The following is a 57,671-nucleotide window of genomic DNA, read 5'->3' on the forward strand; positions in this document are numbered from 1 at the left end:
TTACTTCAGCGCATTTCCTCAGGCGCTTCCACGCCCAGAATCGCCAGACCTGAAGCAAGTACCAAGGATACTGCCCGCACCAAGGCAAGACGCGCTAGGGTTAATTTGGCGTTTTCAGTGTTAATAAAGCGTAATTGCGGCAATTCCTTGCCTCGGTTCCAATGGCCGTGCAAGGAACTTGCGAGATCATACAGGTAGAATGCAATGCGATGTGGCTCGTGTGTTTCGGCTGCCGCGTCGACAATCTTCGGCCACTCCGCCATCTTGGCGATCAGTTCCAGTTCACCACTGTCGTCCAGAAGCGAAAGATCTGCCGCCTTGAGGCCTGCATCGCTGGTGTCCAGAGCCGGCACTTCTTCTGCTGCCTGCCGGAGGACGGAGCAGCAGCGCGCGTGCCCATACTGGACATAGAAGACAGCGTTATCCTTGGACTGTTCGGTCACCTTCTGGAAATCGAAGTCGAGCGGCGCATCATTCTTGCGGTAAAGCATCATGAAGCGGACCGGGTCACGGCCAACCTCATCCACCACGTCGCGCAGCGTGACGAAGTTGCCCGAACGCTTGGACATCTTCACCGGCTCGCCGGCGCGGAACAGTTTCACCAACTGGCAAAGGCGGACGATAACTTCCGACTTACCACCGGAAACCGCCTTGCCCACCGCCTGCAGGCGCTTGACGTATCCGCCATGGTCGGCGCCGAGGATGTAGATCATCTCGTCAAAGCCGCGCAGATACTTGTCACGGAAATAGGCAACATCCGCAGCGAAATACGTGTAGGAGCCGTCTGACTTCTTCAGTGCACGATCGGTGTCGTCACCGTAGTCCGATGCCTTGAACAGCGTTTGCTCGCGGTCTTCCCAATCATCAGGGACCTGGCCCTTGGGCGGCGGCAGCGTGCCTTCGTAGACAAGGCCGTCACCACGGAGGGCTTCCAGCATCTCGTCGATCTTGGACGGCGTGGCTCCTTCCTGAAGATGCAGTGTCTTCTCCGAGAAGAACACATCGTGGCGGACGTTCAGCTGCGCCAGATCCTCGCGGATCATGTCCATCATGGCATCGACGGTGAAAGGCTTGACGATGTCGAACCATTCGCTTTCGTCCATAGACACCAGCTTGTCGCCGTATTGTGCCGCGAGCGCCTTTCCGACCGGAACGAGGTAATCGCCCGGGTAGAGGCCAGCGGGAATCTCGCCGATATTTTCACCAAGTGCTTCCCGGTATCGCAGGAACGCGCTGCGCGCGAGCGTATCGATCTGCGAGCCGGCATCGTTGATGTAGTACTCGCGAGTGACATCGTAACCGGCATAGGCGAGCAGGTTCGCCAAGGCATCGCCGACGACAGCGCCGCGGGTATGACCGACATGCATCGGACCGGTCGGATTGGCCGAGACGTACTCGACGTTGACCTTCTTGCCCGCTCCACGGGTCGAACGGCCAAAATCCAGGCCATCAGCCACAACCGAGGCCAATACGCTCTGCCAGGCGGACGCCGCAAGACGCAGGTTGATGAAGCCGGGACCGGCGACGGATACTTCGGTAATGTCCGCATCCGCTCGCAGGGCCTCTGCAAGCTTGTCGGCAAGGTCCCGCGGCTTCATGCCGACCTGTTTTGCCAGAACCATCGCGGCATTGGTTGCCAGATCGCCATGCGCGGGGTCGCGCGGCGATTCGACCGTCACACGTGAGACGTCAGGAGCGGCCCCGTCCGGACCCGCCAGATCGAGACCGGCGACCGCTTTTTTTACGCGTTCGGCGAATTCCGCGAATATATTCATAACCATCCAACCGGCTGGAACGTGCAAACACAACAGCCCCGCGCGCAACGGGCCCAAGGGCCCGGCGCTGCAAGGGCCGACTCTATGAGCGATGCGCCTACCCTAAATCAGGGGTATCGTCAAACAATCTGCGATGTTCGTCCATGGCGAAGCGGTCGGTCATGCCCGCAATGTAATCACAGACCCGGCGTGCCATCTGCTCCTGACCAAGCCCTTCCAGACCACGGTTCCAGGGCGACGGCAACAGCGTCGGTTCTGCCAGAAAGCGGGCAAAAAGATCCCGCACGACACGAGCGACCAGCTTGCGGACCGCCAATACATCCTCGTGCCTGTAGACACGGGCGAAAAGGAAGCGTTTGACCTCCTTTTCCCGTGCAGCCATCTCCGCCGAGAAATCGACGACACAGCAACCGGCATTGCGGATATCATCGACCGTCCTCGGGGCAAGCTCCGACAGGCGGCGCATGGATTCGGAAATGACGTCCTCGACCATACGCGTGATCGACCGGCGGACGATCTCATGGATACGGCGGCTCTCTTCAAGGCCCGGATACTTCGCGTCCACCTCAGCGAGGATCGATGCGAGGAATGGAACTTCCTTCATCTCGTCTATGCGGAACAGTCCGGCCCGCAAGCCGTCGTCCAGATCATGGGCGTCATAGGCGATGTCATCGGCGATCGCTGCGGCCTGGGCTTCTGCACTTGGCCAGGTATCGAGGCCCAGATCCTGACTTTTTGCATATTCCCGGATCGCGAAAGGCAGTTCTGACCCGGAGAATTTGCCCAGTGGAGCGCCTTCGGCAGACACTAGCGGGCCGTTATGCTTGACGAGACCCTCAAGGGTTTCCCAGGCAAGGTTCAGGCCGTCGAACTCCGCATAGCGCTGCTCGAGCGAGGTCACCACACGCAGAGACTGGGCATTGTGATCGAAGCCACCATAAGGAGCCATGCACTCATGCATGACGTCCTCACCCTCATGACCGAAGGGCGTGTGGCCCAGGTCATGCGCCAGCGCGAGGCATTCGGCCAGATCCTCATCGAGCCGAAGCGCCCTGGCGAGAGAACGCGCGATCTGTGAGACCTCGATCGTATGGGTCAGGCGCGTACGATAGTGGTCGCCCTCGTGATAGACGAACACCTGGGTCTTGTGCTTCAGACGCCTGAATGCCGAGGAATGAATGATGCGGTCGCGATCTCGCTGGAACGGCGTTCTCGTCGGGCTTTCCGGCTCCGGGTAAAGGCGCCCCAGGCTCTTGAACGGATCCTGAGCGTAAGTTGCCCGCTCCTGCGCTCCAAATCCCAGAGCCGGTGCAACGGCGACCGATTGACTTTCACTTCCCACTGCGCCCCCTTGGACGAACCCTTTTACGGCACGTTGCAATGAGCGATCATTGACGCGCCCGCTTCCACACCATACCTATCGTCATAGACCGATAGATTTATGAGCTGTTGCACCTACGATCCCGAGCGGACGGCGCAAGCCGCGCGCACCCGAGGCGAGATCGAAGGAAACGCTCCAGGACAATAGCCGAACCATGACTGAAACACTTGAACATCCCGTAACAGTCAGTGCCCGCGCTGCCAAGCGGATCGCGAAGATCATTTCGAGCGAGCCGGAAGGAACGGCCCTCAGGGTCAGCGTCGAAGGCGGCGGCTGCTCGGGCCTGCAGTACAAATACGATCTCGTGACGGCACGCGAAGACGACGATCTCGTGATCGAAAAGGACGGCATCGAGGTGCTGATCGATTCCGTGTCGCTGCAATACATGAGTGGATCTGAGATCGATTTCGTCGACGACATCATTGGCCAGTCCTTCCAGATCAACAATCCGAACGCAGTGGCCGGTTGCGGCTGCGGCACCAGCTTCACGATCTGACCCGGCTTGCGCGATGGCAAGTGCCTTTCTCCCAAGGAAACTTCGCTGATCGCTTGCTAGGGCGGGACATCTGCAGCCCGCCGGTGCTATGTCTGGCTCACGACCAGACACTGACGGTATTTGGAAACTGCCTGAATGAAGATCGCTACCTGGAACATCAACGGCGTCAAGGCTCGCATCGAGACGGTACTGGAATGGCTGAAGGAAGCCCAACCGGACGTCGCCTGCTTCCAGGAAATCAAGTCGATCGATGAGAACTTCCCGCGTCAGGCGATCGAGGATCTCGGCTACAACGTCGAGACCCACGGCCAGAAGAGTTTCAACGGCGTCGCGCTTCTTTCGAAGCTGCCACTCGAGGACGTGCAACGTGGTCTGCCGGGCGACGAGAGCGACGAACAGGCCCGGTATATCGAGGCAAGCGTTTCGACCACTAATGGCGCTGTCCGGTTCGGCTGTCTCTATCTTCCGAACGGAAACCCGCTCGGTACGGAAAAATTTCCCTACAAGCTATCCTGGATGGACCGACTGATCGATCACGCAAAGCAACGCCTTGCGGAAGAGACCCCTTTCATGCTGCTCGGCGACTACAATGTCATCCCCGATCCGGTGGACGCCGCCAATCCGTCCGCCTGGGTTGACGATGCGCTGTTCCAGCCCATCAGCCGGCAGAAGTTCCGTACGCTCATCAACATGGGCATGACGGAGACCGTGCGTGCCTGCTCGGAAGCGCCCGAGACATATACCTTCTGGGACTATCAGGCAGGCGCCTGGCAGAAGAACAACGGGATTAGAATCGACCACATTCTGCTGTCGCCGCAAGCGACCGACATGCTGAATGGTTGTGGCATCGACAAACATGTTCGCGGCTGGGAAAAGCCCTCCGACCACGTTCCGGTCTGGGTCGACCTGGCTGCCTGACAACTGTTTCAGGCCTCAAACCTCACCAATAGTCAGGATTTTGTCACAAGGCCAGTGCGTGGTACGATGACCTTCTTCAGTCTGGAGGTCGTGCGATGGCATTTGGATCCGGGCAAGTCGGAACGCGATGTGGCCGTTCCTGTTTTATGAGAGCGGTCCGTACTGGCGTCGCGGTTTCGGTTGTTCTTGCCGTCATCCCGCTTCAGAGCGCCCTCGCCGACGGTGGAAAGACAACGCCATATCAAGAACGGTTCAGGTCATCGTCAAACATGGCCTCAAAGCATTCCGCAGCACCAGTAGTGGATTGCACCTGCCGTCACCGGGGCGAGGATTTTCACATTGGAGAGACGATCTGCATCCGCAGCGCTGAAGGCCTCAACCTCGCTGTCTGCTCGATGGTGCTGAACAACACGTCCTGGAAGGTGACACGAACACCCTGCCCGTCGTCCTGAGGATGTGAGATCACTGCGCCGAGGGCTGGCTCGCAGGTTGGGCCGCGGCACCTGCAACAGCGGTGGCAGCCGTAATGAGATCCGGACGATTTCGATGCATCCAGGTTTCGGTCATGGAACTTGCCAGCCGGCGCACGGGTTCATCCGCATGCGCAAAATACTGTTCGTGAAGTGTCCCGATCCATGCGGCATCCGGATTGCCCTTCGCCTGTTCGCGCGCGACGCTCATCCACATCAGACCACGCGCCTTGCGGCTTTCAGACGTTCCGAGTGAGAAAAGGGTTTCTCCCAAGCGCGCCTGGGCTCCGACATGGCCCTTGATGGCAGCCAGATTGAACCAGCGCACGGCAAGCCGCCCGTTATTCGGCTGGTACATCATACCCAGTTCGTACTGCGCGTCAGGATCGCCGAAATAGGAAGCCGCATGGGTGAAGATCTGCTTCGCCCGGCCCGCATTCTGCGGCACGGATTCGGAAATGCCATTCAGATAGTATTTTCCGAGCGCGACGAAGGCGCTTGCAACGAACGGAGCGTCGGGAGCATCAGGATGGTCGTCACCATGCTCGCGCACCACCTGACTGTAATATTCGAATGCCTTGAGATCATCTTCCTGCACACCGTCGCCGGTTGCATACATCTTGCCCAGCTTCCAGGCAGCCATGGGTTGGCCGTTCTCGGCCGCATAACGAAGGGAATTGATCGCGCCGGCCTTGTCGCCGGAATAATACTGGCGCGCGCCATTGCGCAGCGCCTCGACCGGACTTACGTCACTCGGGCTGATCGACGGGTTTGGCGCAGGTGTGCCGTCAAACGCGAGAGCGCCGCTGCCCATCGCGGCTACGAAACCACCAACCAAAAAAAACTTCCGCATTGCGGACACCATCAAACTCACTTCCGGTGCTGTCATCTTCAAATTCGGCATTCGACGATCATAGCCTCGGTTTTCGACCAGAGTACGGCCCTCAGCGTCCTGAATGTGGCATTTGCTGGGAAACATGACGTCTCCCGTGCCTTCGCTCCACCATGCCCGGAATATCCGTGACATCACTCAACGCTCCTGGACTTGTCTCTGCTTACGAGTCTCAAACCGCACGACACCTGTTGCGCCGCTCACCTTGCCCCTTCAGCACAGATGGCTTGAAGGTGAAACATGGCCGAACAACGGCATCAACGACCTCATTGGGGCCTAGACCCAAGTCCGCGGCGTACTGTTGCTGCAAAACCACAGAATCAGCCTGCAACCGCAATCAACGCTGCACAGAGTGCCAAAGCGATCGCGCAATACAGGTCTGCCTTCTCCCTCAAGTCGACAAAAAATACGGCCATGTTCCCCCCTCGTGTCGCCACCGATCTGCCGTTTCCCGGACATGAACAGATCTCACCACAGATCAGTTGATTTTCTCTTGCCTCCCCAGGCTGGCGCCATGCCTGTTAAAAACGGGGGCTAAACCGCGCAAAGCTTTACTGTTCTGGCTTTGTCCTGAGACAATCGTGACTGATTCGGATATAGAAACGACGGAATTCGGCCAAAAACCTGTTTGGCCGGGATGTTCGGCACCAGGTGGACAGTACGACATGAGCGCAAAGAACGACCTGTTTGCAGGAAATGCAGCACCGGCAATGCCCGATGACGTTTCCGCAGCCACGCCTGCTGCTGCTCAGTCCCCGGCACCGAAGCCCACGCCCGCCCCTCTCCCTGCAGCATCCGGCGCAGAAGGCGAATATTCAGCCGCGGACATTGAAGTCCTCGAGGGGCTGGAGCCGGTACGCCGCCGTCCGGGCATGTACATCGGCGGCACCGATGAGAAGGCCCTTCACCACCTCTTTGCCGAAGTCATCGACAACTCGATGGACGAAGCCGTCGCCGGACATGCGACCTGGATTGATGTTTCCCTGACCGCGGACGGTTATCTGACCGTGACGGATAACGGCCGGGGCATTCCCGTCGATCCCCATCCGAAATTCAAGGACAAGTCCGCACTCGAAGTCATCATGACGACGCTTCATGCGGGCGGGAAGTTCGACAGCAAGGTCTATGAGACCTCCGGCGGCCTTCACGGCGTCGGCGTGTCGGTGGTGAACGCCCTTTCCGAAGACCTCGTTGTCGAGGTTGCCCGGGCGCGCAAGCTCTACCGTCAGAACTTCAAGCGCGGTCACCCGCAGGGTCCACTCGAACTTGTCGGCGACACACAGAACCGTCGCGGAACACAGGTACGGTTCAAGCCGGACCCCGAAATCTTCGGCAAGTCGGCGCACTTCAAGCCGGCACGCCTGCTCAAGATGGCTCGCTCCAAGGCCTACCTTTTCGGCGGCGTCGAAATCCGCTGGCATTGCGCGCCGGAACTGATCGGCGAGAAGGATGAAACACCGACCGAGGCGGTTTTCCATTTCCCTGGTGGCTTGCGGGACTTTCTGGCCGAGCGTCTGGAAAAGGAACGCAAGGTCGTCGACGACATTTTTGCCGGACGTACATCGACCACCGGCAAACATGGTGCCGTAGAATGGGCGGTCACGTGGTTTGCCGGCGACGGTTTCATCAATTCTTACTGTAATACGGTCCCCACCCCCGAAGGCGGCACCCATGAAGCAGGGATGCGCTATGCGCTGATGCGGGGCCTGAAGGCCTATGGGGAGCTGACCAACAACAAGAAGGCCTCGCTGATCACCGGCGACGACGTCCTCACCTCTGCCGGAGGCATGTTGTCGGTATTTATCCGCGAACCGGAATTCGTCGGCCAGACCAAGGACAAGCTGGCCACCAATGAGGCGACCCGCATTGCCGAGATCGCGATCCGCGACGCCTTCGACCACTGGCTGACGGCATCACCGAACCAGGCGAACAAGCTTCTGGAATGGGTCATTGACCGGGCCGAAGAACGCCTTCGCCGCCGTCAGGAGAAGGATGTCGCGCGCAAGACAGCGGTGCGCAAGCTGCGCCTTCCAGGCAAGCTGGCCGACTGCTCGCAGAGCAATTCGGAAGGCACCGAGATCTTCATCGTCGAGGGCGATTCGGCAGGCGGCTCAGCAAAACAGGCTCGAAACCGCAAGAACCAGGCAGTCCTTCCCTTGCGCGGCAAGATCCTGAACGTCGCCAACGCCAGCCGTGACAAGCTGGCTGCAAGCCAGCAGATCAACGACCTCGTCCAGGCGCTGGGCTGCGGAACACGCTCCCAGTACCGCGACGAGGACCTGCGCTACGAGAAGGTCGTCATCATGACCGATGCGGACGTCGACGGCGCCCATATCGCGACACTCCTGATCACCTTCTTTTATAGAGAAACCCCTCAGCTGATTCAGAACGGCCATCTTTATCTTGCCGTTCCGCCCCTGTACCGCCTGACACAGGGTGGCAAGACGCTTTATGCCCGCGACGACGCGCACAAGGACGAATTGCTTGCAAACACCTTCAAGGGAAAAGGCAAGGTCGAGATCGGACGTTTCAAAGGCCTGGGCGAAATGCTGCCTGCGCAGCTCAAGGAAACAACGATGGATCCTGCAAAGCGGACGATGCTCCGCGTCGGGGTCACCGTAAGTACTCCGGAAGACACCGACACCACTGTCGAGCGACTGATGGGCAACAAGCCCGAGGCGCGCTTCCACTTCATTCAGGAAAACGCCGAGTTCGCCGAGGATCTGGATATCTGAGCCGGGACGCGTTAGCGGCCATTGACCAACCAGATGCGCGCAAGTCAGGCCCAACAGGGCATGAGAGACCTTTGAAATGCGGCCTGCCAGTCCCTGTTCTTGCTGCGTCACAAGAGTTCAACATGGTCACGCAGCGCTGCCAGTTTGCAAATTGGCGCAGAAGAACTTGATCAACTACGCAACAAGTGCCGCGAATTCGCTCACCAGCCACGCGCTTATTAACTGAAATACCTATCTTTTCGGCGCCTACGGCGTATTTGTCCAGATTTAGGCACCTCACACGTTGACACAAGACGCAACAAATGTAGGGTGTGCCACGAAATGCAGCGGAATTCCGCGCGTTATCGTCATCCGTCCATCAACGATCCGGGCTCAATCGCTCTATGTCTTTTAATACTCTCGGCCTTAGCGAGAAGGTTCTCGCTGCAGTGGAAGAAGCAGGATACAACGAACCGACTGCCATTCAGGCAGGAGCCATTCCACATGTGCTTGAACGCCGAGACGTACTGGGCATTGCCCAGACCGGAACAGGCAAGACAGCAAGCTTCACCTTGCCCATGCTGACGTTGCTGGAAAAGGGACGCGCCAGGGCCCGGATGCCACGGACCCTCATTCTCGAACCGACCCGCGAACTTGCAGCGCAGGTTCAGGAAAACTTCGAGAAATACGGCAAGAACCACAAGCTCAACGTCGCACTGCTGATCGGCGGCGTTTCCTTCGCCGAGCAGGACCGGATCATCGACCGCGGCGCCGACGTTCTGATCGCAACGCCTGGCCGCCTGCTTGACCATGTGGAGCGCGGCAAGCTGATGCTTCAGGGCGTCGAGATCCTCGTCATCGATGAAGCCGACCGCATGCTCGACATGGGCTTCATTCCGGATATCGAGCGCATCTGCAAACTGATTCCGTTCACGCGCCAGACCCTGTTCTTCTCGGCAACCATGCCGCCGGAAATCCAGCGTCTGACCGAAACCTTCCTTCAAAATCCGGCCCGTGTCGAAGTTGCTCGCACCTCCTCCACGTCTGAAAACGTCACACAGCGCCTGAAGGCAGCGATGACGAAGGACTATGAGAAGCGTGCAGCACTGCGCGAGCTTCTGGAAGGCGCCGAGGAACTGAAGAACGCCATTGTCTTCTGTAACCGCAAGCGCGACATCACAACCCTTTTCCGCTCCCTCGAGCGTCACGGCTATAATGTCGGCGCGCTTCACGGCGACATGGACCAGCGCACCCGCATGATGATGCTGGAGAACTTCCGCAAGGGGAACGTTACCCTTCTTGTCGCCAGCGATGTTGCCGCCCGCGGCCTCGACATTCCGGACGTAAGCCACGTCTTCAACTACGACGTCCCGATCCATGCGGAAGACTACGTTCACCGCATCGGCCGCACGGGCCGCGCCGGCCGCAAGGGTGCCGCTTATACGATCGTAACGCCGGACGACCAGAAATACCTTTCGGCCATCGAAAGTCTGACACAGCAAAGCATCGAATGGATCGGCGAAGCTGTTGACTTCGAGGCAGCCGAGCAGGAACGCAAGAGCCGCAAGCGCGGCCGGCGTGCTCCAAAGGCCGAGAATCTGGAACAGGACAACGAGGCAGCTGCACCAAAGCCCAAGTCGCGGCGCAAACCACGGCCGGAAAAGTCGGATGAGGCTGCGGCTCCGACTGCGGAGGCAGAGGCAGAGGCAGAGGCAGAGGAAACCGCTGCCCCGGCACGTCGACGTCCACAGCGCCAGGAAACTGCAAAGCAGCCGGCAGCGGAACGCTCTGCAAGAAACCATCGCCAGTCCAAGGGCGAACCGGCATTTGGCCATGGCGGTCACATCCCGGCCTTCCTTCTGCGGGAACCGCGCCCCAAGAAGGCGTCCTGATCGCATTTTTACGAGACGAACTGCGCCAGACTTAACCCGGTTTTAAGCCTTACTGTAGGATTTTACAGGTGTGAGCAGCTGCTGATGTGGGGCGGCGACGTTAGCTCTAACACTGTGAGTTTTATGTATGGCGGATGCCGACGACCATAAGCGGACGATTGTGTACGGGGATTCCGCTCTTTCGTACATAAAGCGAAATACGCTTCCAGCGTATCCGCGTTCCTATGAGCTTTGGTACACGTATTCTGCGGGATACAATCTCGGCCTCAACCGCGCAATCAATCAGGTGATCCAGGAAAAAGGCCGCGTGTCTTCCGACGACATGCAGGCCATCTATGGCGAGTATCTGGCTCCGACCCGCCTTGGGGACAGGCTGAATGATGTCGGTTCCAAGGTGTCGCAAGAAGTTGAAGGGCTGGTCGATACGCTGAAGCTCAGCGCTGACGCGACCTCTGACTACGGCTCGTCGCTCGAGAAGGCCGGCGCCAAGCTTAAATCCTTGCGCGACCCGGAAAAGCTGGAACTTTTCATCACGAACATGGTCCAGGCGACGCGCACGGCGGTCACCTCGAATCGCAGACTCGAGACGCAACTTCTGGAATCGAAACGCCAGATTGAGGCGCTTCAGGCGAACCTGGAAGCAATTCGCTATGAATCGCTGACCGACGAACTGACCACTTTGAACAACCGCAAGCATTTCGACAGTACTATCGAACGCACGGTTGCCCAGGCGCAGGAAAGCGAGACCTCGTTCGCGTTGCTGCTGACCGATATTGATCATTTCAAGAAATTCAACGACACATTCGGTCACCAGACCGGCGACCAGGTTCTCCGGCTTGTTGCCCTGTCGGTCAAGCAGAACGTCAAGAGCCACGATGTTCCATGCCGCTATGGCGGAGAAGAGTTCGCGATCATCCTGCCGCAGTCGGGATTGGAAGAAGCTGCAGAGATTTCCGAGAAGATCCGCCTTGCAGTGATGTCGAAAGAGCTGGTCAAGCGTTCGACCGGAGAGAATCTTGGACGGATCACCATTTCCATCGGCATATCGACGTTCAAACCAGGCGATACGGCTCACAGCCTGATCGCTCGCGCCGATGAAGCGCTTTATGCCGCAAAGCACAGCGGCCGGAATAATGTGAAGACGGAAGTCGATCTGGAAAACGGCAACAATTCACAGGTTGCCTGACCCCGGATGAATCCGGCATCATTCTCGAATTGTCAGAATATATTCTGACGATTTATCTGAGACCCATTTGCCAAAAATCGGCTTCCAGACGGCTCGCTTCGTTGAAGATACGCGACAGCGATGGGAACCTGGCGTCGGTCAGGTAGGTCTCCGCCGTCTTATCCATCCAGCTTGCAAAGTCTGCGGCAACGCCCTGATACGCAGAAGAGGCGTATTCATCGATCCAGCGGCGGTAGGAAGAGCCGGCGGGGCCGCTCGGGGTGGCCGCACGGTTCTCACGTGCAATTTCGGCGTAGCCGATAATGCACGGAGCAAGTGCGACCTGAAGATCCAGCAGGTCACCCCGCAGGCCCGTTTCCAGAACGAAACGGGTGTACGCCATGGTTTCGCTTGCTTCGTCGAGCCGCTCCAGTTCGTCTTTGGAGATCCCCCAACCGGCACAGAGTTCGACGTGCAGATCCATCTCCACGTCCATGATCGCCTTCAGGCCTTCAAGTGCATTACGCATGTCCCCAAGCGTCTGGGATTTGTAGACGGCCAATGCATAAGCGCGGGAGAAGTGGATCAGGAACAGGTAGTCCTGTTGCAGATAGGTCCGAAATGCGTTCTCGGGCAAAGATCCGTCTGCAAGCCTGCGGACGAAGTCGTGGCGCGTGTAGGCCTGCCAGGTAGGCAGGTTCTCGGCCTTGAGGCGATCAAACAGAGGCATGAAAAATCAGGCCTGCGGCGCCAGCGCATTGAGATCGGCGGCCTGGAGGGATACGGATTCTCCGCAACCGCAAGCAGACACCTCGTTCGGGTTCTTGAAGACGAAACCGGAGCGGAACTTGGTGACTTCAAAATCCATCTCGGTGCCAAGCAGGAAAAGCACCGCTGAGGGATCGACGAAGAGCTTCACACCCTTGTCCTCGATGACGTCATCACCGGCCTTCTGTTCCTCGACCAGCTCCATGGTGTATTCCATCCCGGCGCAGCCGCCCTTCTTGATGCCAACGCGCAGGCCAAGAGCGTTCTTGTCGGAGTTGTCGACAAGCTCCTTGACGCGGTCGGCAGCGGCATCGGTCAGGGACATAACCTGGAACTTGCGGGCAGAAGCCATCGGTTTCCTCGAATTCGCAAAAAGATCTGTCTTCAATATAGGGCGTCAGACCGGAACTACAAAGCAACGGCCATTGACCGGCCCGCCGCTCAGTACCAGTTCAGAGCGACCTTCGCCTCGTCCGACATGCGCTCGGGTGTCCACGGCGGGTCAAAGACCATGTCGACATTGACGGACTGAATGCCGGCAACCGACTCTACCGCATTCTGGACCCAGCCGGGCATTTCGCCTGCCACCGGACAGCCAGGGGCCGTCAAGGTCATGTCGATGTTGACCGAGCGGTCATCCTCGATGTCGACCTTGTAGATCAGTCCCAGCTCATAGATATCACACGGGATTTCCGGGTCGTAGACCGTCTTCAACGCGCCAATGATGTCGGTCGTCAGACGCTCCAGTTCCTCGGTCGGAATGGCGGCGGGGGCTGCCACTTCGGCCTTGAGTTCTTCGCCCGCTGCGTTGTGATCGATCGTCGTGATTTCGTCCGTGCTCATGCTTGTCCTCAGGCGAAGAAGGCCTGTGCCTTGATGAGGGCTTCATACAGCGCGTCGACTTCCGCCCGCGTGTTGTAAAGCCCGAAGCTTGCGCGACATGTAGAGGTTACGCCGTACTTTGCCAAGAGCGGTTGGGCGCAATGGGTGCCCGCGCGAACGGCAACCCCGGAACGGTCGATGATCGTCGAAACGTCATGGGCATGGGCACCCTTGATCTCGAAGGACACGATTGCGCCCTTGCCCGGCGCCGTGCCGAAGATGCGCAAGGAGTTGATCTCCGACAGACGCTCCTGGGCATAGGCCGCAAGATCCGCCTCATGAGCAGCAATCCGGTCCCGGCCAATAGCATCCATGTAGTCAAGCGCGGCACCAAGGCCAATCGCCTGAACGATCGGCGGCGTTCCAGCTTCAAACCGATGCGGTGGCTCGTTGTAGGTCACCATATCCTCGGTGACGTCCAGAATCATCTCGCCACCGCCCATGAACGGACGCATTGCCTTCAAACGCTCGGTCTTTGCCCAAAGCACGCCGATGCCCGACGGGCCATAGACCTTGTGACCGGTGAAGCAGTAGAAATCGCAATCCAGATCCTGCACGTCGACAGGCAGGTGAACGGCGCCCTGGCTGCCGTCGACCATGACCGGAATGCCACGCTCATGGGCAATCCGGCAGACTTCCTTGATCGGAACGATGGTGCCCAGCACATTCGACATGTGTGTTATGGCAACCAGCTTGGTGCGATCGGTCAAAGTTTCGGCGAAGGCGTCCAGGTCGAAGGAGCCATCCTCGCGCACATAGACCCACTTCAGTTTGGCACCATTGCGCTCGCGGTGGAAATGCCACGGAACGATGTTGGAGTGATGCTCCATGATCGACAGGACGATCTCGTCACCTTCGGAGAAATAGTCCGGCCCGAGACCATAGGAGACCAGATTGATCGCCTCGGTGCTCGACTTGGTGAAGACGATCTCGTCAACGGTCGGTGCGTTCAGGAACCGGCGAACGGTTTCGCGCGCGGCCTCGTAGTTGTCGGTCGCAGTGTTGGAAAGGTAGTGAAGACCGCGGTGAACGTTGGCGTATTCGTGGGAATAAGCCTTGGTGACCGCGTCGATCACGGCCTGCGGCTTTTGCGCGGAGGCTCCGTTGTCGAGATAGACGAGCGGCTTGCCGTAGACCTCACGCGCAAGGATCGGAAAGTCCTTGCGGATGGCCTCGACGTCGTAAGCGTCAGTCTGTTGTGCCGTCGCGACCGTCATGCCGCCTGCTCCCGTCTATCATTCTTTTAAAACGTATCGTGCGGTCCCGGTCTTGCACCGGGACCTGCAATTTCCGTTGACCGTGCGTCCTGGCTCAGGGCCGGGACAGCCTGGACGCCGTGGTCAGGTTGCCCTGACCTCGGCGATCACCTGTTATTCGCCGGCCAGCCAGGTGCGAACGCGGCCCTCGAGCACGTCCGTGACATATTCCTCGTCGAATTCCTCGATGGCTTCGGAAAGGAACGCCAGAACCAGGAGTGTACGAGCTTCGGCTTCCGGAATGCCGCGGGCGCGCAGGTAGAACAGAAGATCTTCATCGATCTGGCCGCTCGTTGCGCCATGCGCACACAGAACGTCATCTGCAAAGATTTCCAGCTCCGGCTTGTTCGCCATTTCCGCATCCTCGCCGAGGAGCAGAGCCTGGGTCATCATTTCGCCGTCGGTCTTCTGGGCGTGCGGAGCCACGTTGATGCGGCCCTGGTAGACGCCCCGTGCCTGATCGTCGAGAACGGTCTTGAAGAACTCACGGCTGTTGCAATGAGGCACAGCGTGATCGACGATGAGCGTCTGGTCCGCCAGATCCTTGCCGCGCGCCATGGTCACGCCATAGAGCTTGGCTTCGGAGTTCTCGCCGATGAAGTTGACGAACTGCTGGTTGCGCGCAAAGGACGGACCGGCAATGAAGCCGAGCGCCTTGAACTCCGCCTCGCCGCCGATATGGGCGATCGTGGTGAAGAGCTTTGCGCCCGCGGCCTTGCCGACGACCAGACGGGTCACGGCGAGCTTCGCTTCGTCGGCAACGTCGTAGTCGAAGACAGTGTTGGTTTCACCTGTACCGGTGTCGCCTGCGAAGGTCTCCAGCAGCTTGAAGGTCGCGCCCTTGGCCACGGTAATGCGGTTGCGCACGACCTGTGCGCCCTCGCCCACTGCCACCTGGATCAGTTCGACCGGCTTGGAGACTTCCGCACCTTCCTTGACCGCGATGACAACGCCGCCCTGAACGAAGGCGGTGTTGAGAGCAAGGGTGCCGTCTTCTCCTGCCGTCTTCGGGGAAGACAGCAGCGAGGCGCCATTGTCGCCCGCAAGGGCTTCGTTGAAGTCCGTGACGGTGACGCCTTCACCGGCCAGAGCGGCCACGTCGCTAAGCTCTGAGACAAAGCTGCCGTTGGCGATGACCAGCTTGTAACGGTCCAGTTCGCCGTAACTGTCAAAGCCGTCGATCACGGCCTTGGCTTCTGCGGCGGTTGCAGCGGCTGCCAAGGGCGCTGCGGACTTCATGTAGGCGCGCAGATCCGTGTACTTGTACTCTTCCACGCGGCGATGCGGCAGGCCCTTGGCCTTGATCTGGCCGGCAGCGGCTTCGCGCAGGGCAGTCACAGCGGCGGAACCGGCGAGACCGGCCTTGGCGCCGTCGAAGCGAGCGATCAGTTCGCCTTCGGCCTGCGTGTGGTTGATCGGGGTTGTTGCGTTCATGACCTTCTCCCCGCGGCTCAAGCAGCTTCGATGTAGTCTGCGTAGCCGTTCTTTTCCAGCTCCAGAGCCAGTTCCTTGCCGCCGGTCTTGACGATGCGGCCCTTGGACAGAACGTGGACGACGTCCGGCACGATGTGGTCGAGCAGACGCTGGTAGTGGGTGATGACGATCATCGCGCGCTCCGGGGAGCGCAGCTTGTTGACGCCTTCGGAAACGATGCGCAGGGCATCGATGTCGAGGCCGGAGTCGGTCTCGTCGAGAACGCAGAGGCTCGGCTCCAGCAGGGACATCTGCAGGATTTCAGCGCGCTTCTTCTCACCGCCGGAGAAGCCGACGTTGAGCGGACGCTTCAGCATGTCCATGGACACGTTCAGGTCCTTGGACTTTTCCTTGACCAGCTTCATAAAGTCCGGGATCGACAGCTGCGCCTGGCCACGGGCCTTGCGCTGAGCGTTGAGAGCGGTCTTCAGGAATTCCATGGTGGCGACACCCGGGATCTCGATCGGGTACTGGAACGCCAGGAAGACGCCGGCAGCAGCGCGCTCATCCGGTTCCATGTCCAGCAGGTTCTCTCCGTGGAACAGGATCTCGCCTTCGGTGACTTCGTAGTCTTCCTTGCCCGCCAGGATATAGGAGAGCGTGGACTTGCCGGAGCCGTTCGGGCCCATGATGGCGTGGATCTCGCCGGCGTTCACCTTCAGGTCGATGCCGCGCAGGATTTCGGTGCCTTCTTCGGCGATGCGGGCGTGCAGGTTCTTGATCTCAAGCATTGAGATAGTCCTTCGTGTCTTTGACGGCCCTGTCGATGGGCCTAATTCGTCCAAATTCGGTTGTGACGCCGGTGTTATCCGACCGAGCCTTCCAGTGAGATCGAAATCAGCTTCTGGGCTTCGACGGCGAATTCCATCGGCAGCTGCTGGATCACGTCCTTGACGAAGCCGTTGACGATCAGCGCCACGGCGCCTTCCTCGTCGAGACCGCGCTGGAGGCAGTAGAACATCTGGTCATCAGAGATCTTGGAGGTGGTCGCCTCGTGTTCGAAGACCGCCGATGCGTTCTTGCTCTCGATGTAGGGCACCGTATGCGCACCGCAGTCCTGACCGATCAGGAGACTGTCACACTGGGTGAAGTTGCGGGCATTGGATGCTTTCTTGTGAGCCGACACCAGACCGCGGTAGGTGTTCGACGACTTGCCCGCCGAAATACCCTTGGAGATGATGCGGCTGGACGTGTTCTTGCCCAGGTGGATCATCTTGGTGCCCGAGTCGATCTGCTGATAGCCGTTGGAAACGGCGATCGAGTAGAACTCACCGACGGAATTGTCGCCGCGCAGGATGCAGGACGGGTACTTCCAGGTGATGGCAGAGCCGGTCTCAACCTGGGTCCAGGAGATCTTCGAGTTCTTGCCGCGGCAGTCACCACGCTTGGTGACGAAATTGTAGATGCCGCCTTTGCCCTGGCTGTCACCCGGGAACCAGTTCTGAACCGTGGAGTACTTGATCTCCGCGTCATCCAGAGCGACGAGTTCAACGACAGCCGCGTGCAGCTGGTTTTCATCGCGCTGGGGAGCGGTACAGCCTTCCAGGTAGGACACGTAGGCGCCCTTGTCGGCGATGATCAGCGTGCGCTCGAACTGGCCGGTGTTCATCTCGTTGATGCGGAAGTAGGTCGACAGTTCCATCGGGCAGCGAACGCCTTCCGGGACATAGACGAAGGATCCGTCCGAGAACACCGCGGAGTTCAGCGTGGCGTAATAGTTGTCGGTCACCGGAACCACGGAGCCGAGGTACTTCTTCACCAGGTCCGGATATTCCTTCACCGCCTCGGAGATCGAGCAGAAGATGACACCGGCCTTCTTCAGCTCTTCCTTGAAGGTGGTGACAACGGACACACTGTCGAAGACAGCATCGACGGCGACGCGGTTCTTCGGCTCGACGCCGGCCAGGATTTCCTGTTCGCGCAGCGGAATGCCGAGCTTCTCGTAGGTCGCCAGCAGTTCCGGATCGACCTCATCGAGGCTCTTCGGGCCTTCGACGGACTTCGGAGCCGCCCAGTAGTAGAGGTCGTCAAAGTCGATCTTCGGATAGTCGACACGTGCCCAGTTCGGCTCTTCCATGGTCTGGAAACGGCGCAGCGCATCGAGGCGCCATTCCGTCATCCATTCCGGCTCGCCCTTCTTGGCAGACAGGAAGCGGACGGTTTCCTCGGACAGGCCCTTGCCGCCCTTTTCCGACTCGATGTCGGTGACAAAGCCGTATTTATACTGGTCAACATCGATCGCTTTGACCTGATCGATCGTCTCCTGCACAGCGGGCATATCAGTACTCCGTTACACGCGGCCTTACGGCCCCGCAATTGCTCGTCTTGTCGCCTCCTCGAATGGCCGGAGCCAGAGAAGACTGTTTGGTGCAACGCCCCGAGAGGCGCTGAATTCGTCAGGCCGCCCGGTTCCGGGCCGCCGGATTGAGCCGGTCCACGATGGACGGCCAAACCTCTAGAAAACGGCTGACATCCTCCTCAGCCGTGTTCCAGCCAAGGCTCACGCGCAGGGCGCAGCGAGCCAGGCCTTCCTCCACTCCCATCGCGCTGAGCACATGGGAGACAGAAACCTTTCCCGACGAGCAGGCCGAGCCCGACGACAGGAAGATATTTTCAAGGTCGAAGGCAATCAGCGCGGTTTCCGCAGGGACACCTTCAACTGCAAAACAAAGCGTGTTCGCCAGACGGGGCGCACCTGCGCCGAACACCGTCACCGACGGACATATATGGCGGATACCGGCTTCCAGCGAGTCCCGCATGGCTGCAATGCGGTCGGTTACTACCGCTTCCTGCGCCGCCAGCTCCGCCGCAACCCCGAAGCCGCAAATGCCCGCAACATTCTCAGTGCCTGCGCGTCGCCAGTTCTCCTGACCGCCACCGGTCAGAAGAGGCGCCGGAACGCGGGCCGTGGAGCGAACCACGAAAGCACCCATACCCTGAGGGCCGCCAAACTTGTGCGCGGACAGCGTCACCGCATCCGCCTGCCAGGCATCCAGGTCGATGGGCATGCGCCCGGCGGCCTGAACCGCATCGACATGGAAGAAACCATTTGCCTCGGCTGTCATACGCCCGATATCGGCAAGTGGTTGTATGACACCCGTCTCATTGTTCGCCGCCATGACGGAGACGAGAACACGCTCGTCGCCAGCCAGCATCTCTTTAAGCGCGTCAAGTCGGACAACGCCGTTCCCGTCAACCGGGATGACGCCCTGCCTGGACACCGGAAACCGGCCGCCGGAGGCCACAGAGGGGTGCTCGGTGGCCCCGCGCAGCAGTCGGTCGAGATAGACCGGCTCGCCCTGATCCTGCCACTGTGGCGTCAGCACGGTCATATTGGCTTCCGTGCCGCCGGACGTGAAGGTCACCGCACGGGATCGTGCCCCACATAGTCGCGCGACGGCCTCGCGTGCTTCCTCGATGCGGCCCCGCGCCTTACGGCCCGCGCCATGCACCGACGAGGCATTGCCGGCATCGAGCAACACTTCAAGCATGCGCTCGCGCACCTGCGGGCGCGTGGGTGCACCCGCATTGTGATCGAGGTAAACCTGAGGCCGCCGAGACGCCATTGCCGTTTCGATATCCCGTTAAACCAAGCCCGACGCAGTTTTCGTCGCCCCGCATCACGGAAAACTTGAAATTTTCCGCGCGGATGACGTAAACGTGCCCCAATCCGAATTGAGGACGCGCCCGTCTGACACCATATGGGGTACCGGGAGCGTGCCGAGTTTCGAATAATTCTAAACAAGGTTTTAGAAACTCGGAACCTGTTAGTCAAGTTTGGACTTAGGGGTTTCACGTATCTAAATCGGTGCTCCGGCGGGCGGCTTTCAGCGTTCCGGAGACAATAAAGGAAACAACGCTTCATGCCTGAGGTGATCTTCAACGGTCCCGCCGGCCGGCTGGAAGGCCGGTTCCATCCCGCAAAGAAGCGCAATGCGCCGATCGCGCTGGTTCTTCATCTCCACCCGCAGTTCGGCGGCACGATGAACAACCAGATCGTCTATCAGATGTATTACATGTTCGCGCAGCGTGGGTTCGCGGTTCTCCGCTTCAACTTCCGCGGTGTCGGCCGGTCTCAGGGCAGCTTCGACCACGGCCAGGGCGAACTCTCGGATGCGGCAGCGGCGCTCGACTGGGTACAGACCGTACATCCGGATGCCCGCGCCTGCTGGATTGCCGGCTTCTCCTTCGGTGCCTGGATCGGCATGCAGCTTCTGATGCGCCGCCCGGAAGTCGAAGGCTTCATCTCGGTTGCGCCACCCGCCAACCTTCATGACTTCTCGTTCCTGGCGCCCTGCCCGTCTTCCGGCCTGATCGTTCACGGCGACAACGACAAGGTCGTGCCGCAGAAGGACGTGCAGACGCTCGTCGACAAGCTGAAGACCCAGAAGGGCATCGTGATCGATCACGAAATCATTCCGGGTGCGAATCACTTCTTCGAAAATGACATGGACGACCTGATGGAGCGCTGCGGCGGCTATCTCGACCGTCGCCTCGGTATCACGCCCCAGGATTATCTGCCGGTCGAATGATCCGCGGCAAGAACCGACTTCAAAAGCCCGCCACCCGGCGGGCTTTTTTATTGTGTCGCCTCAGGTGACGATGGTGCTGCTGACAAAATCGGCCCCCGACGATTGAGAGCGCCGCCCCGGACCTGATCCGGGACCGTCGATGCCGGACAACTCGACTCTGGATCAGGTCCGGGGCGGCGCCGGGAAACTCGGTAACGGTCCGATGGACACGATCAAAAACAAAAAGGCCCGCGAAATGCGGGCCTTGTAATATTTTCTTCAACCGATCTCTTACTCGCCCGGGGTCCAGGCCTTGTAGTCGCCGGTAACCGTCGGGCGGCTTTCCGGGGTCAGGATCGAGCCTTGCGGGCGGTAGGCCTCGGCGGTTCCGGTACGGTTGCCGTGATGCGGCTTTTGCCAGCTCTTTGCGTAGTAGGTCTCGTCCGTCGGGGGCGTATCGACGCGGTGGTGCATCCAGCCATGCCAGCCCGGAGGGATCATGGAAGCCTCGGCGGGTCCGTTGTAGATGACCCAACGCTTCTTGCCTGCGCGCTCACGGTAATACTTGTTGCCGAACTCGTCCTCGCCGACGAACTCGCCCTTGCGCCACGTAAAGAAACGGGTGCCCATGGTCTGGCTGTTCCACCAGGTGAAGATCTCGAGCAGGAGGTTTTTCATCCCCGAGGCGTCCTTCGTGCTTCGCGCCGGGTCAGCGCCCGGATTTTATCCTTCACCGGCGCGGCACTCCAATGGATCGGAAGCGGCCAGTGTTATTCGCGCGGAATATGAAGGCAAGGCACCGATCTGTCCAGTGCCGGGGCGCATTAGACCAAGGCTTCTTCAGGTTTTATTGGCCGGGAAACTTTTGGCCAGTCACCGAGAGGCGGCGAGTCGCGGCCGAGAGGGGCGCTTGGCCGTTGCGAAGGCACGCTGATCGCGGGGCGGCACCGGAGCATCCTGCTCGGCATCGTCTTCGCCCTTCTGGGCGTTGAATTCCTTCTCGACGGTTCCCTGGACCTCGACCAGACGCCTGATCGCCTGCTCATGATAGGTCCTTGCGTTTTCAAGGGTCTGGATCTTCTCGGCCTGCTCGTCAAGCGCACGTTGGATGCCGTGAATATTGTAAAAGCCGGAATTTTCCAGAACCAGCGGCCGGTCATCGTTCACCAGCCAGCGCAGCCGGTTGTAGAGCGTGGCGGGCGAGACAGGCTTCACCAATATATGGTGTGCCCCTGCCCGGAGCGCTTTGTCGACCAGCGGACGGGTTCCGTGAGCCGTGACGAAAAGAATCGGAACGTAGCAGAGCGGCTCCATGTGGCGATGGCGGACCAGGCGCAACAACTGGTAGCCGGATGTCGGCGCCATTCGCCAATCGGTCAGAATCACGTTCGGCGGTTCGGCGAGCATGGACTGAAGCGCCTCGTCGGCCGAATCGAACGCCCGCACTCTGGAGACCTTGAAACTCAGCAGGATGGATCGAATGATCGTCTGCATCGGCTTGCTGTCCTCGACGATAACCACGTCAAGATCCTCAAGGCCAAGCCCGTATGCGGTGTGATGTTTCATAGTCCCTGTCAGCCCTCGCCATTCCCTAGGGCGTCAGGAAAACAGGCCGCGTTTAAACCCCGCTGAAATCGCCGGCCGCGTTTTTCTTCAAATTTTCATAGAATCGTTGAACATTAAAACGGCAGCTGGAAAACGCGCGATTTCAGAGCGCAATCGGCATTTTCTCCAGCTTTTGCAAAACCTCCCCACTATCCACAACACCCCACAAGATTTAGCGCTTGCCCACAAATTGGACACAACTGCTTGTCGTTCGCGGCTTGACGTTAAGAACCCGTTTACACTAGTTTCCTAAACATCACGGTGTGCGTATCAGGAAGCGGTCTTCCGGTTCCAAACCTCCAGTTTTCAAGTGCCCGAGTAGCCACCTGAATCGGCAGACATGCTGTTCAGGGGATCGGTTTTCGTGTGTCTGGCCTCCAGACGCATAGCGTGACAAAGCTGTTGATGAACACTATATCTAGTAGCCATCTACAGTCAGGATACCAGATAAGGGTTTTGCACTGACACACCCCTAAGGGTGGCGGCGCAAACAGGTTGATCGCCGATAGCAGCTTGGCGGTCATGATGCGGGTGACAGACGAGGTCGGGCGGGGACTGAAAATTGGCCCGATCCTTCGAAGACAAGGGGACATGGAATGCGGATAGAGCGGCGCTACACCAAAGAGGGTCAATCTCCCTACGCCGACGTTGAATTCCGGAAGGCCACGAGCGAGATTCGCAATCCGGACGGCTCCATCGTCTTCCGCCTGGAAGACATCCAGGTGCCGGCCCAGTTCTCCCAGGTCGCGTCCGACATCCTGGCCCAGAAGTATTTCCGCAAGGCCGGCGTCCCGGCCAAGCTGAAGGCCGTTGAAGAAAACACCGTTCCGTCCTGGCTGTGGCGCCACGAAGCTGACGAGAAGGCACTGAAGAAGCTGCCGGAGGCCGATCGCTACAGCTCGGAGACCGACGGCCGTCAGGTTTTCGACCGTCTCGCCGGCACCTGGACCTACTGGGGCTGGAAGGGCGGCTATTTCGATGGCGAAGCCGACGCCCAGGCATTCTATGACGAACTGCGTTACATGCTGGCGACCCAGAAGGTGGCGCCGAACTCCCCGCAGTGGTTCAACACCGGCCTGCACTGGGCCTATGGCATCGACGGCCCGAGCCAGGGTCACCACTATGTCGATTTCCAGACCGGTGAACTGGTCAAGTCCGCAAGCGCCTACGAGCATCCCCAGCCGCACGCCTGCTTCATTCAGTCGGTCGAAGATGATCTCGTCAACGACAACGGCATCATGGACCTTTGGGTACGCGAGGCACGCCTGTTCAAGTATGGCTCCGGTACCGGTTCCAACTTCTCCCGCGTCCGCGGCGAAGGCGAGCGCCTGTCCGGCGGTGGCAAGTCCTCCGGCCTGATGAGCTTCCTCAAGATCGGCGACCGGGCAGCGGGCGCGATCAAGTCCGGCGGCACCACCCGCCGCGCGGCCAAGATGGTCGTGGTCGATGTCGACCATCCGGACATCGAGGAATACATCAACTGGAAGGTCAAGGAAGAGCAGAAGGTGGCGGCACTCGTCACCGGTTCCAAGATCTGCCAGAAGCACCTTTCCGCCATCATGAAAGCCTGCGTCAACTGCGAGGCTGACAACGGCGAATGCTTCGACCCGGCCAAGAACCCTGCCCTCAAGCGGGAAATCAAGGCTGCCAAGAAGATGATGGTGCCGGAAAACTACATCCAGCGCGTCATCCAGTTCGCTCGCCAGGGCTTCACCAAGATCGAGTTCCCGACCTACAACACGGACTGGGACTCCGAAGCCTACCTGACCGTTTCCGGCCAGAACTCGAACAATTCGGTCCGCGTCACCGACGGCTTCCTGAATGCCGTTGTCGAGGAAGGCGAATGGGACCTGATCGGCCGCCGCACCGGCGACACGGTCAAGACCGTCAAGGCCAAGGAACTGTGGGAACAGATCGGCTACGCTGCCTGGGCATCCGCCGATCCGGGCATCCAGTACCACACCACGATCAACGACTGGCACACCTGCCCGGCCTCGGGTGAGATCCGCGCGTCCAATCCGTGCTCGGAATACATGTTCCTGGACGATACCGCCTGTAACCTGGCGTCCATGAACCTGATGCAGTTCCGCCGCGAGGACCGCTCCTTCGACGTGGAAGCCTATGAGCACGCCACGCGTCTGTGGACCATCGTTCTGGAAATATCGGTTCTGATGGCGCAATTCCCGTCCAAGGAAATTGCCGAACTTTCCTACCGCTACCGCACCACGGGTCTGGGCTATGCCAACATCGGCGGCCTGCTGATGACCTCCGGCATCTCCTATGACAGCGACGAGGGCCGCGCGCTCTGCGGTGCCCTGACCGCGATCATGACCGGTGTCGCCTATGCCACCTCGGCCGAAATGGCCGGTGAGCTCGGCGCCTTCCCGGGCTACGCGGACAATGCAGAGCACATGCTGCGCGTCATTCGCAACCACCGCCGCGCCGCTCACGGGGAAGCGGCTGGCTATGAAAAGCTGAACACCGCACCGGTGCCGCTGGATCATGCCTCCTGCCCGGACCAGACGCTGATCGAACGTGCCCGCAAGGCATGGGACCGCGCCCTGGAACTCGGCGAGAAGCACGGCTACCGCAACGCCCAGACGACCGTGATCGCCCCGACCGGCACCATCGGCCTCGTCATGGACTGCGACACCACGGGCATCGAGCCGGACTTTGCCCTGGTGAAGTTCAAGAAGCTGGCCGGCGGCGGCTACTTCAAGATCATCAACCGAGCCGTGCCGGAAGCTCTGCGCGTGCTTGGCTACTCGGAAAGCCAGATTGCCGAGATCGAAGCCTACGCGGTCGGTCACGGGTCCATCGATCAGGCCCCGGCGATCAACCCGTCGGCTCTGACGGCCAAGGGCTTCACCGAGGAAAGCCTCGCCAAGCTTAAGAGTGGCATGGCCTCGGCCTTCGACATCAAGTTCGTCTTCAACCGCTGGACGCTTGGTGACGAGCAGATGAAGGCGCTCGGCGTCACCGAAGAGCAGCTGAACGATCCGGAGTTCGAGCTCCTGCCGTTCCTCGGCTTCTCCAAGGCCGACATCGAGGCCGCCAACACCCACGTCTGTGGCGCCATGACCCTGGAAGGCGCTCCCTTCCTGAAGGCAGAGCATCTTCCGGTGTTCGATTGCGCCAACCCGTGCGGCCGCATCGGCAAGCGCTTCCTGTCGGTCGAAAGCCACATCCGCATGATGGCCGCGGCACAGCCGTTCATCTCCGGCGCGATCTCCAAGACGATCAACATGCCGAACGATGCGACCGTCGAGGACTGCATGGAAGCCTACATGCTGTCCTGGAAACTGGCCCTCAAGGCCAACGCGCTTTACCGCGACGGCTCCAAGCTCAGCCAGCCGCTCAACGCCCAGCTTCTGGCCGATGAGGACGAGGATGAGGACGATGCAGTCGAGGCCATCGCCGCCAAGCCGCTTGCGGCCCGCGCCGAGGTCGTCGCAGAACGCATCGTCGAGCGGATCGTCGAACGGGCCGTGCGCGAACGCGAAAAGATGCCGGACCGCCGCAAGGGCTACACCCAGAAGGCGCGCGTCGGTGGCCACAAGGTCTATCTCACCACCGGTGAGTACCAGGACGGCCGTCTCGGCGAGATCTTCATCGACATGCACAAGGAAGGAGCCGCCTTCCGCTCGCTGATGAACAACTTCGCCATCGCGATCTCCCTCGGCCTGCAGTACGGCGTGCCGCTGGAAGAATATGTCGACGCCTTCACCTTCACCCGCTTCGAACCGGCGGGCATGGTTCAGGGCAATTCGGCGATCAAGAACGCGACGTCGATCCTCGACTACATCTTCCGCGAGCTGGCCGTGTCCTATCTCGGCCGTCACGACCTGGCCCATGTGCCGCCGGAAGCCTTCGGCAACACATCCATCAGCGGCGCCTCGGAAGGGCGCGGCGGCGATCAGCCGGCCGTTGTCTCCCATGGTCTCGTCCGTGGTCAGACGGAGCGTTTCCGCCTGGTCTCCGGTGACGAGCCGGCAGGCAACCTGACCAATGCGGTCTCCGGTTCGACGGCAAATGCGCCGGCAGCCCAGACGTCGGCAGTGGCCAAGGCCTTTGCCCGCGGTTCCGAAGCCGTGGCAGCGGTGGAAGTGACAACCGCTCCTGCCCCGCAGACGACCTCCGCGGCCCAGCAGATCGCCCAGGCTCGCATGAAGGGATATGAGGGCGAGAGCTGCTCGGAGTGCGGCAACTTCACCATGGTGCGCAACGGCACCTGCCTGAAGTGCGACACCTGCGGCTCCACCAGCGGCTGCAGCTAAGCCTCGGGCCTCTGGCCTGATGTCCCGAGTCGCATAGGATGGCCAATTTAGGCCAATAAACGGCTCAAACGGCCCTGAAACGCGAAACCCCGCCCATCGGAGACGATCGGGCGGGGTTTTAATGTCAATGCCGGGCCATTTGTGGACGGCCAGGATTGGACAGACCACGTCAGTAGAGCCGACGACACCAAATTGTTCGTCTTTTACATTCGAGGACGTTCGACCAAACAAGCTATTCAATCGGGTCAATTCGGTCGATCATTCGCCCATCGAACACAAGCAGTTGGTGATCCACGTTCGCAACGAAGTTCCGGACACTCACCAGATCTTCGCTCGTCGCGATTAGGATCTGCGCGCCTGACGAAGCTACCCGTGACGCCTCGGCAATAAGTCCTGCGACACTGGTCGAAGCCGCTTCCTGCTGTCGCGGCTCATCGAAGACAACCAAGCCCGGATGATTAGTCGAACCTGCCTTTACAGCGTCGACTAACCCGAGCTGATACGCCCATTTCAATCGGATGCTATCGCTCGCAGAGAGCTCGAATCCAATTTCAAACCCTTCCTTTTCCGGTCTATAGCTGTCCTTCGAAACCGTAAGATCCTGAGGCGGAAAGGTGATAAATCCATACCTTGCGAGCTGGCTGCGGATGGAGGCTTCCAGGACATCTACCTTCTTGACGTCGTCCACGCTCAGGCGTTCGGTCGGCAACTCCTTGCGGTCGGCCAGCAAGTTAGCCCAAGTCGCGGCTAGATCGACCAGGCTGTTGATCTGCTCGTCGAAGTGCGCTTCCACATCTCGAAGCTGATTGAGCCGTTGTTCGATCCGGAGACGTTCCTCGATGAACGACGCGGAGGCGGCGTGTGATGGCGCGATCAGATCGGACTTCAGCGCTCGAAGACGCGCCGTCTGCTTTCGCAGCTCTTCTCCAGTGGTTACGAGTTCCAGGTCCAGCTCGCGAATGATCGCGACCGATCTGTCCGCGAGGCGCTTGAATGCCTTCCTCTGCGCATCGATGTATTCGATGTTGTCTTCTAGGGACATAACGGCTTCCAAGGTGCCTTGGGGAAGCAGCGTATCATCGATCGGCTGCTCGCAAGTTGGGCAGTGGTTGGGGTGCAACTCACGGGAAATGGTCGATCCGAACTTCTGCAACTTCAGAGCATCTTTGTTTTTCCTTAAATCTTCCTCAAGTTGAAGGGTCCGCTGATCCGTGGAGGCTTGCTGAACCAGTTCCACCTGGCGCGCCCGGAAGATTGTCGAACGCTCAGAGTTGAGCATTTGGATCTTGTTCGCCAACTTGTCAGCTTCCACCGCAGCACCGTCTGCGATCATCTCCACCTCGGGTATGCGTTGCTCCTCCAACATTGTTAATTCGGTCGCAAGCTCAGCGATGCGATTGCCAAGCTTGCGCCAGCCGTCGCCCTCGAAAACCTCGAGATAGGCACTACGGACATCCCCCTCGATCGCAGTGGGAGCATTGGGAAGCGCCACAGCTCGTAGACCGGATGCAGAAGCTAACGCGTTGATCGAGTCTACAGTCTTCGTCCAGTAAGTTCGTGCTGCGATCGCACGAAGCTCGATATCCTGCCGCCGCAACTCGTTCTCGTGCGTGTCGAAATCCATGAGGAACTCGACGGCGCGTCTATGGACCTCGCGAATCCGGAATTGCGTTGGTATTGCTCCCGGTATCGTCGTCCAGCCGACCTTCTGCTCAACGAAAAAGAGGGGAAAGATCGTCTCGACGTAAAGGGGACACTCGCCGCCGTCGTACCGCTTCACCGTCGGCAGGTCCCAGTCCATGAATCGAGCTAGCCTGCGGTGGAATCCTGCCTCACGCTGTGCGCCACCCGGATCGATGACGAAGTAGTCGCGTCTCTCGTATTCCCCAGGCCCCTCTGAAAGCTCCGGCCCCTCTACCACGTTCACTAGGCGATAATCGCCCTCCGCGACGACATTGCGCCGAACCGTCATGTGTTCGCCGCGCGCGTTCACGACTTCGATCGCTACGTAGGATTCAATGACATCCGCGCGGGCACCCGTGCGTGGATCCTCCACATAGTCGCGCATTGCATATGAGAGCGGAATGCCGCGCTTCGGGCTCAGCATCTGCTCAAGCCCTAGAGCGTAAAGAAACGCATGCAGCAGGGTAGACTTGCCCGAGGTATTCGGCGCGTGCAGGATCGTAAGCCCTCGCTTGAGCGAGACGTCGGTCCCGTAAAGGCCCGCACTCGTCTGCACGCGAAGCCGGATGTGGCTAATCGTCAGCGACATTAGAACGCTTCCATCTTCATGATTCGATCAACTACCTGCTCGCTGACCAATTTACCGACCTCGTCAAGGAAGGCGATCTCTTCGGAGAGCAGGCCTTGCTTCCGGATCTCCTTTGCGGCCGCCTTTCCTTCGTCACTCAGCGCGAGTGCTTTCCCGCCGCGCACCTCGATAAGGCCCTTCGCCTTAGCAAAGGCTGCGGCCCGGTTGACCCATGGCTCGATCCGGACCACTAGGTCGATTGGATCACGCCGACGCGCTAGTACATCACGCGTCTTGTCTCGAAGAACCGCGGTGCGGCTGAGATGCGCCAGAAAATGTACTTTCTGGATGGAGCATTTTTGCCCGCGCGAAGACGCGAGCACCAGTATTAGAAGCGACTGCCCCCAGCCGACCCGGAGGTCGCCGGGAACCGGCTCTGGTCTCTCGGTCACCGAGAAGTCGCCGGTCAGCACTGATCGGAAAATGTTGGTCTCAACCATCCTAATTGAGCCTCAGTGGGCAGCGCATCAGCCAGTCGCTAACGACGCCGAACGCAATTGTCTCCGCTGTCCCAAGATCCAAGTTAGGCACGGCGGAGATGATGTTCGATTTCAAGGAGTCGATCTCAACTTCGAGGCGGTCAACACTATCCGAGACACGCGCACCCATCCTGAGCCTCCGCAGCCTCTGCGCCACCATCCGGGTTATCTCTTCGTAAGCGTCCGGCGCTAGGTTGCGCAGCTGCGAAACGGCGTTCTGACATTCCAAAAAAACACGAAGCGCGTCGTCGATAGCATCTTCAAGCTCGCTGTCATTTTCGAAGCGAACTCCAAGCTTTTTTCGAAGATTTTCGGTCAGGTTTTGATTGCTGTCGGCCATTTTAGCTACTTCCGACTCGGTCGGGATAGTCACCAACGGCCTGATGCGTTTCCGAAGCAAGATGCGCCTGTCCCAAGACGCTTGGTCAAAATCGTCCTTGTCGTGCACCAGTATCTGGAAGCCCGGATCGACGTAGGCTAGGTTCTTTTGGATTACTTCCGTGGTCTTCTTCAGCGCGTGCTGTACCACATCCCGACTATCATGGGTCGGAACGGCAAGTATCCACCGCTTTATTCTATACCCATCAAACATCCTCGCAGCGCCCTTCGACGTATCACAGAACTTGTTGATATCCGTCGTTATTTTGGACTTCTGCTTGGTAGCTCGTACCGCAATGTCTACCGGCTCTTCAACAGCATAGCACTGGTACACCACGTGCTTGTCGAGACAAAAGTAATCGAGGCCGCAGTCACCTTTGTGCTTCGCAGGAACTTTCTGCACGTTTTCTGGCCCGAATTGATCTTGGATGAGTCGGAGGACGTGCGCCTCCCACTCGTCCCCATCCCATGCGTCAATGTTCACGATCACCCTAGCCCATTTACAAATTCTACGGAGAGACACGCCAGTTCTGGCATAGAGCGCAAACACAAGAATGCAGACCGCCCCTCCCCCACACACTGTAGTTGCAATTTTTATTTTGAAAAGTCGATCTTTATAGTCTTGGAGATCTCGAGATCACGGCGATGTTGCCCCCCAAAAAAGTCTCTCACCGCTTACACAGCCAATCCCGGATAGCCTGGAGTTTCCTTTCAGATCCGCATGAGGAGCGGTCAATCGGCCCGAACCAACACCTCGACAAACTTAAAAATCCGGACCATCGCAAGAGTATCGAGCTCGCAATACGCCAGAAGCGCCTTTCGCAGTTGCGCGCGCTTTTCCGGATCTTCCTCGTTGATCATCTTGTTCCAGCCATCCATTGCCGCAGTACCGTCGGCAATCTCCATCTCCTCATAACTCAATTCCGGAACGACAACGGGAAGGACCTTCTTGATGGATGTCGATCCGTTAAAACGGATATCGACGTATCCTGTCTTGAACACATCCATCAGATCGACTGTTCGCTCGACAAGACCAAGGAGGAAATATGCCTTGTCAGGAAAGGCCTCGGCCATCTCCTTGTTTCGTGTGTTCTCGAAAGCCCTGTTCCAGGTAATGACGGAGCCAGTCGCACCAATAGCCCCTTCCAGAGCCTCCACCAATGGACGTGGTTGCTCTGGCCGATCTGCCAGATACTCCACATGTTCGAGCCCTCCGTCCTCCTGGAGGACATGAAGGGAAAACTGAAAGGGAACCTGCTCCTGGGGCCCTGCGCCATCAACGATTGGAACGGCAGAAGCGTATGTCTCGTAGTCGAGGAAATAGAGTGGGTATTTCAAAACACCTATGAAGTTTTCAATGTCAGCCAAATCGATATACGGAGCACCTGAAATGTGGGCCTTAATAATCGGCTGCTGAAGCTTAGTGACCTCATCAAGTTGGATTTGATCCAGAGCGAAACGGCCGTCCGCAACGAAGGACGCAAGCTTGGCACCAGACAATCGTGGGAGAGCGTAGATGGAACGCTCCGGGATCCCCGGATTGAAGTAGTCGAAACTGTCACAATGGTGAGAGCGGCTGAGATTCAGACAGGTGCATGAACTCTCGTCGATCGCAGCTTCTCCTAAAAGAGAGAGCGCATCCTCAATTTGCTGTTCGGTCTCCTCGATCAGCCCCTTAACGCGTGTGGTCTCATCTGCGAAAATCAGAAGTCCAGCTGGATCTATCTCGCCGTCCCGGACGTAGTCCTTGTTCAGATGTACAATGAAGACGTTTCTGACTTCGCGACCAGTTTTGGCGGCAGCGATCGCCTGAAACGCCGCGTCCTTCAGTTGGTTGTGAGGGCTGCTGTCCTTAACGCTCGTCGAAGACTTGATTTCGAATATATCGATGGATCCGTCTTCGTGTGTGCGTAGCATGTCCGCTCGAGCATATAGCCCCTCCCCCGTCTCGAATACGTCTTGAAACGAATAGGCGTCAGCATCCGGTCGGGATTGCACCAACCGCTGCACGTAGCGCTCAACCTCATAGCCTTCTCGAGCCAACTTCTTAGCATATTCGGACTGCTCACCCTCAGGATAGACATCTGGCTTGCGTTGCTTGAGCCAGAGCGACTTTGGGCAGTTGAGATACTGTATGAAGTCTGTTTTCGAAAGCATTGAACCACTCAGGAATTTGTTCAAATACATTATCACGGGCAATTGATAGAAATTTCAATTACTGATTTAATTCCTCTGTCATTCACCAGGATTAAGCCAACCAATTCGAGGGTGGACAAATGGGGAAGAACATCGTCGTTTGCTGTGATGGCACTGGAAACCAGATTGAAAAAAATCTCTCCAACGTTCTGAAACTTTTCCGTGTCTGCCGCAAAAATGAAGAGCAGCGCGTCTATTACAACGCTGGCATTGGAACAATTGGCTCCAGCGATGCATGGGCCAGATACCGCCAAAACGCAAAGGCCGTTTTTGAACTGGCCACAGGGTATGGCCTGGATGACGATATCCTTGCTCCATATGATTTCATCTGCCGTAATTATGCTGACGGCGATCAATTATTCCTGTTCGGCTTCAGCCGTGGAGCTTACACAGCACGAGCACTTGCAGGCTTCATCCATATGGTCGGGCTCATTCCTATCGACCAGCTAAATATCGCGAACTACGCCCTTCGCGCCTACAAACAAGCCAGTCTTGAAGGCGACTTCACCGTGCCCTGGCACTTTGCAAAAGTATCTGGCGCCAAACCTGCACGCATCAAATTCCTCGGTGTCTGGGACACGGTAGCCTCTGTCATTGTCCCGCGCCCAGATCGTCTGATCCCCCAACTGCTCACCCTACCCTACACACGGAAAAACCCAAGCGTCGAAGTGTTCCGCCACGCAATGGCGATTGACGAAAGACGGCGAATGTTTCGGCTTAATCGGTGGGAAGAACCGCAGCCTTTCGTGAAAAATCCCTTCGACAAAAAGGCTGAACCCGTTTCCCAGGACATAAAACAGGTTTGGTTTGCGGGATGCCATTCCGATATCGGAGGAGGCTACCCGGAAGAAGAGAGTGGCTTGGCAAAATTCCCCCTCGACTGGATGCTTCGAGAGGCGATAGCCCATGGCTTGAAAGTCAACCCTGCAACCCGAAACTACATCGTTCTTGGCAAAGCGCGAATGGGCTCAAGTGTACGCTATACAAAGCCGGATCATTTGGCAGATGCGCATGACTCCCTCACTGCGGGCTGGCGTCCCCTCGAGTATCTCCCGAAATCTGCAAAATGGATGGAATGGTCCCGACGCAAATTGGCTTGGATGTACCTGCCGCAGGCTGAGCCGCGGATGATCGGGGATTCGGCTAGAAAGCCAATCATTCATAAGTCCGTTGTCGATCGGAAAAATGCTTCAGACTATGATCCGGAGAACCTCCCCACGGATTTCGATACCGAGTCATGAATTTGAACCCGACAACTCGGAGCAGTGACAGACGTATGCCATTCGGATCTATCATTGTTGGATCGAGCGTACTTCCAGCAATTACCGAGCCAATCCATTCATCGATGAGACCACACTGGCCATGTGCAAAAATGTAATGAGGAATGAGGGGCGGCTATGTTTTTCTTTGACCATGAACAACGAACCGGATTCCGACCCAAATCACTGTTCGATAAAGAAGTGGGGAGCCTGCAAAACGAGATTTTAGCGTATTTGAAGCTACCTGAAAAGGAACGCATGCAGACCGATGTTCCACCGGTCTGGAAATACTCCTTCGAGCCTGATGTTCTGACGGCACTCTCAAGGCTTTCCTACCACAAATGCCCCTTTTGCGACACGCCAACGACAGCACTGCAAGCATACCGTTTCCGCCCTCCGGCCCACGCGACGCCAAGCAAAGGCGTGGCGGACAAATATTCCTATCTGTGGCTTGCCTTTAACTGGGAGAACCTCTTTCCGATCTGCCAAGGTTGCCTGCCGACAGACAAGTCATATTTCCGTGTGCGCGGTCGGCGCGCGTATTTCGATCCGCTGGCGCCCTATGTGGATCCGTTTTTACCAGGTTTGCATTTAGACGAAAGGCCGGTGCTTTATTATCCCGGTGAATTGAAAACACCCTACAAGGCCTTCGAAATCAATCACAGGGGCGAACTCATTCAAACTTCGGGTCGGGCACCTGAAACACTCAACCAGTTCAAATTGAACCGGCCGGAGTTGGTTGAAGCGCGCGCAAGGGCGATACGTGAACAAAGAGGTCTTCTGCGCAAAAAACGAGTGTTTTCAGAAGAGATGAAATCTCTACCGGCAGCCTCTTTTGCGGGTGCTCGCTATCTCTTTCTCGTCCAGCTTGCCGATCAGATAGGACACCGCTTCGGGGGCAACTTCGCTAAATCACCTGATGGCATCGTGACGGCATACCAGACCTGGTTTCGATCTAATATCTATGACGAGGCAATAGAAGAAGGTCTGCTGAGCTTCGACGAAAAGGGATCCGAAACCATTTTGCAGGTAGCTCCAACTGATCCGCAAGCAGGTACGGCACCAATCCTCATTTCATCGAGTAACCAAGTATCAACGTTAGAAGGTGCGGGACCGCAAGCGCCAACATCTGACGCTGGACTCTATTCTATCCGGCATCCGCGCCTCACGCAGGTCCGCATTACTAATTTCAAATCGCTGGAACGCATTGAGTTTGATATTCCCGCGCAACTGAGCGATGCGGAGCGTAAGCTGGCCATGATGGAGGAGCTTTCGGAGGTTCCCGCGGCACCCGCCGTGATGATCCTCGGCGAGAATTCGACCGGCAAGAGCAGCATCCTCGAAGCCATTGCGCTCGCCTGCCTGCCGAAAGACCAGCGCAAAGGGCTTGAACTTAATCCCGGCAGGCTAACCACCAATCCAAGCTACATGGGGGCCGAAGTGGGCAAGGCCTCGAAGCAGCCCCTGCGCAAAAGTAATGTGCAACTAACCTTCGAGGATGGGAAGCGCTTCACGCTCGACATCGACCAGGACGGCATCCGCACCGCTTCCAGCGGCGGGCGCGATCCGGACGGACAGCCCCATCTCTTTGCCTATGGTGCGCACCGGCTATACGGCAAGGCGCACCGGGTAGACGAGTTGCGCCACGTCGATACGCTTTTCAGCGACGAAAAGCAGATTTCCAATCCGGAAGCCTGGCTGACCCGGCTCAGCCGAGAACGGCCGGAGGCCTTGAATGAGGTCGTTTCCGCGCTTCGCCACATCATCCAGATCGATGGCCGTTTCGAGCATATCGAGGTAAGACGTGACGAAGACGACGAGACGGACATCTGCCTGATCAAGATCGTCAAGGAACGCTCGGATGGCACCAGCTATTCGCTGTTCCAGAGGCTCGATGTCGCATCCTCCGGCTACAAGGCCGTGCTTGCAGTGGTCTGCGATATTCTTCAAAAGCTGATGGAGGAGAAAAAGCTCGAACCGCACAGGGCACGCAACGCTCATGCCATCGTGCTGATCGATGAGATCGAAGCGCATCTACATCCGCGATGGAAGCTGCAAATAGTCTCTGGTCTGAGACGTGCGCTGCCAGGCACAACCTTCCTTTTTACAAGCCACGATCCGCTTTGCGTGCGAGGCATGTTTTCCGGCGAGGTGATGATGCTCAATCGCTTCCAGAACGCGGGCAGCGCGAAAGGCGGGGAACTGCCGGAGGTGGTGGAGCGGGTGTCCGACTTCGGCAACATCGGCGCGCTGACTGTGGAACAGCTGCTGACCTCCGATATGTTCCAGCTCTTTTCCACCGACGATCGCAAAACCGAAATCGCCTTTGCGCGCGTGGCAGAAATCCTAGCACGCGAGGAGCACGAGGACCTCTCACAGAACGACCTCGATGTGCTGGCGGAGTTCCGGCGCGAGATCGGCGATGCGCTTCCCTACGGTCGCACCGAGGTGAGCCGTGTTGTGCAGGAGGCGGTGGCCGAATACCTAGCGCAACGCCGTAGGTCGGGGGCGGACAAGATCGGGGACCTTCGCAATAAGGCCAAGAAGGAGATCAAGGGATTTCTTAAGGAGATCCTCGAATGATCCAGACTGACCGTTCGAAGGTGCAGGCGCCTTCCGTGCTCAACGAGCCGTTCAGGAGCGACGGCAAGACAGAACTTGAACGGGTGACCGCACACAGGAACGGCCCTGACAGGGACAAGTCCTTCGATTTCAGCCGCTACAAGTCGGCGGCGGTGAAAGAGGCACTGGAGCAGCTCTTTCACGGCAAATGCGCCTATTGCGAAAGCTTCTATTCCTCCACCCAGCCAGTGGATGTCGAGCATTATCGGCCCAAGGGCAAGGTGGAAGACGACGATGCCCATCCCGGCTACTGGTGGCTCGCGATGGAGTGGAGCAACTTGCTGCCCAGCTGCATCGACTGCAACCGTCGACGCAACCAACGCACGCCGATGGCCGACCGCCAGGATCTAGTGGAACTGGCTCGCACCGGCGATCTCAACCGCGCCCGTAAGCTGGCAACTGGCAAAGCCTGTGCGTTTCCGCTGGCCGACGACGGCGTCCGCTGCACGGCCCCGCCTGGCGAAGAAACGGACCTGATCGCGGAGAAGGCGCTGCTGCTTGATCCAACACGTGACAATCCAGACGATCACCTAGTTTTTGTCATCAGCCGAGAGCATCAGATCAGCCTAGTGGGCGCAAAAGCGCAAAGCGAAGGGGCCGGTGCCCTATTGCCGCCCGCTACGGACGACGTAGGGGGTGTGAATACGGCGGCCAACGCGGCGGGCGTCAGCTCCAGGGGAGCCGTTTCAATTCAGGTCTATGGACTAAACCGGCTCGGGCTTGTTCAAGCACGCACGCGGGTGTTACGCGATCTGGAAATGCTTCTCGAAATGTCGATCGGCCTCACAGAACTGTCTCTGAAGATCGCCGCGCGCAACGACGATCTTTCGGCCGAAAAGGCCGGAGCATCGGTCACTAGAGCTAGAGAATTGAAGGACGAAATTGACTTCAACAAATCGATCCGGAAGAAGATCGATTTTTACTCTGGTGAAATAAAAAGTCGATTTGCAGAAATGATAGCACCCGATGCCCCTTATTCCGCCGTTTCCCGCGCATGGGTGAAAGCCTATCTGCAACATTGAAATAGTGGATACGGTTGGATGTTGTTGCAGACTAGGTGCTATTCAGCGCAAAAGATCCGGAGTTGAACCCCGACCGACTGGCACGCTGAATATGTCGACAAGACCAAGTGGTAGAATTGGAGAATGTGAGGCTTAGGTTGAGGTTTGGCGAACTCATCCTTGAGCTTGGCGAGCGACAGCATCCCACCCGAGCAGACCAACCAGATCGCCCGCTCGGTCGTTGGAGTAGTGCGCAAACGCTGGAAGGCTCTACGGAAAGCTCTCGATCCGCGACCATGTCGTTTGCGATTGACCAACTGGGTAATGGGAGTTCTGCGCTTTGACAGTCGCCAATGGCCATCGAACCGAGTCTGGCTGCCCGGCAGGGCGACACCGTCACTTTTCATGTAAGCGAGATTTTTTAGGCCTTGCGAGCAGACATCGTAGAAGGCGGACGCCGACACGCCGGGATTACCACTTTTCCATTTGCCTGCGACCGCTACCACCGCCGGACCAGCCGATGCCTCATCTAGGCAAAGGAAATCGCCTACCTCGTCCTGAAGATCGTCGCATACAATGTCTGGAAAATTCCTCCCGAACAGCGCTGGACCACGATCGGGCCTAAGAGCTTTGTCGAGCAATTCAAACAGTGAACCCTCCGCCCAATAATCGACATGGCCATTGACCAATTCACCCTTTTCCGACTCCACCGCATTGAGACCGGGTATCGCGGTGATCAGATCGAGCACCAGACTCGCCGCTCCCTTTGAATCGGTGAGCTCAAGGTCAAGTCGGTAAAAATCACCGCTGACATAAGTATGGGCGAGGTCCTTGGTGATAATTCGGAATGGTTGTAGCTGGTTCAAGCGACGGGTTAGAGATATTTTCGGATTATCCTTAGTCTTGATCTGACTTAGGCCGGGCGAAACCAGCCAATATTTCGCCTTCTTAGCGTTCCAGTCGATCCAAACCGGATGCTCTTCTCCATCAACATTCAGAAAGAATAGAAACCGTGCTGGCGCCTTGGGGTTGGTGTCCTCTTCCACCGCAACACATAGATCCTCAATCCTGACCGCCGCGGTCTGTCCCTTGGCGACGAATTGATCACCCATCTCGGCCATATCCACGAGAATGTTGAGTGGCGTCGTGTCCGCAGGAACCCTGTCCGGAACAGCGAAACGGGTAAAAATTGATGCTGTACGGGCGGCGGCATCCAGCTCCAAATCTACCTTGGCGCACCAATCGGCATATTCCTGCGCGGTCAGGTCGTTGCCCTTGCCATCGCGTACGCGCGATCGCGAAAAACCAACCGATCGACGGATTCCATCTTCAGCTGCCCTAGGGTGAATGTACCCAGTCGCACGTGTAACGACGTTGAGATGCTCTCCCATAAACACGCCCGACCGATCGAGCGAGCGAGCGGACAAACTGCGCGTTCGCAGCGCCAACGGCCCAAGGTCGGTATTTTTGACACTCATAAATGAAATGCTGTTTTCGGTTCCATCGGGAAGAAGGGCACGCAAGGTATTAGCATTGACGCGCGGACCGATGCCCTCGAGTTCATTGATCCAGAGACCAGCACTGTCAAAGAAGAAGAGACGCCTGTTCTTTTTCGCATAGATTGTCACCTCGAGGCTCGGCGCTTGGAAAAGGCTGCCCGACAGGAACGGTGACGGAGTCAGCCGAAGCGTAATGTGATAACGGCAATGGCCGTCGGCGGTTTGACCGCTGAGTGCTTCGTGACGATCCTCGCGATTGAGTTCTGCCTTAATCGCATTTTCGAGTTCGTCCAGATCAAGATCAGGTTCGATCGTGAAGGCAACCGCCGCACTCGGGAAGCGCAGCTCGTCATGGAGATCGGGATCGTCGAGATCGGGTCGTTCGCGGAAGCGTCCCATAACATAGTCAAGGGTCGGTAGGGCCGCGATCAGATTTTCCAAGATCGTCGCATCGTTGCGGACAAAAGGTTTGTTACCATTCGCCTTCGAGGCTGCGTCATAGGTGAGAAAACTGTTCCATTCGTCTGCGATATCGCGCCCCTTTGGTGCGAGGACATAGGCGGCCGGCACTACATCACCGATCGGCCCCGGATGACGGATCAGCCTGCCAACCTGTTGGACCAGCATGCGCGTGTTCGTGAACGGCTCGAAGAGACCGAGCATCGTACAACGGGGATCATCGATCCCTTCGATCAGCATGAACTGATGGACGAGAAAGCGCTCAGGCCGCGCTGCCAAGTCCGATGGAACCGCGTCGAATATGCCATCGTCGGGCCGCTTGGAGAAATTATTATGGATTGCAAGGACCCCGTCGGCCCGCCCAGCGAGTGCTGCGGTTAGTGCCTGATACATTTCAGTGACCGACTCCTCGCTGTCGCACCGCACGATCACCCTGTTGGCAGCTGTGAATCGCCCTTCGGCCACAAGCGCATCGACCCTGGCGATCAGTGCCAGCGCATAATCTTCCGCTGACTGAGGCAATGGCATTTCGTCGATTTCGACCCCACGGATGAGGCCCTGATCAACTGCGTCGGCAAAGCCGAGAAAGTGAATATGGTTGTCATCGACATCGAAGATTTTTAGATCACCCCGAAACGGAGTGGCACTGAACAATACGGTCGGCACTGCAAAACCGCGGACGACGCGGGACCAGCTTGGTGCAGGCTCGCGATGCCCCTCGTCGAACAGGATCGTGCCGATTCGGCCATGGAGCTGATTGATCTTGCCGTCCGCTTCGATCTGCTGGACTGCCTGTACGGTACCGATCACGATGATCCGCTCGCCATGATGATCGTCTAGGCGTTGCGCGAGGTTCTCAAGGTCACTCGGCAGAACATTCAAGACCCAGTCGGGTTTCCAGGCCGGGTCGGCGCCAATCTTTTCCCAGAACCGCCCCTTGAACTCGGCGGTGAGCTGTTCGACCAATGCTGCCGAAGGGCAGACGACTAGCACCGGCCGGTCCTGTGCGCGTTGGCGCGCGAGCGTCGCCATCACCCCGGTTTTGCCTGTGCCCGTCGGCATATTGACGAGGCAGGCGCGAGTACTCGCCGACGCAAAATAGGAATCGACCGTATCGAGCGCCGCATGCTGATGCGGCCAAAGCGCAAGCGCAGTCCTAGATAGCTCAGCCTCAACCAAAACGCACCCTCTCAAAAACCTAAAGTAGCACGCTTGTTTAACTCACACGTTTACCGAAAGGAATAGCGGGTCAAAGGTCAAGATGAAGCTGGCCGATATGGCAGATTTCGGAGACTGTGTGGAATAGGGTTTCAGGAAGATACTCACCTACAGCGCCTGAGAGACTGCGATCGGACTGCTTATTGCACTTTTCAAAATCGTTCGATTATCCGAATGAATGCAAGGAGTAGGCCGGCGGCCAGCAGGTCGCAGCCGGGCTGATCAACCCGGTTCCGTGGCTTTTTGAATATCCCCCCGTCGGCGTCCTCTACGTCTTCGCCAATTGCGTCAACACTTTAGGTTGCATGACGCAGCTTTCGTTCGTCGCACCCTGAAGGCTGCAAGGCAGCAATGTACGCCTGTCTGTCCTTCAAATAGGCGGCGGCGGGTCTCCGAAAACGGCAACTTGCGGGAACGAAATAGGTCCGTCGGCATGACATGCATGGAGGCGCAAAGCGGGCATTCCCCCGTAGAAGAACCAGCAATGGAACGTGGTCGCAATTCCCCGCTCCATCCGAATTGCTTTAAACTGAACCCCTTCCACGCTCCGGATTCGCATAACGTGCCATATGAAACTCCGAACTCGGACTTCGATACAGATAATCAATCCGTGTTGAGATTGAGAATGGCTAAAACGGGGCCGTATGCAGACTGGCGGGTTCTGGTGGACGGGTGCACTAAGCAGACGTGCGCAAAGTTGGCGATTGGAAAGCTTCGTCGGCCGTTTTCTGCGGCCGGAGGGAAAAGGCGCAATACGAAAAAAGACTATATTTATCAGATAGTAAAAAATAAATTTGGTGCGGCCCTAGGGTGGGCTGTCGTTCGCCACGATACGTGTCCCAATCGACAAATCCCCGCAAGTGGTCCTTTGCACCCGGGCGCAATTTTTACGTAGATGGGCCGAGAGCCTCCATCGATCGAAATCTGTCATCTAATAAAGACGCGCCTGCCTCTATCGTTCGAGTCGTTTTCAGGTGAATGTGCCGTGAAGACAATGGTTTCCAGAGAGAAAGTTTGCCGATCTACATCGCGCGGCAGGTGCCGGTGACGATCGAAATACAAGGGCGTCCCGTCATCATCGTCATTAGCACTGAGGAGTATCACCGACTGACGGGAAACACGGCGGACGAAACAACACAAACGGGTCAAGGCAGTGCAACGCGAACAAAATAATTTTGCGCAATATGATGACCGCACGGCTCACCTCTTCAGTAAAGATGGTACCGACGGCGATGCCACGGATGCCAAAGCCTACATTGAAAAAATTTGCAAACGAAAGATACAGAGCTTTTGCGGAACGATCGACGAAGAAGGAGCCTATCTCGATAAGATCTATGCCGGTAATGTCAGCCTAGCGCAGAGCATAACGGCCGACTACCACGGTCGCTTTCTCATCGAGCTCATCCAGAACGCTTACGACGCTCACCCGCATGGAACTGGCGATGGTGAGGTCGAAGTTCTTCTCGACCTCGATGCCGGCGAGCACGGCATCCTTTATGTCGCCAATCGCGGTTCGCCCTTCACACGCAAGAACGTCGATGCGCTCTTCGATATGGGCTTGTCGAGCAAGCCGCCAGGCGAGGCGATCGGCAACAAGGGGCTCGGATTCCGCAGCGTTCTGCATATCACCGATAAGCCTTTGATCTTTTCGCAGGCATCGCCCGTTGGCAAAAAACCGCAATTCGACGGATTCTGCTTTGGCTTTGCCGAAAAGGAAGATTTCGACCGGTTGATAAGCAACCCACTGCACCGCGAGCGTGCGACCAATGACATGCCGCTACTTCATGTCCCGCGCTGGCACGTGGATCAATCGGAGCGGGTTCAGAGCTACGCTCGCCGCGCCTTTGCGACTGTGATAGCCCTCCCGCTGCGCGACAAGACGGCACGCGAAGCTGCTCTCAAGGAAATCCAGTTGCTTCGTCAGCAATCGGCGCCCGTGCTGCTCTTTCTGGTCCGTCTCGGCAGGCTGACCGTTTCTGTCGTACCCGATGACGACTCCCGCTCTTTCTCCCTGTTTCGCGAGCAACGGGAAATTACCGGCAGGCCCGGCGCGACGATTGTTGATCTCAAGGCGTCTGGCACATTTCTTGTTGCAAGAAAGCCGATTGCCGAAGCCGCGATGAAGCAAGCCATCGCAGATGGCGTCGAGCAAAAGCAGCTCCACTCGCGTTGGCTGGACTGGGAAGGCGACGGGGAAGTCGCGCTCGCGGTCCGTCTTGACGCACACGTCGCAAGTACGCGCCTCTATGCCTTCCTGCCTCTAGGGGAACAGGCTGTAGCGCCGTTTCAGGGCTATTTGCATGGCACTTTCTTCCCCAGTTCAAATCGCAAGACACTTGATGCAAAAATCGCCCTCAATGCCTTGCACGTAAGGGAAGCGGTAGGGCTTGCCGCTGAAACCGTGATTTGGCTCTCCGGCCTCGCCGACCGGGGTGGCTCTTCCGACATCACTCCCGGCAAAGCTGCGCTCGCGGCGACAGACTTCCTCGTCTGGGAGGATGTCTCCAGCCTGGATGCCAGCCCGTCCCTCGATCTTGCTTCGATGATAGCCGGCGCCATTCGAACCGCGGCGGGCGCCGAGAGCCTTGACGACGCCCGCATCGTTCCCTGCCTTGGCTCCGGTGCCGATAGCGAGACGATCGTTTGGCGTACTCCCGCAAGCGCACGGTTGTGGGAGTACAACCTGGCCACTTTCCCGGCCGAGATCGCGGCTGCTCATCACGCGCAAGCCGGCTTCGTCCCCCTCTGGCCGGGACTGGGCGCGCGGCTGAAGCGGATTGATCAGTTCCTGGCAGATCAAAGCGCGGATTATGTCAGTGCGCCGACCCCGCAGGAGCGGGCGGCGCTCGCCGCCGCCATTGCGGCTACGTTTGCAACCAAAAAGCGAACTTCGATCCAGAAATGGACTTCCTACTACCAAGACCTCATCGAGCTGATGGGTAAGTCCACCATGGCTCTGGAAGGTCAGGAAATCCTGCTTTGCTCTGACGGTAAGCTCCACCAGACTATGATCTCAGCGCCCGCTCAGGAAGGCGGCAGACCGAGGAAGCGGCGGCGGAAGGGTGAAGGGCATGGTTATGTGTTTCCCCCGCCGAGCTCAAAAGGAGATGCGCCGGACATCGATGATGATCTGATGCCACCGGCGGAGCTGAAGAACGAATTTGCGTTCTTGTCAGACAGGCTCGACTGGCATGGAGCGCTCGGCAGCGTCCGATCCTACTTCGAGAACGCCAAGCTTGTTTCGCCCTTTGATCGCGACACCGTCCTCAGCCAGCTCTCGCAGCTCCTGCGCCAGGATTCGCGCAAAGGTACCCGTGTCGCCGGATTGCGATGGGCATTTCAGGTATGGCGCCGGGCACGGCTGACTGGCCGCCCCATCAAGTTGCGGCCACAGCACCGCTTCTTCGTGCCAACGGTTTCAGGCGACTTTATAGATGCGGCCGAGGCCGTATTTTCGGAGAGCTGGCCGAAAGAAACGCTCGGCCAGCAGCTTCAGAAATTGCTGGATAGCGCGCCGGCAGATGTATTCGATTTTCTGGAGCTGAAAAGCCGTAGGATTGCACCGCCGTTACATCGTGCCTTCAACAGAGGCAACACGCGCGACTGGGTGGAGTTTCTGACAGAACTGCGGGTTCAGAAGGGGCTGCACCCAGTTAAGAAAACGATCCCCAAGTATGTTCGCGCTCATGATCTACGATCGTTTCGGTTTTGCGACCAGCTAGGTATCGGTCCGCTGGCTAAAGCACTGTGGAAGGCCGGCACTGAAGAACAGGACGCGAATGCGCTGAATTTCCCGACGAGCACCGACTATACGATCAGCGGTGACCTTTGGTGGTGGCCCGGACAAGGGGATTATGAGCGCTTCAGCGATGATTGCCGGGAGCTCTATGCAGGCGCGATTGTCGAATGGTTCAGGCAGTCTCATGACATAGATTGGTCAGTAGAGGTCAGCCATCGGTACAACTACCATTCCGATACGCGCGGATGGCCGACGCCGTTCGCTGCCTTCTTGCGAATGGCCCCGTGGCTGCCTGCTGACGAACCGACTAACGAAGGCTCGCGCCGCGTCCATGTAACCGGTGCACAGCTTTGGATTTCTTCCGAGACTAGCAACGAGCGGTTTCCCACATATCTTCGTCGCCCGGCACCGAGCGTCGCCCGGTTGCTTGAGGGCGCTGCCTACCAGTGCATCCAGGAACTTAAGGAAAGGGCAGAACTTCGCATCCTGAACGATGCCGGCACACTAATCGAACAAACAGAATTCCTGGCCGGGCAATATGAAGCCGAAGGCTTCGACAGGTACTTTGAGCGCCAATTCATAAATCTGTACCACCGCACATGGCAGCTCATCGGCCAGCGCTATAGCGGTTCTCAGCAAAGCGCTGTTTCCGCTCCGAACAGGCTTCTGGTCAGGGGCGGCGAGGAAACGATCGTCATAGATATGGTTGAGGATCCCCCTGACGCGGACGATCCCATCTACATACGTGACAATGAAGAAGATGAAACCGCTACGAGCCTGATCGAAACCGCCGGTCTGCGTTTGTTCGATCCGCGCGGTGGCAACCTGACCCGCATAGGCAGGACACTCCATAACCTCTTCGGCGATTCCGTGCGGCTCTTGTCCGAAGCACGCTACTCGGCTGTGGTCGACGGGCAGCCGATCGGTGCTGGCGATATGTCGCCGATCGTAGACAGATGCCCTTGGCTGAGACCGTTTCTGGCTGTCTCCATGGAAGCTCTCCGAGGAACAGAGCTTCAGCGCTTGCCATCCGACCGCTCCGCCATCATTGCGAGGCTGGAACGCATTCTCTTTCAGGCAGCCGCTACCCTCGAATTTGTTATCGACGGCCGGCGTGTGACGCAGGACGATGAAAGCAAACGCGCGTTCGCGTTCAAGACGCCAGACGGAGCGCCGCTTGTCGTCGTCCGCGAGAGCGGTCCTCTTGACTGGGATACTATCGATGCGTGCCTGGGGGCTCTCTGCGAAGCCATCGAGCAGCCGGCGCTTGAGCCGCATCTGCGCATACTGGTTATGACCTTAAGGGCACGGTCGGTGGGAGTCGCAGAAGCGCCGCCGGCCGACATGGATTTGCAGCGCCTATGCGCTGCACTTCGCTTGCGGGAGAGCGCCGCAAGCGCCGTGCGCGATACCCTTGGCACCAGACTCGAACGCCATCTACCATGGCTGCGCGCACTTGTTCATCTCGGCGGCGGCGTCGAAGCACTGGCGGCCTTTCGGTCCGTTGAAGCCCAGGCGATCAAGGAACCTGACCAGCTTCGTTCCGTCCTTAGCCCATCACTGCAACAGCACGACCTGGAAGCAGAGTTCGTGCTCGAAGTCTGCAAGGGCGCCCTTACGACAGGCGAATTGCGGGACCGGTTGGGCCTGGATTTCGAGGCGTTCAACCGTAGCCTGCTCGCGGCAGGCGAGAGCCCCGACACCTATCCGGAACTCCATGCCAGCCTGCTGACCAACTATATCCACGACAACGAAATCGAGATCGTTGATGCGTTGCGCGCCGCCTTCTATCCGGTGATCAAGAAAGGCGAGGTAGCAGAGGAATATGCGCAGTTGAGGGAGGAGGTCCGGTCGCTGCCTCCTGATCCTGCCTGGGAACTCCGCTATCACGAGGTTCCCCACGACATCATGGCAGAGTGGGTGGATCAATGGCTTGCCCAGCATGAAGCCAGCCGCAAGGGCAAGAAGCCGAACCTGGTGCCGCTTGACACGCTAAGGCGAGCCAATGCCGATGCGGTTCGCAAATTCACCAAGGCCGCGGGGCCGGTCATCAGGGCCTGGTGCCTGAAGCACGAGGTCACGCGCCCGGCCTTGTGGGACGAGGTCGACAAATGGCTGGATTCTCTCCGCGCCCGGCTCGATGAAGCTGGCGTCTTCGATTGCCTGAAGCTGGGCGAAACACCGCTATTCTTCTGGTGCCAGGCCCTAGGTGTGTGGCCGGAGGGAATGCTTGCCACGCTTGATCGCGGGCAATTGGAACTCAGCGACAACGATGTCGATGCCGAACGCAGCCGCGAAAAGGAAGAGGCGGAAGCCAGGAAACGCGAGGCGCGTTCGGTACCTTTCAACGGTCGAAGCGTAGACCCTGAGACCGCCGACTGGTCCGCAATCGCATCCGAGCTCGCCGACAAGCTCCCGAAGAGTGTGCTGGAAAGTCCCGTGGGATCGCCGGCCGATCTGGTGCCGCGTGCTCAGCCCAAGGCAAGAGACCGTAAAAACCAGCCGGGCAGCAAGGCTCCGCCGGCTGGCCGGAGAGCGCCGTCTGACAAGACCGACATGATCGGCAAACTGGGCGAGCTTGTCGTCTATAACTGGCTGAAGAACAGACTACCCAAGCAGAATATCGATGCCGCTTGGGTTTCCGAGAATTCGGAGCCCTTCACCGGGCGCAAAGGTGATGATGGCCTTGGTTACGATTTTACCGTCAGCTTCCGAAGCCAGGCGCTGCTCATCGAGGTCAAGGCCAGCCTGGGTGATCCTCGTATGTTCGAGATGGGCGAAAGCGAAGTCAGGACGGCCAAGGTGGCCGCTCGCCCGAGGAGCGGGCAACGCTACGCTATAGCCTATGTCAGCAATGTTGGCGAACCATCTCTTACGCGCGTGGAGATGCTGCCTAACCCGATGAGCGAAGAAGGGGAAACCCTGCTACGCATCCTTGGAGAGGGCATCAGGTATGGTTTCGACAGAGCCTGAACGAGCCTTTATTTTCGAGCGAGTTGACAATTGAACTTGAGTTTCCGCTATCTCCATTCCGGCACAAGCAATTTCAGTAGTGCTCCGATCCCCGCAAACCGGATCGATTTTGACAAGAGCTGTCCGCGCTAGGTTCACGGCAGGGAGAAGGATCGGACGCGATGAAGGCATGTCTGCTTTAAGGGATCTCACCTCCCGACCTAAACGACCGCAATGAGGGCGCGAAGCGGACATTTAGACCGGATGTTCCAACGGTTCCGTTTGGCCTCTCGCCATTCCAGGTTCGATTGTAATTTTTTGCAATTATTCTCACCTGTTAACCTTTTGTCCGGGTTCTTCCGGAAAAACGGGGCTTACGAGACCACAGGAGCCCGAAATGACCTAGATAAAATCCCCTTATCTAACTGATATATTGAAGGTAAATACTCCTTCTAAGGATTCATTCAGATCGCCCACTGGGTCGCCCCGTTGGTTAAATCTGGCCGTAGAAACTTCGTTTCTCACGCCCATTCAGGAGCCGAGATCGGGTTTAGGCATGACGCTCTGCCTTTCAGGCACATGAATCCTTCATGACCCTTTGGCGAACCGCCAGGTTCGTCGATGAGATAATCCCATTCACTCGCAAAACCAGAACATGTCGAGCACCCCGGCTGCCGCAGCAGAGGGCGTCTCAACGTGAGGATCTGTCACGCTTAAAATTCGGAACATCGCAACATGACCAATCCGACGCTGCGGGCGTTTTCCTTTGAGCCGGAGACCTTCCGGTCTATCGCCCTAGCCCTCCAAATGTACCGGAAAAACGGTCTCCCGCCGCTCGAGGCGCCATCGACGGCGCCTCTCATTGTGGACTGGAGCCGAACCCTCCTTCCCTTTCCGGGCATCATCGGCACCTCGGAAACCGCGCCCATACTGGAGCCCGTGTTTGCCTTCAGCGAGGATGACTCCTGGGCACTTTTGTCCCGAGGCTGGGTTCGCCTCGAAAATCACGTCGACGACCGGCTCGATACTGATAGCCGCATAATTCCCTGAACCCGGAAGAGATTGAACCGGCCTGCCCTCCCCGTCTGTAGCCGGCACTGACTTCTTTTTCGAACTCCATTCGATCCGCGACGACAACGTTCCAAATGCACTTGGAGCGAACGCGATCCCCTGCCCAAGAGGACACAAATGAACCGTTCGACCCTTTCGTCAAAAGCCTTGAATAACGCCGGGACATTGATCGCCCGAATGGCTGTCCGCAAAGCGCTTCGGCGGGCTCCTGAATACTGGCACCGTTCAGCTTATGTTATCGGAGCAAACATTCCCGACGACACCGACACAGACATTTATGAGGATGCTCTGGCGAAGGAACTCGGTTGGCGGATACCGGCAAGATGGAAACCAGAGGACCTGCTGAACTTCCACTATTTCATAGATGATGACGGCAATTCGAAATACAGAAGAAATAAGCCATTTGAAGCTTATTCTCTGGCCAGGGATGTTGCCGATCACCAGCGGTTAGTGGGTGTTGGCACGCCAAAACATCCGATGAGTTCACCATTCGTGGATATCGCGGAAACGATCTTGGAGGTTCGACCAGAACCCGAACACATTGCTGCTGCGCTACACTTGGCTCGGGGTCTTCCGGTTACTGAACAACAAGCCAACGAACTGTTGTCGGACACACTCACCGATCTAAACACTGCATTCCGGGGAGACCGGCCGCTCACTAGCGCCTTTCGAATGCTTCGAAAGTTGAGAAAGGCGGAAGCAGCGGCGCCGGAGGCAACTTCAAACAACGCAGTTCCGCCATCGCTGAAAGACATGGTTGGCTATGGCGAAGCCAAGAGCTGGGGATTGGAACTGGCTCGCGACATCCAAGACTGGCGACACGGCAAAATTGCCTGGGTCGATGTGGACCGAGGCATTCTTCTCGTCGGCAAACCCGGAACGGGGAAAACCGTCTACGCCCGATCGCTGGCGGAAACCTGCAACGCCCATTTTGTCGAGTGCTCGCTCTCGAAAATGCAGAGCCGTGGACATCTTGGCGACATGCTAAAGGGCATGGATCGAGCTTTCGGGGAAGCACGCAAAAATTCACCAGCAATCCTGTTCATCGACGAGTTTGATGCAGTTGGAAATCGCGCTACCCTTTCATCACACGCGCCCGAATATACCACCCAGGTCATTACTGGCCTCCTGCAATTATTGGACGGTACGGAAAAGCGTGACGGTGTCGTCATTGTAGCTGCATGCAATCGGCTGGGTACCATTGACCCAGCCTTCCTGAGACCCGGGCGGTTGGAGCGGGTCATCGAAATCCCTCTACCAGACCAGCAGGCAAGGAAGACCATTTTCAGCCAACACCTGAATTCCGATCTCCCCGAGACTGTGCTCAGGGACGTTGGGAACCTGACTGATGGCTGGAGCGGCGCCGACCTGGAAAAGCTCGCGCGTGAATGCCGACGATTAGCAAGGCGAACTGGCGGCACCCCGAAAGCAAGGCACGTTCTCGATGTGCTTTCGGAAAAATTCACGAATGTGCCTCCTTCCGAATTAGAGCGCTACGCGGTTCATGAGACCGGACACGTTGTGGCCGCTTACGCGATCCAGGGTATCGTTGCTTCCGAGGTCGTTGTTCGTGAGAGTATTCGGACAGATCAGGGTGGCAAGTTCGAAAGTGGCGGCCATACCGCGTTTCCGGTGGACCGACCGGGCTACCAGGTCCCCAGCGACTATCATGACAAAATCGCGGTCCTTCTCGCCGGACATGCTGCGGAACACCTTATTTTCGACGAAGCGTCCGATAGCGCCGGATTGGTATCCGGATCAGATTTGGAATGCGCAACCAGGATTGCCGCACGGTTCATCGCCGCCTCTGGTCTTTCTGGCAACCTGGTTTTCAGGGCGGACCTGACGAGAGACCGCTTGGAGAAAATGGTACGTCATGACAAGCAATTCGCGGATGCATGCGACCTGATTTTGAAGGCTCAGATGCGGCGAGTACGGGATATTTTGAGAGAAAATTTGCAAACCGTCCAGGTAATCGCAAGTGAATTGGTCAAATCGAGAAGACTAAATCACTGCGAACTTGCGGCTCTCTTTAAAACCTGCGCATCACAGTAAAATTAGGTAACTCAGTGACTTACAATAATACGCAAAAAATTGTCAGTGATATTCTTACTGATAATTTTCTATATTTCGGCATATTCCTGGCGCTTCGGAGCCAATGCTGGTACCGGTTTAGCCATCGCCTTGGGGTGGCATCCCGCCATCTGTGGGCGACTATCGGCTTAACCCCCCAGCTCCGGCTGGCAGGATAAAGGAGGAGCCGACCATGACTTTCATGCAGAACAATTCGGCTCTCCGCGAAGCCGCTCAAGATCTCCCGATACACAACGCTTGAGTTGGGTACCCAACTGCACGCGTGATGTCTGACCTTTGACATCCGTGGCAGTCGATTGCCCAACGCTGTCTCGTCGCGACCATACCGGTCATTGCGAGCAGTAACTGTTGCTGATGTCGGGAAACGATTTACTTTCATTGTCGTTTTAAACGGCACAGCAGCTCTCCCTTCAAGCGATTGAATTTCGAACCCGCCGCCGCGCGGGAACAGGAGATCTGTGCCATGTGGAATGAACTGAACCTTTTCCGCTCGTTTGCCCGTTCGGGCAACACCGATGCCGGTGGTTCCGCCTGCCGAATAGCTGCCGTGAACAGTCACGTCAGAACTCATCAGAAGCGGAGACCACCATGTCCAACGAAGAACCCAACTACTACATCCCCGCACGCCCGTCTGAGGCGTCGCGCAACGTCAGCTTGAAATCCAAGGTATCGAACCGCGGATTTCTTCTGAACAGCACCTGCCTTCGTTGGGCGGGATGCGAAAGCCTCCTCGAAAGGGACTTTCTGACAATCCTGCTCGCACACCCCGAGGCTGAACTCTTTCAAGAGCAACCTGAGCCGGTGACCTACGTCGATGCAGAGGGCAAGACGCGGACACATACGTTCGACGTTCTGGTCTTTCTGAAGAACGGTCAGAGGATTGCATACGACATTAAGCCCGAGAAGCTCAAAGTTCGTAGTCAGATTGAAGCTACTCACCGTCTCATCAAGAAGCAGCATCCGAACTATGCGGCCAAGCTTGTTGTCCGTACTGATCTCGAGATTTCTCGCGTTCATGTTCGCAATGCCGAGCTGATCCTCCGGTCGCGAACCCTCTGGGATGAGGAGGCCGTCGAGCAACTGAGGCAGCACCTTACCTCGATGCACGGGGTGTTCCGGTTCGCCGCGCTGGTCGCTCTCTTCGACTGTGAAGCTGACGGTTTCAACGCAGTTCTCAACCTCATTGACAGCCAAGAACTGAAGCCGGTGAAGCGAGGTCCCATCAACGACAACACCGAGCTCGAAATCTGCAAGGCAGCCTAACTGAACAGGAAAAATAGACATGAGCAAACTCCCCGACAGCGATCAAAACACCAGCAGCGCTACTAGCTCGGATACCCGCATCCACCTGGATCCCTTTGCGAAGATCACAATCAACGGCCTCCCGCACGTAGAGGTTTCGTCCGATGAGACGGGCTGTGTTCTCCGCCGCATCGACCGGCCCCGGGTATATGCGAAATACACGACCGCCGAGCTGAGCGATCTTGTTTCCCAGGGCCGTTTGACCCAGGACCGGGAAGCGTTTTCCAGCACCGAACTTGGTCTCAAGTACGATCACGAGATCCAGCCCTGGCATCTCGACGTTGAAATCGCTGACCTCGTGGTGTTCCGGAGGTACTTCTGTGACGAGTTTCTTTCGATGGAACTCAATGGCCTGACCACTCGAAGTGATGCGGCCATGAAGGTCGCGATTGGACATATTTTCGCGAGCTGGTTTCGCCGACCGGCAAATTTGGAGCGCTCCGGCAACCGCTTCCGTGGACCACCGACGGTTCAAGCCATCACTCGCCCGCACCCAAGCACTCTTCGAGCGTGGCTCCGGAAATACAAAGCCAGCGGTTTCAAAGCCATGGCGCTCTGCCCGCTGAGGCACAAGCGCATCATCTGGAGCCGATCCCCACACTCCCTCAAAGACTTCCCCACCCCGAAGTCCGCAATGCAGTCAAATCTAAAAGGAAAATCATCATGACCGAACTCCACAGCAACCAGAACGCCAACACCGTATCGGAATCCGCAACGCGGATCCGCTTCTCGCCCCACTCTAAGATCACGATCAAGGGAATTCCGTACACCGCGGTGTCTTCCGACGAAGAAGCCTGCGTGCTTCGCCGCGTCGACAACCCGGAAGTCTGCGAAAAGTTCACCTTCGTACAACTGCTCGACCTTGTCGCTCAGGGGTTGATGACCAACGAAGCGGATGCCTTTTCTCCGTCGGCACTGTCTCTCAAGATCGGTCCTAACACCAAGCTTTCGGACTTGAAGCCGAAAGTTGCCGAACTCGTCCGCTTCCGCCAGTTCATCTGCGACGAATTTCTCAAGTTGGAGCAGGAAGGCAAGGCATCGCGCAGCGATGCCGCGCTGACGAAAATCATCATTGACCTTCATGGCAAGTGGAGCACCGAGCTCGCGCTGAGTGCGTTGGGGGCGCGGTTCAGTGCCGAGCAGACGACGGGAACTTTCGGAATCCCGAAACCCAGCACCGTCCGCCGTTGGCTCCAGATGTATGAAGCGGCCGACTTCAATGCGATGGCGCTTTGTCCTTTGAAGCACAAGTGCGGCAACCGGAAAGACCGCCTCCATCCGGATGTCCGGGACCTACTTCGCGACGGCGCCCGTGAGTATGCCAGCCTCCTCAAGCCTACGATGAAGGGTGTCTATGACAAATTCGGCGAACATTTCGACGCGCTGAATGAAAAGCGGGGAAAAAAGGGACTGCCTGTCCTTCCCAAGCCGAGTATCGCGGCCATGCGCGCGGAAATTCGCAAGCTCGCGCCCTATCACATTGATGCCGGTCGAAAAGGCCAGTCTTACGCGATGAAGAAGTACGCGTACATTCAGGGCAAACACCGTCCGGAGTGGCCCTTGCAGGTCGTTGAGATCGATGAGTGGAAGGTCTCGCTCCAGACCCTCCTTCAGGGTACCGGCATCTGGGAAAAGCTCGGTATCTCGGCTCGCGAGACCCTGAACAAGGACATTGGACGATTGCAGCTTTCTGCCGCGATCGACGTTCGTACCAAGTGCATTCTCGCAATGCAGCTGGCTCCCACGGCCACGACCGATCTTGCAATAGCCACCTTGAAAATGGCGATGTCCGACAAGAGCGACTTCGCCGCGGCCGCCGGTTGCGAAACGCCTTGGGACATGGCCGGCCACATTCAGATGGTTCGGGTGGACAATGGACCGGCATATGTCGCCGGCGCATTCAGCACCGCGGCAATCGATGCTGGCATCGCGGTCGACTACGCCGTCGCTGGTGCCCCCTATTTGCGCGGGTCCATCGAACGGGTGTTCAGCACTGTCCATACCGGACTGATCTCTCTCTTCGAGGGCCGCACCTTCACTAACGTTGTCGATAAAGGAGAATACAAAGCGGAGGAACGCGCATCCCTCACCATCGAAGAACTTGGCAAAGCACTCGTTCGCTGGGTGGTCGACGTCTACCACAATACGGCCCATGAGGGCTTGGGTGGACAGACGCCTCGGAATTGCTGGTTGTCCCTTCGGAAAAAAGTTGGTGTCCCGCTTCCCCCGAACCAAGACGCGATGCGCGCCTGTGTCGGGCTTGTTGCGGAACGCCGCCTCCGCAGTGAAGGAATCCAGCTCTACTGCAACAAGTACCAGTCCACTGAGCTCCAGCGGGTCCGGAGAAAATACCGAACCGGATTGCTGAAGGTGCGCTTTGATCCAGATGACCTTGGGCACATCTCCGTTGAGACGCCAAAGGGCTGGCTCAAGGTTCCCTGCACGACCCCGGAAATGCACGGAACTTCCCTGGAAGCGCACGTAGCCAACCGGCAACGCATGTTGGCGCGTTACGGCGAGGAGGCCGCACAGTCGGAGGCGATCGTTAAGAAGGCACTCGAGGACCTCCGGCGTATTTCTGACAAAAGCCGTGAAAATCGAAATATCGCATCGCCGGTCTTCACAGCAGACAACCTCGCCAGGCTCGACAGCCTGTTCTCCGACGACCGCATCAGGATCGATGAAGACTTCGATGGCGACATTCTGGGGCTCGATGAAAACGACGAAGCAGATGAAGCCGGTGATGCGGCTGCCGCCGATGACAACACCACAGAGTCATACGTGAAGGAGGCGCTGCCGTTCCTGGGCGACGACGACGATGACGATGACGATGACGATGACTACGAGTACATTTTGGAGGACTGAGATGAAGACTGAAAATTCCTATGATGAAACCGCCGTAGCTGAGACTCCGGCAAAACAGGAGGGTGCGCGTCGCCGTCGAAAGCGCAGTTCGGAAGTCGCGCTCCTTCAGGCGCAGCTGAAGCACACCTATTATCCGCACGTACGCGACAAGACGCTCATCGACCAGCTCAACAAACTGCTGGACGATTTCGAGGATCACGAAGACATCGCGGAAACGCTGGGGCTGAGCCGCGTTGGACGGTTGAACGAAGGGCGGGCAGTTGTCATCGTCGGTGAATCTGGAACCGGAAAGTCCCGCTCTCTTGAGCGTGCGTTTGCCGACCTCGGCATGACCGACCCAGCTGACAAGACATTTGTCCTGTCCGTCTGGGCCCCCTCCCCCTGCAACCTCAAGCAGCTTGGCATCGAGATTTTGGAGGCTTTGGGCTACAGGGTCCAACGCGATCTTCGGGAAAACGTTGTCTGGCGACTTGTCAGAGAACAGCTCGCCCTGCGGAAGATCCGCTTCCTGCACATCGATGAATTGCAGCATCTGACCCAGCTGAACAACGCCGCCGAAGCGCTCAAGGTCTGCGATACCTTGAAAGGATTGATGCAAAATGCGGACTGGCCGATGTGGCTGATCCTCTGCGGAATGCCAAATCTCGCTCGTATCATCGAGGGCGATTTCCAACTGCGCCGCCGTAGCACCTTTGTTCGCTTGGACCAGCTGACTGCTTGCAAGGAAGACCTCAAGGAAATCCGAAACATTCTCTACAATTTCTGTGGGAAGGCGGAGTTATCTCTCGACGGTCTTCAAATCCGGGAACTCGCCAGCCGTCTCCTGCATGGCACCGAAGGCCGTCTTGGGTATCTCATTGAAGTCGTCCAAGAAGCACTTTCCGTGACGCTGCAAGAGGGACGGAAGAACCCGCTTATGGGTGACTTTGAGCGAGCCTATGAAGCCAAGACCGGTTGCCGCCCTGAGCACAATGTCTTCGCCGACGGCGTCGAGTGGCAGGACATTGACGTCCGCAATACCCTTTTCCCCGAGGAGGAAATCGAGGACGAGCCGAAGCCGAGAAGGCGGCGCAGCAAGGTCGTCAGGGGGGCATAACAATCAAACTGAACTCTTTTTACATCCCCACCTGCCACCCGGACGAAACTTTGACCAGTTACTGTTCCCGTATTGCGGCCTTGCACACCTGCTCCCTGCGCGACCTATGCAATTACAAAGAATTGCTCGACTACCGGGGTATTTGCGGTGGCGCACCGGCTGCAATTGCCGATCTATCTCGTTTAGTCGGTTTTGAAAATGGGCGGTTTCCTGGCGTGACAACCACCGTTACCGGCAAACGTATGTTCGAGATCAACGGCGAACAATTCACTAGGGCATCACTGCGTCGCGCCCAAATTCGGGTCTGCCCACATTGTCTTCAAGAAGACATCGCGCGCGATGTCGATCACCCGGTAGCGAGACATTACGGACGAGTTTCTTGGACGATTGCAGGCATCCGCACCTGCTCGAAACACAATACTGCACTCGTGGTTGCGGCTTTCGATGACTCTCCAAATCAAGTGCACGATTTTTCGAAACTCGTGACACCTTTTGTTACCAAGCTCGACCAGCATGTAGCGTCTGCTCATCACCGTAAACCTTCTGATCTGGAAACCTATTTGGAAAATCGGATCAAAGGTAATCGGCCCAATCTCTGGACCTCCTCCCTCCCCGCTTATGCCGCCGCCCGGGCTTGTGAGATCATCGGAGCAACAAGACTCCATGGCGCCGATGTGATGGCTGAATCCCTGTCAGAGGACCAATGGTACGAAGCCGGCCAGACCGGGTTTGAGATTGCCGCACGGGGTGAAGAGGGAATTCACAGCTACCTGGATCACATGCAGCACACCTTTGCAGGAACTCGGCATGCCTGGGGTCCCAGGCAGATCTACGGACGCCTCTACGAATGGCTTGCCCACGAGACCGAAGATACCGCCTACGATCCGCTTCGGAAAATCATGACCAAGCACGCTTTCAATACGCTGCCCATGGGATCGGAAGACGAGATCTTCGGCCAGCGACCTTCAAGACGCATCCTTCACTCCATTCACTCTGCCCACCTTGAAACCGGCGCCCATCCGAAAAGGCTGAAGAAGGTTCTCCATGCGGTCGGCCTCATCGGCGAAGATCAACTCCACAAGTCAGATGAGCGAGTTCTGTTCCATGCCGACGATGCAAAATTCTATCTCGACCGGATTGAAGAGAGCATGTCCCTGAACCAGACCAGGGCTTACATCAATGCGCCCCGTCCCGTAGACCGTGTCCTCTTCGAGGCAGGTCTCCTGAAACCCTGGCTCCATGGTGGCACCGGCGTTCTCAAGGACCATGCCTTCGCAAAACGTGATCTGGATGAATTCCTGTCGGCCTTGACCGCCAGTGCGGTGCCGGCGACGGGCGCGGAGACGAACTTGGTGCCGATCTTGCGCGCAGCAAAGATGGCGAATTGCTCCACCCCGGAGATCGTGCAGCTGATCCTGGATGGCCGTCTGGACACGATCCGGACAGACCCGGAGCTGACCGGTTTCCTTTCCGTCCTCGTTGATCCGGATGAGGTTAAACCGCTGGTCCGCCGGGATGACCATGGTGGATATTCCCTTCGCGAGGTCGAACAGAAACTGAAGACGTCGACACGGGTGGTCAAGGCACTCATCAACCATCACCATCTCGAAGCTGTAACCGCGGTCAATCCGATCAACCGGTGTCCGCAGACGATCGTCAAACGGGATATCCTGGACAGCTTCATGGAAAGGTTCGAGACCGCCAGTTCGCTGTCACGACGATCCGGGACTCATCTCCAGACAATGATGAAACGGCTTCAAGGATTGGGGGTCGATGCCGCCTTCCCAAAGGATCAAATCCCGGCGACCATCTATGCTCTGGATCAGGTCCGTTCTGTGGATCCGGATCTCCTTCCGAATCCCTGATCCTCCGATCGGTCAACGCAAAAGCGCCTCCCATTTTGGGGGGCTTTTTTGTGCCTAATAGCCGGAATTCAGGACGTTATTGAGCAACGCTTTGGCTTCATTTGATTATGGCTTTGCCCGAATCCCCGGAAGAACTGAGCCAAATTCAGAAATAAATGCATTTATTTTCAATGACTTATATATCCCGTGCGCCATACTATGCTTGTAGGGACACCTGACACACGAATAAAGAAACCCGCCCGTCGGAAACGACGGGCGGGTTTTTCAATTTGAGGCGTTGGTGGCCGCCGCAAGTCACCGGCTACACAAAGGGTATGGCGATGAACGCCGGGGCGATCGCAGATGTTTCTGCCCTTAGGTGATCGGCAGCATGACGTGCTCGCGGTAGGCCGGTCGTCCGGACAGGCGCTGCCACCAGGCCTTTAGAGCCGGCAGGTCCGGCCGGTCGAACTCCATGCAGTGCCAGCGATAGGCGGAGCAGCCGAGCGGAATGTCTGCCATGCTGACCTCGTCTCCGAGAATATAGTTTCGGCTTTGCAGATGGCGGTCGAGGATCGCCCAGAGTTTGCCCGCCTCGTTCAGGGCCGCAGTCATGGCAAGCGGATCACGCTCGCCGACCGGGGTGCGCACCAGTTGCCAGAACAGGGTCGTCATGGGCGGGTGCACGCTTGTTACGTACCAGTCCATCCACTGGCCTGCGTGGCCCCGCAGCTGCGCTGTCCCCGGCTGCCACGGCGCCGACCCGTAGCGATCACAGAGGTAGCGAACGATGGCGTTCGATTCCCACTGC

Annotated in this window: 37 protein-coding genes and 1 pseudogene (1 of these 38 running past the window's edge); 19 read left to right on the forward strand and 19 right to left on the reverse strand. The window is 57.8% G+C overall.

Annotated elements, in window-relative coordinates; translation table 11 throughout:
• Window positions 1–5: 5 nt before the first annotated feature.
• Both argS and ACN0SY_RS01265 read right to left on the reverse strand, forming a co-directional pair.
• A complete protein-coding gene (argS, locus tag ACN0SY_RS01260; RefSeq protein ID WP_417683944.1) occupies window positions 6–1,775 on the reverse strand; it encodes an arginine--tRNA ligase in 1,770 nt (589 codons plus the stop codon).
• Between the two features lie 97 nt (window positions 1,776–1,872).
• A complete protein-coding gene (locus ACN0SY_RS01265; protein ID WP_417683945.1) occupies window positions 1,873–3,117 on the reverse strand; it encodes a deoxyguanosinetriphosphate triphosphohydrolase in 1,245 nt (414 codons plus the stop codon).
• 193 nt (window positions 3,118–3,310) lie between these two features.
• Here ACN0SY_RS01265 and erpA point away from each other — a divergent pair, with 193 nt between their 5' ends.
• Both erpA and xth read left to right on the forward strand, forming a co-directional pair.
• A complete protein-coding gene (erpA, locus tag ACN0SY_RS01270; RefSeq protein WP_417683946.1) occupies window positions 3,311–3,652 on the forward strand; it encodes an iron-sulfur cluster insertion protein ErpA in 342 nt (113 codons plus the stop codon).
• Between the two features lie 135 nt (window positions 3,653–3,787).
• On the forward strand, window positions 3,788–4,570 hold the full coding sequence (gene xth / locus ACN0SY_RS01275; RefSeq protein ID WP_417683947.1) for an exodeoxyribonuclease III: 783 nt from the start codon (window positions 3,788–3,790) through the stop codon (window positions 4,568–4,570).
• 462 nt (window positions 4,571–5,032) lie between these two features.
• Here the strand turns inward: xth and ACN0SY_RS01280 are convergent, their stop codons facing one another.
• On the reverse strand, window positions 5,033–5,893 hold the full coding sequence (locus tag ACN0SY_RS01280) for a tetratricopeptide repeat protein (RefSeq protein ID WP_417683948.1): 861 nt from the start codon (window positions 5,891–5,893) through the stop codon (window positions 5,033–5,035).
• Window positions 5,894–6,597: 704 nt separating this feature from the next.
• On the opposite strand from ACN0SY_RS01280, the gene parE reads away from it, so the two are divergent.
• The 3 genes from parE (at window position 6,598) to ACN0SY_RS01295 (ending at window position 11,724) form a co-directional block, all read left to right on the forward strand.
• Entirely contained in the window at window positions 6,598–8,667 is a 2,070-nt protein-coding gene (gene parE, locus ACN0SY_RS01285; RefSeq protein ID WP_417683949.1) for a DNA topoisomerase IV subunit B, read from the forward strand.
• 383 nt (window positions 8,668–9,050) lie between these two features.
• Window positions 9,051–10,538, forward strand: coding sequence for a DEAD/DEAH box helicase (locus tag ACN0SY_RS01290; RefSeq protein ID WP_417683950.1), 1,488 nt, complete (start codon window positions 9,051–9,053; stop codon window positions 10,536–10,538).
• A gap of 307 nt (window positions 10,539–10,845) precedes the next feature.
• Window positions 10,846–11,724: a GGDEF domain-containing protein gene (locus ACN0SY_RS01295; RefSeq protein WP_417683951.1), complete on the forward strand. Its 879-nt coding sequence runs from the start codon at window positions 10,846–10,848 to the stop codon at window positions 11,722–11,724.
• Window positions 11,725–11,776: 52 nt separating this feature from the next.
• Here ACN0SY_RS01295 and tenA read toward each other — a convergent pair whose 3' ends face one another.
• From tenA to ACN0SY_RS01335, 8 genes are all read right to left on the reverse strand, one after another.
• Window positions 11,777–12,433 carry a thiaminase II gene (gene tenA, locus ACN0SY_RS01300; protein ID WP_417683952.1) on the reverse strand — a complete coding sequence of 219 codons (657 nt, stop codon included), beginning with the start codon at window positions 12,431–12,433 and terminating at the stop codon, window positions 11,777–11,779.
• Window positions 12,434–12,439: 6 nt separating this feature from the next.
• Window positions 12,440–12,823: a Fe-S cluster assembly scaffold SufA gene (gene sufA, locus ACN0SY_RS01305; protein ID WP_417683953.1), complete on the reverse strand. Its 384-nt coding sequence runs from the start codon at window positions 12,821–12,823 to the stop codon at window positions 12,440–12,442.
• An 89-nt stretch (window positions 12,824–12,912) separates the two neighbouring features.
• Window positions 12,913–13,314 carry an SUF system Fe-S cluster assembly protein gene (locus tag ACN0SY_RS01310; protein ID WP_417683954.1) on the reverse strand — a complete coding sequence of 134 codons (402 nt, stop codon included), beginning with the start codon at window positions 13,312–13,314 and terminating at the stop codon, window positions 12,913–12,915.
• Between the two features lie 8 nt (window positions 13,315–13,322).
• A complete protein-coding gene (locus ACN0SY_RS01315) occupies window positions 13,323–14,570 on the reverse strand; it encodes a cysteine desulfurase (protein WP_417683955.1) in 1,248 nt (415 codons plus the stop codon).
• Between the two features lie 153 nt (window positions 14,571–14,723).
• Complete coding sequence (gene sufD, locus ACN0SY_RS01320; protein ID WP_417683956.1) at window positions 14,724–16,043, reverse strand: Fe-S cluster assembly protein SufD; 1,320 nt, start codon at window positions 16,041–16,043, stop codon at window positions 14,724–14,726.
• Window positions 16,044–16,060: 17 nt separating this feature from the next.
• A complete protein-coding gene (gene sufC, locus ACN0SY_RS01325) occupies window positions 16,061–16,813 on the reverse strand; it encodes a Fe-S cluster assembly ATPase SufC (protein WP_417683957.1) in 753 nt (250 codons plus the stop codon).
• A gap of 74 nt (window positions 16,814–16,887) precedes the next feature.
• Window positions 16,888–18,360, reverse strand: coding sequence for a Fe-S cluster assembly protein SufB (gene sufB / locus ACN0SY_RS01330; protein WP_417683958.1), 1,473 nt, complete (start codon window positions 18,358–18,360; stop codon window positions 16,888–16,890).
• A 118-nt stretch (window positions 18,361–18,478) separates the two neighbouring features.
• Window positions 18,479–19,648 carry a cysteine desulfurase family protein gene (locus ACN0SY_RS01335; RefSeq protein WP_417683959.1) on the reverse strand — a complete coding sequence of 390 codons (1,170 nt, stop codon included), beginning with the start codon at window positions 19,646–19,648 and terminating at the stop codon, window positions 18,479–18,481.
• Window positions 19,649–19,945: 297 nt separating this feature from the next.
• Here ACN0SY_RS01335 and ACN0SY_RS01340 point away from each other — a divergent pair, with 297 nt between their 5' ends.
• Entirely contained in the window at window positions 19,946–20,614 is a 669-nt protein-coding gene (locus tag ACN0SY_RS01340) for an alpha/beta hydrolase (RefSeq protein ID WP_417683960.1), read from the forward strand.
• Window positions 20,615–20,884: 270 nt separating this feature from the next.
• On the opposite strand, the gene ACN0SY_RS01345 is transcribed toward ACN0SY_RS01340, so the two are convergent.
• Both ACN0SY_RS01345 and ACN0SY_RS01350 read right to left on the reverse strand, forming a co-directional pair.
• Window positions 20,885–21,271, reverse strand: a complete 387-nt coding sequence (locus ACN0SY_RS01345) for an NADH:ubiquinone oxidoreductase subunit NDUFA12 (protein WP_417683961.1) — start codon at window positions 21,269–21,271, stop codon at window positions 20,885–20,887.
• 195 nt (window positions 21,272–21,466) lie between these two features.
• Window positions 21,467–22,159 carry a response regulator gene (locus ACN0SY_RS01350; protein WP_417683962.1) on the reverse strand — a complete coding sequence of 231 codons (693 nt, stop codon included), beginning with the start codon at window positions 22,157–22,159 and terminating at the stop codon, window positions 21,467–21,469.
• 635 nt (window positions 22,160–22,794) lie between these two features.
• On the opposite strand from ACN0SY_RS01350, the gene ACN0SY_RS01355 reads away from it, so the two are divergent.
• On the forward strand, window positions 22,795–26,475 hold the full coding sequence (locus tag ACN0SY_RS01355) for a vitamin B12-dependent ribonucleotide reductase (RefSeq protein WP_417683963.1): 3,681 nt from the start codon (window positions 22,795–22,797) through the stop codon (window positions 26,473–26,475).
• Window positions 26,476–26,707: 232 nt separating this feature from the next.
• On the opposite strand, the gene ACN0SY_RS01360 is transcribed toward ACN0SY_RS01355, so the two are convergent.
• From ACN0SY_RS01360 to ACN0SY_RS01375, 4 genes are all read right to left on the reverse strand, one after another.
• On the reverse strand, window positions 26,708–28,747 hold the full coding sequence (locus tag ACN0SY_RS01360) for an AAA family ATPase (protein WP_417683964.1): 2,040 nt from the start codon (window positions 28,745–28,747) through the stop codon (window positions 26,708–26,710).
• On the reverse strand, window positions 28,747–29,226 hold the full coding sequence (locus ACN0SY_RS01365) for a hypothetical protein (RefSeq protein WP_417683965.1): 480 nt from the start codon (window positions 29,224–29,226) through the stop codon (window positions 28,747–28,749). The genes ACN0SY_RS01360 and ACN0SY_RS01365 overlap by 1 nt, the downstream gene beginning before the upstream one ends.
• A 1-nt stretch (window position 29,227) precedes the next feature.
• Window positions 29,228–30,127 carry a hypothetical protein gene (locus ACN0SY_RS01370; protein WP_417683966.1) on the reverse strand — a complete coding sequence of 300 codons (900 nt, stop codon included), beginning with the start codon at window positions 30,125–30,127 and terminating at the stop codon, window positions 29,228–29,230.
• 248 nt (window positions 30,128–30,375) lie between these two features.
• Window positions 30,376–31,824: a DUF2779 domain-containing protein gene (locus ACN0SY_RS01375; protein ID WP_417683967.1), complete on the reverse strand. Its 1,449-nt coding sequence runs from the start codon at window positions 31,822–31,824 to the stop codon at window positions 30,376–30,378.
• A 95-nt stretch (window positions 31,825–31,919) separates the two neighbouring features.
• Here ACN0SY_RS01375 and ACN0SY_RS01380 point away from each other — a divergent pair, with 95 nt between their 5' ends.
• The 3 genes from ACN0SY_RS01380 (at window position 31,920) to ACN0SY_RS01390 (ending at window position 36,742) form a co-directional block, all read left to right on the forward strand.
• Window positions 31,920–33,080 (forward strand): DUF2235 domain-containing protein, encoded by a 1,161-nt coding sequence (locus ACN0SY_RS01380; protein ID WP_417683968.1) that lies wholly within the window; start codon window positions 31,920–31,922, stop codon window positions 33,078–33,080.
• A gap of 156 nt (window positions 33,081–33,236) precedes the next feature.
• Window positions 33,237–35,681, forward strand: a complete 2,445-nt coding sequence (locus ACN0SY_RS01385) for an AAA family ATPase (protein ID WP_417683969.1) — start codon at window positions 33,237–33,239, stop codon at window positions 35,679–35,681.
• Complete coding sequence (locus tag ACN0SY_RS01390) at window positions 35,678–36,742, forward strand: hypothetical protein (RefSeq protein WP_417683970.1); 1,065 nt, start codon at window positions 35,678–35,680, stop codon at window positions 36,740–36,742. The genes ACN0SY_RS01385 and ACN0SY_RS01390 overlap by 4 nt, the downstream gene beginning before the upstream one ends.
• Window positions 36,743–36,780: 38 nt before the next feature.
• On the opposite strand, the gene ACN0SY_RS01395 is transcribed toward ACN0SY_RS01390, so the two are convergent.
• Window positions 36,781–39,858, reverse strand: a complete 3,078-nt coding sequence (locus ACN0SY_RS01395; RefSeq protein ID WP_417683971.1) for a DEAD/DEAH box helicase — start codon at window positions 39,856–39,858, stop codon at window positions 36,781–36,783.
• 1,192 nt (window positions 39,859–41,050) lie between these two features.
• Between ACN0SY_RS01395 and ACN0SY_RS01400 the strand changes: the two genes are divergently transcribed.
• The 9 genes and pseudogenes from ACN0SY_RS01400 to ACN0SY_RS01440 all read left to right on the forward strand — a co-directional run bounded on the left by ACN0SY_RS01400 (window position 41,051) and on the right by ACN0SY_RS01440 (window position 56,881).
• Window positions 41,051–46,609, forward strand: a complete 5,559-nt coding sequence (locus ACN0SY_RS01400) for a sacsin N-terminal ATP-binding-like domain-containing protein (protein ID WP_417683972.1) — start codon at window positions 41,051–41,053, stop codon at window positions 46,607–46,609.
• A gap of 714 nt (window positions 46,610–47,323) precedes the next feature.
• Entirely contained in the window at window positions 47,324–47,638 is a 315-nt protein-coding gene (locus tag ACN0SY_RS01405; RefSeq protein WP_417683973.1) for a hypothetical protein, read from the forward strand.
• 138 nt (window positions 47,639–47,776) lie between these two features.
• A complete protein-coding gene (locus tag ACN0SY_RS01410; protein ID WP_417683974.1) occupies window positions 47,777–49,714 on the forward strand; it encodes an AAA family ATPase in 1,938 nt (645 codons plus the stop codon).
• A gap of 627 nt (window positions 49,715–50,341) precedes the next feature.
• Window positions 50,342–51,016 (forward strand): hypothetical protein, encoded by a 675-nt coding sequence (locus ACN0SY_RS01415; RefSeq protein WP_417683975.1) that lies wholly within the window; start codon window positions 50,342–50,344, stop codon window positions 51,014–51,016.
• Between the two features lie 19 nt (window positions 51,017–51,035).
• The gene (locus tag ACN0SY_RS01420) at window positions 51,036–51,722 is read left to right on the forward strand and encodes a hypothetical protein (protein ID WP_417683976.1); all 687 of its coding nucleotides are present in this window, start codon (window positions 51,036–51,038) and stop codon (window positions 51,720–51,722) included.
• The gene (locus tag ACN0SY_RS01425; protein ID WP_417683977.1) at window positions 51,719–53,920 is read left to right on the forward strand and encodes a Mu transposase C-terminal domain-containing protein; all 2,202 of its coding nucleotides are present in this window, start codon (window positions 51,719–51,721) and stop codon (window positions 53,918–53,920) included. The genes ACN0SY_RS01420 and ACN0SY_RS01425 overlap by 4 nt, the downstream gene beginning before the upstream one ends.
• Window position 53,921: 1 nt before the next feature.
• Window positions 53,922–55,016, forward strand: coding sequence for an ATP-binding protein (locus tag ACN0SY_RS01430; protein WP_417683978.1), 1,095 nt, complete (start codon window positions 53,922–53,924; stop codon window positions 55,014–55,016).
• A 23-nt stretch (window positions 55,017–55,039) separates the two neighbouring features.
• Window positions 55,040–55,432, forward strand: a pseudogene (locus ACN0SY_RS01435) (TniQ family protein); the annotation flags it as partial.
• A 261-nt stretch (window positions 55,433–55,693) separates the two neighbouring features.
• Window positions 55,694–56,881: a hypothetical protein gene (locus ACN0SY_RS01440; protein ID WP_417683979.1), complete on the forward strand. Its 1,188-nt coding sequence runs from the start codon at window positions 55,694–55,696 to the stop codon at window positions 56,879–56,881.
• A 354-nt stretch (window positions 56,882–57,235) separates the two neighbouring features.
• Here the strand turns inward: ACN0SY_RS01440 and ACN0SY_RS01445 are convergent, their stop codons facing one another.
• Window positions 57,236–57,671, reverse strand: partial view of a glutathione S-transferase family protein gene (locus ACN0SY_RS01445; protein WP_417683980.1) — the 3' portion only. The gene runs 185 nt beyond the window's last position; only the last 436 of its 621 coding nucleotides appear in the window; its start codon lies beyond the right edge, outside the window; the stop codon is at window positions 57,236–57,238.

Source organism: Roseibium sp., assembly GCF_048261595.1.
Lineage (GTDB): Bacteria > Pseudomonadota > Alphaproteobacteria > Rhizobiales > Stappiaceae > Roseibium.

Bases quoted from the DNA above. Each gene is read 5' to 3' on its own strand.
- argS (WP_417683944.1), bottom strand. From the start codon at position 1,775: ATGAATATATTCGCGGAATTCGCCGAACGCGTAAAAAAAGCGGTCGCC.
- erpA (WP_417683946.1), top strand. From the start codon at position 3,311: ATGACTGAAACACTTGAACATCCCGTAACAGTCAGTGCCCGCGCTGCC.
- xth (WP_417683947.1), top strand. From the start codon at position 3,788: ATGAAGATCGCTACCTGGAACATCAACGGCGTCAAGGCTCGCATCGAG.
- ACN0SY_RS01280 (WP_417683948.1), bottom strand. From the start codon at position 5,893: ATGCGGAAGTTTTTTTTGGTTGGTGGTTTCGTAGCCGCGATGGGCAGC.
- parE (WP_417683949.1), top strand. From the start codon at position 6,598: ATGAGCGCAAAGAACGACCTGTTTGCAGGAAATGCAGCACCGGCAATG.
- ACN0SY_RS01290 (WP_417683950.1), top strand. From the start codon at position 9,051: ATGTCTTTTAATACTCTCGGCCTTAGCGAGAAGGTTCTCGCTGCAGTG.
- tenA (WP_417683952.1), bottom strand. From the start codon at position 12,433: ATGCCTCTGTTTGATCGCCTCAAGGCCGAGAACCTGCCTACCTGGCAG.
- sufA (WP_417683953.1), bottom strand. From the start codon at position 12,823: ATGGCTTCTGCCCGCAAGTTCCAGGTTATGTCCCTGACCGATGCCGCT.
- ACN0SY_RS01310 (WP_417683954.1), bottom strand. From the start codon at position 13,314: ATGAGCACGGACGAAATCACGACGATCGATCACAACGCAGCGGGCGAA.
- ACN0SY_RS01315 (WP_417683955.1), bottom strand. From the start codon at position 14,570: ATGACGGTCGCGACGGCACAACAGACTGACGCTTACGACGTCGAGGCC.
- sufD (WP_417683956.1), bottom strand. From the start codon at position 16,043: ATGAACGCAACAACCCCGATCAACCACACGCAGGCCGAAGGCGAACTG.
- sufC (WP_417683957.1), bottom strand. From the start codon at position 16,813: ATGCTTGAGATCAAGAACCTGCACGCCCGCATCGCCGAAGAAGGCACC.
- sufB (WP_417683958.1), bottom strand. From the start codon at position 18,360: ATGCCCGCTGTGCAGGAGACGATCGATCAGGTCAAAGCGATCGATGTT.
- ACN0SY_RS01335 (WP_417683959.1), bottom strand. From the start codon at position 19,648: ATGGCGTCTCGGCGGCCTCAGGTTTACCTCGATCACAATGCGGGTGCA.
- ACN0SY_RS01340 (WP_417683960.1), top strand. From the start codon at position 19,946: ATGCCTGAGGTGATCTTCAACGGTCCCGCCGGCCGGCTGGAAGGCCGG.
- ACN0SY_RS01345 (WP_417683961.1), bottom strand. From the start codon at position 21,271: ATGAAAAACCTCCTGCTCGAGATCTTCACCTGGTGGAACAGCCAGACC.
- ACN0SY_RS01350 (WP_417683962.1), bottom strand. From the start codon at position 22,159: ATGAAACATCACACCGCATACGGGCTTGGCCTTGAGGATCTTGACGTG.
- ACN0SY_RS01355 (WP_417683963.1), top strand. From the start codon at position 22,795: ATGCGGATAGAGCGGCGCTACACCAAAGAGGGTCAATCTCCCTACGCC.
- ACN0SY_RS01360 (WP_417683964.1), bottom strand. From the start codon at position 28,747: ATGTCGCTGACGATTAGCCACATCCGGCTTCGCGTGCAGACGAGTGCG.
- ACN0SY_RS01365 (WP_417683965.1), bottom strand. From the start codon at position 29,226: ATGGTTGAGACCAACATTTTCCGATCAGTGCTGACCGGCGACTTCTCG.
- ACN0SY_RS01380 (WP_417683968.1), top strand. From the start codon at position 31,920: ATGGGGAAGAACATCGTCGTTTGCTGTGATGGCACTGGAAACCAGATT.
- ACN0SY_RS01385 (WP_417683969.1), top strand. From the start codon at position 33,237: ATGTTTTTCTTTGACCATGAACAACGAACCGGATTCCGACCCAAATCA.
- ACN0SY_RS01390 (WP_417683970.1), top strand. From the start codon at position 35,678: ATGATCCAGACTGACCGTTCGAAGGTGCAGGCGCCTTCCGTGCTCAAC.
- ACN0SY_RS01405 (WP_417683973.1), top strand. From the start codon at position 47,324: ATGACCAATCCGACGCTGCGGGCGTTTTCCTTTGAGCCGGAGACCTTC.
- ACN0SY_RS01410 (WP_417683974.1), top strand. From the start codon at position 47,777: ATGAACCGTTCGACCCTTTCGTCAAAAGCCTTGAATAACGCCGGGACA.
- ACN0SY_RS01415 (WP_417683975.1), top strand. From the start codon at position 50,342: ATGTCCAACGAAGAACCCAACTACTACATCCCCGCACGCCCGTCTGAG.
- ACN0SY_RS01420 (WP_417683976.1), top strand. From the start codon at position 51,036: ATGAGCAAACTCCCCGACAGCGATCAAAACACCAGCAGCGCTACTAGC.
- ACN0SY_RS01425 (WP_417683977.1), top strand. From the start codon at position 51,719: ATGACCGAACTCCACAGCAACCAGAACGCCAACACCGTATCGGAATCC.
- ACN0SY_RS01430 (WP_417683978.1), top strand. From the start codon at position 53,922: ATGAAGACTGAAAATTCCTATGATGAAACCGCCGTAGCTGAGACTCCG.
- ACN0SY_RS01440 (WP_417683979.1), top strand. From the start codon at position 55,694: ATGGCTGAATCCCTGTCAGAGGACCAATGGTACGAAGCCGGCCAGACC.